67 protein-coding genes and 1 pseudogene (1 of these 68 running past the window's edge) are annotated in these 53,723 nt (G+C 50.6%); 57 read left to right on the top strand and 11 right to left on the bottom strand.

The genetic code is table 11. The features are described from left to right. The 3 genes from AC4OVU_RS24230 to AC4OVU_RS24220 form a co-directional block, all read left to right on the top strand. A protein-coding gene (locus AC4OVU_RS24230; RefSeq protein WP_000608644.1) for an IS1380-like element ISEcp1 family transposase crosses the window boundary here: on the top strand, nt 1-1,198 show its 3' portion. The gene continues 65 nt to the left of window position 1, outside the view; only the last 1,198 of its 1,263 coding nucleotides appear in the window; the start codon falls outside the window, past its left edge; its stop codon occupies nt 1,196-1,198. A 243-nt stretch (nt 1,199-1,441) separates the two neighbouring features. Next, a complete protein-coding gene (locus tag AC4OVU_RS24225) occupies nt 1,442-2,317 on the top strand; it encodes an extended-spectrum class A beta-lactamase CTX-M-100 (protein ID WP_032494234.1) in 876 nt (291 codons plus the stop codon). A gap of 367 nt (nt 2,318-2,684) precedes the next feature. Beyond that, the gene (locus AC4OVU_RS24220) at nt 2,685-3,137 is read left to right on the top strand and encodes a hypothetical protein (RefSeq protein WP_000791469.1); all 453 of its coding nucleotides are present in this window, start codon (nt 2,685-2,687) and stop codon (nt 3,135-3,137) included. Nucleotides 3,138-3,152: 15 nt separating this feature from the next. On the opposite strand, the gene AC4OVU_RS24215 is transcribed toward AC4OVU_RS24220, so the two are convergent. Further along, nucleotides 3,153-3,815: a hypothetical protein gene (locus AC4OVU_RS24215; RefSeq protein ID WP_015063586.1), complete on the bottom strand. Its 663-nt coding sequence runs from the start codon at nt 3,813-3,815 to the stop codon at nt 3,153-3,155. Nucleotides 3,816-4,016: 201 nt separating this feature from the next. Here AC4OVU_RS24215 and AC4OVU_RS24210 point away from each other — a divergent pair, with 201 nt between their 5' ends. From AC4OVU_RS24210 to AC4OVU_RS24195, 4 genes are all read left to right on the top strand, one after another. After that, nucleotides 4,017-4,298 carry a hypothetical protein gene (locus AC4OVU_RS24210; protein ID WP_000575657.1) on the top strand — a complete coding sequence of 94 codons (282 nt, stop codon included), beginning with the start codon at nt 4,017-4,019 and terminating at the stop codon, nt 4,296-4,298. Nucleotides 4,299-4,596: 298 nt separating this feature from the next. Further along, nucleotides 4,597-5,133, top strand: coding sequence for a protein-tyrosine phosphatase family protein (locus AC4OVU_RS24205; RefSeq protein WP_000949433.1), 537 nt, complete (start codon nt 4,597-4,599; stop codon nt 5,131-5,133). Nucleotides 5,134-5,135: 2 nt separating this feature from the next. Next, entirely contained in the window at nt 5,136-6,146 is a 1,011-nt protein-coding gene (locus AC4OVU_RS24200) for a tyrosine-type recombinase/integrase (protein WP_000543934.1), read from the top strand. Between the two features lie 4 nt (nt 6,147-6,150). Then, on the top strand, nt 6,151-6,801 hold the full coding sequence (locus AC4OVU_RS24195) for a 3'-5' exonuclease (RefSeq protein ID WP_415989943.1): 651 nt from the start codon (nt 6,151-6,153) through the stop codon (nt 6,799-6,801). 15 nt (nt 6,802-6,816) lie between these two features. Here the strand turns inward: AC4OVU_RS24195 and AC4OVU_RS24190 are convergent, their stop codons facing one another. After that, complete coding sequence (locus AC4OVU_RS24190) at nt 6,817-9,714, bottom strand: Tn3-like element Tn5403 family transposase (RefSeq protein ID WP_001553819.1); 2,898 nt, start codon at nt 9,712-9,714, stop codon at nt 6,817-6,819. Between the two features lie 94 nt (nt 9,715-9,808). On the opposite strand from AC4OVU_RS24190, the gene AC4OVU_RS24185 reads away from it, so the two are divergent. From AC4OVU_RS24185 to AC4OVU_RS24150, 8 genes are all read left to right on the top strand, one after another. Next, nucleotides 9,809-10,414 carry a recombinase family protein gene (locus AC4OVU_RS24185; protein WP_000509966.1) on the top strand — a complete coding sequence of 202 codons (606 nt, stop codon included), beginning with the start codon at nt 9,809-9,811 and terminating at the stop codon, nt 10,412-10,414. A gap of 271 nt (nt 10,415-10,685) precedes the next feature. After that, nucleotides 10,686-11,177 carry a hypothetical protein gene (locus AC4OVU_RS24180; protein WP_000139717.1) on the top strand — a complete coding sequence of 164 codons (492 nt, stop codon included), beginning with the start codon at nt 10,686-10,688 and terminating at the stop codon, nt 11,175-11,177. 326 nt (nt 11,178-11,503) lie between these two features. Then, on the top strand, nt 11,504-12,379 hold the full coding sequence (locus tag AC4OVU_RS24175; protein ID WP_001097010.1) for a DNA replication terminus site-binding protein: 876 nt from the start codon (nt 11,504-11,506) through the stop codon (nt 12,377-12,379). 152 nt (nt 12,380-12,531) lie between these two features. Next, complete coding sequence (locus AC4OVU_RS24170) at nt 12,532-13,572, top strand: DNA-binding protein (protein ID WP_415989939.1); 1,041 nt, start codon at nt 12,532-12,534, stop codon at nt 13,570-13,572. Nucleotides 13,573-13,858: 286 nt separating this feature from the next. Then, the gene (locus AC4OVU_RS24165; RefSeq protein WP_000811656.1) at nt 13,859-15,370 is read left to right on the top strand and encodes a UvrD-helicase domain-containing protein; all 1,512 of its coding nucleotides are present in this window, start codon (nt 13,859-13,861) and stop codon (nt 15,368-15,370) included. Between the two features lie 122 nt (nt 15,371-15,492). Beyond that, nucleotides 15,493-16,521 carry a conjugal transfer protein TraF gene (gene traF / locus AC4OVU_RS24160; RefSeq protein WP_001209375.1) on the top strand — a complete coding sequence of 343 codons (1,029 nt, stop codon included), beginning with the start codon at nt 15,493-15,495 and terminating at the stop codon, nt 16,519-16,521. 1 nt (nt 16,522) lies between these two features. Then, nucleotides 16,523-17,956, top strand: coding sequence for a conjugal transfer protein TraH (locus tag AC4OVU_RS24155; RefSeq protein WP_000256129.1), 1,434 nt, complete (start codon nt 16,523-16,525; stop codon nt 17,954-17,956). Between the two features lie 12 nt (nt 17,957-17,968). After that, the gene (locus tag AC4OVU_RS24150; protein WP_000534551.1) at nt 17,969-21,583 is read left to right on the top strand and encodes a conjugal transfer protein TraG N-terminal domain-containing protein; all 3,615 of its coding nucleotides are present in this window, start codon (nt 17,969-17,971) and stop codon (nt 21,581-21,583) included. A 37-nt stretch (nt 21,584-21,620) separates the two neighbouring features. Here the strand turns inward: AC4OVU_RS24150 and AC4OVU_RS24145 are convergent, their stop codons facing one another. After that, nucleotides 21,621-21,983, bottom strand: coding sequence for a hypothetical protein (locus AC4OVU_RS24145; RefSeq protein ID WP_000683483.1), 363 nt, complete (start codon nt 21,981-21,983; stop codon nt 21,621-21,623). Between the two features lie 715 nt (nt 21,984-22,698). Between AC4OVU_RS24145 and AC4OVU_RS24140 the strand changes: the two genes are divergently transcribed. The 4 genes from AC4OVU_RS24140 to AC4OVU_RS24125 are packed head-to-tail and all read left to right on the top strand — an operon-like array spanning nt 22,699 to nt 24,671. Further along, the gene (locus AC4OVU_RS24140) at nt 22,699-22,971 is read left to right on the top strand and encodes a helix-turn-helix domain-containing protein (protein ID WP_000356489.1); all 273 of its coding nucleotides are present in this window, start codon (nt 22,699-22,701) and stop codon (nt 22,969-22,971) included. Then, nucleotides 22,971-23,504: a transglycosylase SLT domain-containing protein gene (locus AC4OVU_RS24135; RefSeq protein ID WP_000790610.1), complete on the top strand. Its 534-nt coding sequence runs from the start codon at nt 22,971-22,973 to the stop codon at nt 23,502-23,504. The genes AC4OVU_RS24140 and AC4OVU_RS24135 overlap by 1 nt, the downstream gene beginning before the upstream one ends. A gap of 10 nt (nt 23,505-23,514) precedes the next feature. Continuing rightward, nucleotides 23,515-24,123, top strand: a complete 609-nt coding sequence (locus tag AC4OVU_RS24130) for a flagellar transcriptional regulator FlhD (RefSeq protein ID WP_000891157.1) — start codon at nt 23,515-23,517, stop codon at nt 24,121-24,123. Beyond that, nucleotides 24,120-24,671 carry a FlhC family transcriptional regulator gene (locus tag AC4OVU_RS24125; protein WP_001020646.1) on the top strand — a complete coding sequence of 184 codons (552 nt, stop codon included), beginning with the start codon at nt 24,120-24,122 and terminating at the stop codon, nt 24,669-24,671. Before AC4OVU_RS24130 ends, AC4OVU_RS24125 begins: the two co-directional genes overlap by 4 nt. Nucleotides 24,672-24,730: 59 nt before the next feature. Here AC4OVU_RS24125 and AC4OVU_RS24120 read toward each other — a convergent pair whose 3' ends face one another. From AC4OVU_RS24120 to AC4OVU_RS24110, 3 genes are read right to left on the bottom strand one after another with little or no spacing between them, the layout of a single operon-like run. Next, entirely contained in the window at nt 24,731-25,150 is a 420-nt protein-coding gene (locus AC4OVU_RS24120) for an H-NS family histone-like protein (RefSeq protein WP_000651490.1), read from the bottom strand. Between the two features lies 1 nt (nt 25,151). Continuing rightward, on the bottom strand, nt 25,152-25,445 hold the full coding sequence (locus AC4OVU_RS24115; RefSeq protein WP_000919078.1) for a hypothetical protein: 294 nt from the start codon (nt 25,443-25,445) through the stop codon (nt 25,152-25,154). Nucleotides 25,446-25,461: 16 nt separating this feature from the next. Then, complete coding sequence (locus tag AC4OVU_RS24110; RefSeq protein WP_000077458.1) at nt 25,462-26,445, bottom strand: ParM/StbA family protein; 984 nt, start codon at nt 26,443-26,445, stop codon at nt 25,462-25,464. Nucleotides 26,446-26,943: 498 nt separating this feature from the next. On the opposite strand from AC4OVU_RS24110, the gene mobI reads away from it, so the two are divergent. From mobI to AC4OVU_RS24095, 3 genes are read left to right on the top strand one after another with little or no spacing between them, the layout of a single operon-like run. Continuing rightward, nucleotides 26,944-27,483 carry a conjugative transfer protein MobI(A/C) gene (gene mobI, locus AC4OVU_RS24105; protein ID WP_001447712.1) on the top strand — a complete coding sequence of 180 codons (540 nt, stop codon included), beginning with the start codon at nt 26,944-26,946 and terminating at the stop codon, nt 27,481-27,483. A gap of 4 nt (nt 27,484-27,487) precedes the next feature. Continuing rightward, on the top strand, nt 27,488-27,775 hold the full coding sequence (locus tag AC4OVU_RS24100) for a hypothetical protein (protein ID WP_000127321.1): 288 nt from the start codon (nt 27,488-27,490) through the stop codon (nt 27,773-27,775). 20 nt (nt 27,776-27,795) lie between these two features. Further along, a complete protein-coding gene (locus tag AC4OVU_RS24095) occupies nt 27,796-28,860 on the top strand; it encodes a RepB family plasmid replication initiator protein (protein ID WP_000044787.1) in 1,065 nt (354 codons plus the stop codon). 1,036 nt (nt 28,861-29,896) lie between these two features. Here AC4OVU_RS24095 and AC4OVU_RS24090 read toward each other — a convergent pair. Then, nucleotides 29,897-30,331: a hypothetical protein gene (locus tag AC4OVU_RS24090; RefSeq protein ID WP_000883925.1), complete on the bottom strand. Its 435-nt coding sequence runs from the start codon at nt 30,329-30,331 to the stop codon at nt 29,897-29,899. Between the two features lie 17 nt (nt 30,332-30,348). Continuing rightward, nucleotides 30,349-31,464: a phosphoadenosine phosphosulfate reductase domain-containing protein gene (locus AC4OVU_RS24085; RefSeq protein WP_415989929.1), complete on the bottom strand. Its 1,116-nt coding sequence runs from the start codon at nt 31,462-31,464 to the stop codon at nt 30,349-30,351. 268 nt (nt 31,465-31,732) lie between these two features. On the opposite strand from AC4OVU_RS24085, the gene AC4OVU_RS24080 reads away from it, so the two are divergent. From AC4OVU_RS24080 to AC4OVU_RS24000, 17 genes are all read left to right on the top strand, one after another. After that, nucleotides 31,733-32,341 (top strand): hypothetical protein, encoded by a 609-nt coding sequence (locus AC4OVU_RS24080; RefSeq protein ID WP_000849071.1) that lies wholly within the window; start codon nt 31,733-31,735, stop codon nt 32,339-32,341. Nucleotides 32,342-32,345: 4 nt separating this feature from the next. Continuing rightward, nucleotides 32,346-32,867, top strand: a complete 522-nt coding sequence (locus AC4OVU_RS24075) for a hypothetical protein (RefSeq protein ID WP_000393785.1) — start codon at nt 32,346-32,348, stop codon at nt 32,865-32,867. Between the two features lie 2 nt (nt 32,868-32,869). Continuing rightward, nucleotides 32,870-33,391 carry a hypothetical protein gene (locus AC4OVU_RS24070; RefSeq protein WP_000805800.1) on the top strand — a complete coding sequence of 174 codons (522 nt, stop codon included), beginning with the start codon at nt 32,870-32,872 and terminating at the stop codon, nt 33,389-33,391. 96 nt (nt 33,392-33,487) lie between these two features. Then, on the top strand, nt 33,488-33,961 hold the full coding sequence (locus AC4OVU_RS24065) for a hypothetical protein (protein ID WP_000057877.1): 474 nt from the start codon (nt 33,488-33,490) through the stop codon (nt 33,959-33,961). A 10-nt stretch (nt 33,962-33,971) separates the two neighbouring features. After that, nucleotides 33,972-34,265, top strand: coding sequence for a hypothetical protein (locus AC4OVU_RS24060; protein ID WP_001370730.1), 294 nt, complete (start codon nt 33,972-33,974; stop codon nt 34,263-34,265). A gap of 4 nt (nt 34,266-34,269) precedes the next feature. After that, nucleotides 34,270-35,124, top strand: a complete 855-nt coding sequence (locus AC4OVU_RS24055; RefSeq protein ID WP_000539392.1) for a hypothetical protein — start codon at nt 34,270-34,272, stop codon at nt 35,122-35,124. Beyond that, a complete protein-coding gene (locus AC4OVU_RS24050) occupies nt 35,124-36,083 on the top strand; it encodes a S49 family peptidase (RefSeq protein WP_000829616.1) in 960 nt (319 codons plus the stop codon). Before AC4OVU_RS24055 ends, AC4OVU_RS24050 begins: the two co-directional genes overlap by 1 nt. A 15-nt stretch (nt 36,084-36,098) precedes the next feature. Then, nucleotides 36,099-36,959 (top strand): DsbA family protein, encoded by an 861-nt coding sequence (locus tag AC4OVU_RS24045; protein ID WP_000139698.1) that lies wholly within the window; start codon nt 36,099-36,101, stop codon nt 36,957-36,959. Between the two features lie 33 nt (nt 36,960-36,992). After that, nucleotides 36,993-37,421 (top strand): hypothetical protein, encoded by a 429-nt coding sequence (locus tag AC4OVU_RS24040; protein ID WP_000591074.1) that lies wholly within the window; start codon nt 36,993-36,995, stop codon nt 37,419-37,421. 56 nt (nt 37,422-37,477) lie between these two features. Beyond that, nucleotides 37,478-37,837: a hypothetical protein gene (locus AC4OVU_RS24035; protein WP_000422768.1), complete on the top strand. Its 360-nt coding sequence runs from the start codon at nt 37,478-37,480 to the stop codon at nt 37,835-37,837. Further along, nucleotides 37,837-38,283, top strand: a complete 447-nt coding sequence (locus tag AC4OVU_RS24030; RefSeq protein ID WP_000919345.1) for a Fe3+-siderophore ABC transporter permease — start codon at nt 37,837-37,839, stop codon at nt 38,281-38,283. Before AC4OVU_RS24035 ends, AC4OVU_RS24030 begins: the two co-directional genes overlap by 1 nt. Then, entirely contained in the window at nt 38,280-38,798 is a 519-nt protein-coding gene (locus AC4OVU_RS24025; RefSeq protein WP_000210756.1) for a nitrite reductase, read from the top strand. Before AC4OVU_RS24030 ends, AC4OVU_RS24025 begins: the two co-directional genes overlap by 4 nt. Further along, nucleotides 38,798-39,028, top strand: a complete 231-nt coding sequence (locus AC4OVU_RS24020; protein WP_000972663.1) for a hypothetical protein — start codon at nt 38,798-38,800, stop codon at nt 39,026-39,028. The genes AC4OVU_RS24025 and AC4OVU_RS24020 overlap by 1 nt, the downstream gene beginning before the upstream one ends. Continuing rightward, entirely contained in the window at nt 39,015-39,872 is an 858-nt protein-coding gene (locus AC4OVU_RS24015) for a hypothetical protein (protein ID WP_001167032.1), read from the top strand. The genes AC4OVU_RS24020 and AC4OVU_RS24015 overlap by 14 nt, the downstream gene beginning before the upstream one ends. A gap of 230 nt (nt 39,873-40,102) precedes the next feature. Further along, complete coding sequence (locus AC4OVU_RS24010) at nt 40,103-40,630, top strand: thermonuclease family protein (RefSeq protein WP_001236377.1); 528 nt, start codon at nt 40,103-40,105, stop codon at nt 40,628-40,630. Nucleotides 40,631-40,687: 57 nt separating this feature from the next. Beyond that, nucleotides 40,688-40,960: an HU family DNA-binding protein gene (locus AC4OVU_RS24005; RefSeq protein WP_001043047.1), complete on the top strand. Its 273-nt coding sequence runs from the start codon at nt 40,688-40,690 to the stop codon at nt 40,958-40,960. Nucleotides 40,961-41,047: 87 nt separating this feature from the next. Continuing rightward, nucleotides 41,048-41,341, top strand: a complete 294-nt coding sequence (locus AC4OVU_RS24000) for a chromosome segregation protein ParM (RefSeq protein WP_001239997.1) — start codon at nt 41,048-41,050, stop codon at nt 41,339-41,341. Between the two features lie 26 nt (nt 41,342-41,367). On the opposite strand, the gene proR is transcribed toward AC4OVU_RS24000, so the two are convergent. Together proR and AC4OVU_RS23990 are read right to left on the bottom strand one after the other, a co-directional pair. Then, complete coding sequence (gene proR / locus AC4OVU_RS23995; RefSeq protein WP_000124640.1) at nt 41,368-41,670, bottom strand: transcriptional regulator ProR; 303 nt, start codon at nt 41,668-41,670, stop codon at nt 41,368-41,370. Between the two features lie 4 nt (nt 41,671-41,674). After that, nucleotides 41,675-42,025 (bottom strand): type II toxin-antitoxin system RelE/ParE family toxin, encoded by a 351-nt coding sequence (locus AC4OVU_RS23990; protein WP_000270043.1) that lies wholly within the window; start codon nt 42,023-42,025, stop codon nt 41,675-41,677. A gap of 162 nt (nt 42,026-42,187) precedes the next feature. Between AC4OVU_RS23990 and AC4OVU_RS23985 the strand changes: the two genes are divergently transcribed. From AC4OVU_RS23985 to AC4OVU_RS23970, 4 genes are all read left to right on the top strand, one after another. Then, on the top strand, nt 42,188-42,736 hold the full coding sequence (locus AC4OVU_RS23985) for a transcriptional regulator (protein ID WP_001061574.1): 549 nt from the start codon (nt 42,188-42,190) through the stop codon (nt 42,734-42,736). A gap of 340 nt (nt 42,737-43,076) precedes the next feature. Beyond that, nucleotides 43,077-43,271 carry a hypothetical protein gene (locus AC4OVU_RS23980; protein WP_000343597.1) on the top strand — a complete coding sequence of 65 codons (195 nt, stop codon included), beginning with the start codon at nt 43,077-43,079 and terminating at the stop codon, nt 43,269-43,271. A gap of 10 nt (nt 43,272-43,281) precedes the next feature. Continuing rightward, complete coding sequence (locus AC4OVU_RS23975; RefSeq protein ID WP_000516916.1) at nt 43,282-43,653, top strand: hypothetical protein; 372 nt, start codon at nt 43,282-43,284, stop codon at nt 43,651-43,653. Further along, the gene (locus AC4OVU_RS23970) at nt 43,646-44,116 is read left to right on the top strand and encodes a hypothetical protein (protein WP_001281821.1); all 471 of its coding nucleotides are present in this window, start codon (nt 43,646-43,648) and stop codon (nt 44,114-44,116) included. The genes AC4OVU_RS23975 and AC4OVU_RS23970 overlap by 8 nt, the downstream gene beginning before the upstream one ends. A gap of 14 nt (nt 44,117-44,130) precedes the next feature. Here AC4OVU_RS23970 and AC4OVU_RS23965 read toward each other — a convergent pair whose 3' ends face one another. After that, a complete protein-coding gene (locus tag AC4OVU_RS23965) occupies nt 44,131-44,466 on the bottom strand; it encodes a hypothetical protein (RefSeq protein WP_000683476.1) in 336 nt (111 codons plus the stop codon). 96 nt (nt 44,467-44,562) lie between these two features. Between AC4OVU_RS23965 and AC4OVU_RS23960 the strand changes: the two genes are divergently transcribed. From AC4OVU_RS23960 to AC4OVU_RS23895, 14 genes and pseudogenes are all read left to right on the top strand, one after another. Next, on the top strand, nt 44,563-45,051 hold the full coding sequence (locus tag AC4OVU_RS23960; RefSeq protein WP_001273096.1) for a DUF1643 domain-containing protein: 489 nt from the start codon (nt 44,563-44,565) through the stop codon (nt 45,049-45,051). A gap of 2 nt (nt 45,052-45,053) precedes the next feature. Continuing rightward, a complete protein-coding gene (locus AC4OVU_RS23955) occupies nt 45,054-45,551 on the top strand; it encodes a hypothetical protein (protein ID WP_000062185.1) in 498 nt (165 codons plus the stop codon). 561 nt (nt 45,552-46,112) lie between these two features. Next, nucleotides 46,113-47,045, top strand: coding sequence for a hypothetical protein (locus AC4OVU_RS23950; protein ID WP_000434071.1), 933 nt, complete (start codon nt 46,113-46,115; stop codon nt 47,043-47,045). 73 nt (nt 47,046-47,118) lie between these two features. After that, the gene (locus AC4OVU_RS23945) at nt 47,119-48,582 is read left to right on the top strand and encodes an AAA family ATPase (protein ID WP_001280522.1); all 1,464 of its coding nucleotides are present in this window, start codon (nt 47,119-47,121) and stop codon (nt 48,580-48,582) included. Nucleotides 48,583-48,737: 155 nt separating this feature from the next. Then, nucleotides 48,738-49,067, top strand: a complete 330-nt coding sequence (locus tag AC4OVU_RS23940) for a hypothetical protein (protein ID WP_000277953.1) — start codon at nt 48,738-48,740, stop codon at nt 49,065-49,067. A gap of 4 nt (nt 49,068-49,071) precedes the next feature. Continuing rightward, a complete protein-coding gene (locus AC4OVU_RS23935; protein WP_000018404.1) occupies nt 49,072-49,464 on the top strand; it encodes a hypothetical protein in 393 nt (130 codons plus the stop codon). 48 nt (nt 49,465-49,512) lie between these two features. Beyond that, on the top strand, nt 49,513-49,707 hold the full coding sequence (locus tag AC4OVU_RS23930) for a DUF2997 domain-containing protein (RefSeq protein ID WP_000757530.1): 195 nt from the start codon (nt 49,513-49,515) through the stop codon (nt 49,705-49,707). 44 nt (nt 49,708-49,751) lie between these two features. After that, nucleotides 49,752-50,885 carry a hypothetical protein gene (locus AC4OVU_RS23925; protein ID WP_000225028.1) on the top strand — a complete coding sequence of 378 codons (1,134 nt, stop codon included), beginning with the start codon at nt 49,752-49,754 and terminating at the stop codon, nt 50,883-50,885. An 11-nt stretch (nt 50,886-50,896) separates the two neighbouring features. After that, nucleotides 50,897-51,244 carry a hypothetical protein gene (locus AC4OVU_RS23920; RefSeq protein WP_000039129.1) on the top strand — a complete coding sequence of 116 codons (348 nt, stop codon included), beginning with the start codon at nt 50,897-50,899 and terminating at the stop codon, nt 51,242-51,244. Beyond that, nucleotides 51,241-51,669, top strand: coding sequence for a hypothetical protein (locus AC4OVU_RS23915; protein ID WP_000988987.1), 429 nt, complete (start codon nt 51,241-51,243; stop codon nt 51,667-51,669). The genes AC4OVU_RS23920 and AC4OVU_RS23915 overlap by 4 nt, the downstream gene beginning before the upstream one ends. Continuing rightward, nucleotides 51,662-52,225, top strand: a complete 564-nt coding sequence (locus AC4OVU_RS23910) for a hypothetical protein (protein WP_000004673.1) — start codon at nt 51,662-51,664, stop codon at nt 52,223-52,225. Before AC4OVU_RS23915 ends, AC4OVU_RS23910 begins: the two co-directional genes overlap by 8 nt. 11 nt (nt 52,226-52,236) lie before the next feature. Then, nucleotides 52,237-52,806 carry a hypothetical protein gene (locus tag AC4OVU_RS23905; protein ID WP_001256128.1) on the top strand — a complete coding sequence of 190 codons (570 nt, stop codon included), beginning with the start codon at nt 52,237-52,239 and terminating at the stop codon, nt 52,804-52,806. Between the two features lie 2 nt (nt 52,807-52,808). Then, a complete protein-coding gene (locus AC4OVU_RS23900) occupies nt 52,809-53,354 on the top strand; it encodes a hypothetical protein (RefSeq protein ID WP_000435224.1) in 546 nt (181 codons plus the stop codon). Nucleotides 53,355-53,470: 116 nt separating this feature from the next. Then, nucleotides 53,471-53,723, top strand: a pseudogene (locus AC4OVU_RS23895) (hypothetical protein); the annotation flags it as partial.

Genomic DNA, 53,723 nt, shown 5'->3' with positions numbered 1-53,723 from the left:
TGAGAATGCAAAAAGCAATGGGATTTTTGATTTTATTGAAAATGACCTCGTATTTGATAATGACTCAACAAATAAAATCAAGATGAATCATATAAAGACCATGCTCTGCGGTCACTTCATTGGCATTGATAAGTTAGAACGTCTAAAGCTACTTCAAAATGATCCCCTCGTCAACGAGTTTGATATTTCCGTAAAAGAACCTGAAACAGTGTCACGGTTTCTAGGAAACTTCAACTTCAAGACAACCCAAATGTTTAGAGACATTAATTTTAAAGTCTTTAAAAAACTGCTCACTAAAAGTAAATTGACATCCATTACGATTGATATTGATAGTAGTGTAATTAACGTAGAAGGTCATCAAGAAGGTGCGTCAAAAGGATATAATCCTAAGAAACTGGGAAACCGATGCTACAATATCCAATTTGCATTTTGCGACGAATTAAAAGCATATGTTACCGGATTTGTAAGAAGTGGCAATACTTACACTGCAAACGGTGCTGCGGAAATGATCAAAGAAATTGTTGCTAACATCAAATCAGACGATTTAGAAATTTTATTTCGAATGGATAGTGGCTACTTTGATGAAAAAATTATCGAAACGATAGAATCTCTTGGATGCAAATATTTAATTAAAGCCAAAAGTTATTCTACACTCACCTCACAAGCAACGAATTCATCAATTGTATTCGTTAAAGGAGAAGAAGGTAGAGAAACTACAGAACTGTATACAAAATTAGTTAAATGGGAAAAAGACAGAAGATTTGTCGTATCTCGCGTACTGAAACCAGAAAAAGAAAGAGCACAATTATCACTTTTAGAAGGTTCCGAATACGACTACTTTTTCTTTGTAACAAATACTACCTTGCTTTCTGAAAAAGTAGTTATATACTATGAAAAGCGTGGTAATGCTGAAAACTATATCAAAGAAGCCAAATACGACATGGCGGTGGGTCATCTCTTGCTAAAGTCATTTTGGGCGAATGAAGCCGTGTTTCAAATGATGATGCTTTCATATAACCTATTTTTGTTGTTCAAGTTTGATTCCTTGGACTCTTCAGAATACAGACAGCAAATAAAGACCTTTCGTTTGAAGTATGTATTTCTTGCAGCAAAAATAATCAAAACCGCAAGATATGTAATCATGAAGTTGTCGGAAAACTATCCGTACAAGGGAGTGTATGAAAAATGTCTGGTATAATAAGAATATCATCAATAAAATTGAGTGTTGCTCTGTGGATAACTTGCAGAGTTTATTAAGTATCATTGCAGCAAAGATGAAATCAATGATTTATCAAAAATGATTGAAAGGTGGTTGTAAATAATGTTACAATGTGTGAGAAGCAGTCTAAATTCTTCGTGAAATAGTGATTTTTGAAGCTAATAAAAAACACACGTGGAATTTAGGCTTCACTCACACGAATTGAATGTTCAGGGGATTAGGATGATGAGAAAAAGCGTAAGGCGGGCGATGTTAATGACGACAGCCTGTGTTTCGCTGCTGTTGGCCAGTGTGCCGCTGTGTGCCCAGGCGAACGATGTTCAACAAAAGCTCGCGGCGCTGGAGAAAAGCAGCGGGGGACGACTGGGTGTGGCGTTGATTAACACCGCCGATAACACGCAGACGCTCTACCGCGCCGACGAGCGTTTTGCCATGTGCAGCACCAGTAAAGTGATGGCGGCAGCGGCGGTGCTTAAGCAAAGTGAAACGCAAAAGGGCTTGTTGAGTCAGCGGGTTGAAATTAAGCCCTCAGACTTGATTAACTACAACCCCATTGCGGAAAAACACGTCAATGGCACGATGACATTCGGGGAGTTGAGCGCGGCGGCGCTACAGTACAGCGATAATACTGCCATGAATAAGCTGATTGCCCATCTCGGGGGGCCGGATAAAGTGACGGCATTTGCCCGTACGATTGGCGATGACACGTTCCGGCTCGATCGTACCGAGCCGACGCTCAACACCGCGATCCCCGGCGACCCGCGCGATACCACCACGCCGTTAGCGATGGCGCAGGCTCTGCGCAATCTGACGTTGGGCAATGCCCTGGGTGACACTCAGCGTGCGCAGCTGGTGATGTGGCTGAAAGGCAACACCACCGGCGCTGCCAGCATTCAGGCAGGGCTACCCACATCGTGGGTTGTCGGGGATAAAACCGGCAGCGGCGGTTATGGTACGACGAATGATATCGCGGTTATTTGGCCGGAAGGTCGCGCGCCGCTCGTTCTGGTGACTTACTTCACCCAGTCGGAGCCGAAGGCAGAGAGCCGTCGTGACGTGCTCGCTGCTGCCGCCAGAATTGTCACCGACGGTTATTAATACTCACCATGTGGAGTGATTTTTCGCTCCACTTACTATTTGTATTCTAAGCCTGGCTATTCTCTTCGATGTTTTTTCTGCGACTTCTGTATGATTATTAATGCCCATGCTGAGCGTTAATTGGTTCGTTTTTTAAGGAAGAAAAAGTTCCTATCAATATGAAGTATATTCCCGTCACGCTCATAAATTATTGTATTGAGAATAATATCATCAATAATTAATTGTATCGTCGAGTCTTTTTGTTGTAATTATCTGATTTACATTCGCAGAATTCCTGGTTCCTCCCCCGGAAGATATTTTTCCGGGTAGTATTATGATTGGTACAAATGAGTTGTAGCTCCATATTTTAAAGGGGGATTTCAGAGAAATGAAGAATAAGAAGGTAATAACTTTGATAATGGCCGCAGCCGCATCATGCTCGTCAGTCTATGCCGCGACATTACCGACCAGTGAGGTAGACGCATACATACTTGCGATGAACACCATGTCACCTATCACTGCAAAGTACACCATCCAGTACAAGCAAGCGGTTGAGCAGAAATGCAATACAGCCCTGAGCGTTGAGCAGCTCAACTCAAAGGCATTCACCAATGTTGTCCAGGCAATGGTGAGTAGTGAGACCGTCGATAGAATGGGGCTTGATGCTGCTGGTGGATCACTCCAGGATACCCTGTCTGTGATCGGCAAGAACGTCACATGCAGTGACCTGAACGCGCCATTTAAAGCACTCTTGGATGATAAGGACTTCACCAGAAAGCATCAGCACCTATCGAAGGTGCTGCATACTTGGAATGAAGTTGTTTCTCAAAGCAAACCCTGAGTAACAAAAAGGAGCCTAACTGGCTCCTTTTTTAATGGGGATGATGTTACGTTCGTGGACGTTATTTTCACTCGGGATATGTAACGTTGAAAAAGGCGTACCGACAAGAGAGTGGTCACATAGCTCTCCATAATAGATGAGCGACAAAATCTCTTGCTCGTTGATTTTTCCCACCTTAAAAAGGTAATTGATTATTGCTGTATCCAGTAGGTCGTGACACCCATTAAGCAGATCCACGATATTGGCCGCAGCTTCATTTTCCTCTCCGTCATCTCGACCGGCTAATACTGATTCAACCCAAGCCTCAAGGCTCGGATGTCCCTCAGCGAGCTCTATTTGACGGCACTCGTTCTCGATCAACCCTGTGATTGCTTCGTTGAGCGTTCCGCCATAAGTCGGCATGTTGAGAACAACTCCAAATCCGGGGATTTCTTTTTGGATTGGCTTCGCATCCTTGGGAGCTGATTTCAGCCACAGGAAAAACCAGATCCCAGAGCTTATGTCTTCCGGCTTGACCTGGTTGGCCGCAAGGAATTTGGAAACCTCGTTACAGATGATGCCATCTGGCGCTGCCATCTCGTAAATACCCGCCATCAGATCTTCAAGGCTCTTATACATATTATCTCTCGCACCTGTACATGATGTTTTCACTATCGTTGTTAAGCGTTTTTTCAGCAAGTATGTTCCAGCGAGACATCTTATACCATTCCATCCAAATCTGTAAAATTACCGTATTACCGTAATTATGATAATTACGGTAAATAAATTTGAGTTCCTCTTGCTGTTGTTCTACTTATTAAAATGTATCTTTGAAAAAGTAGAGTTTTTGGAATAGGATAGGTGGTGCTGAATGCCCACTTTTTACAAGGAGCGCGACCAGTGATTTTTGATGTAAGAGCGACCTTTGAAGTGGCACTCCAGACGGACACCCACCTGGTACTTATCGATCTGGATCAGGGAGCATCAGTTACGAACGATGCTGATGCAGTGATCGCCTGGTTGGCCGCAAACCTCGAAGGTGGAATTGGAAAACGTAAGGTGTACTACCGGGACACCGATGGACGCTTTGATGAGCTCAAGGTTAATGCCGGTGCTTTTGCCGGATTTGCACCTTGTAGCGAAGGCCAGCAGACCACCTTGGCTGGGATGCTCGGCCAGTAACTTTGTGTGGAGAACTCGATGTTAAACAAAAACAAATTTGAGAAAGTTTTAAAGAGAATCCTCGATAAGAACTTTGAGCGCTGCTCTATTTGCAGGAAACCATTCCCTGGACCGTGCCATACTTTTGCTGGTTTGGATTCGGACAATAAAGTTCAGAACGTAGGTTCTTGCTGTCGGACCAGTATTGTGGACTTGCGGCATGGAGGTGTGTATACGACCGCTCCTGTAGATACTCAAGAGGGGCAAAGTCAGGCGCGTGAGCTACTCGCAACACATCCTTGTAAGGGGATGATGGGACATGCTTAGCAAAAAAGTCTTTTTCATTAGTCAAGCGGAGGCCGAAAGACTGGAGCCGGTTCCCGGTGCGGCCATGATCTCCATAACTGACCCAGACAAGTCCCCTGCCGCTCTCGGACAGTGGGGGCAGTTGTACCGCGATAGCTTCTATGACGGCGGCTATTCTGAGAACACCATCCACACGATGAAGGCAGCGTTCCGGATGAATTACGCCTCTTACATTGACTCATCCCAGGCTGAAAAGCTGTCCACCTTCCTGGATGGATTGGTTGGTAGCGGTATCGATCAGATCTTCGTTCATTGCTATTACGGAGAATCCAGAAGTGGCGCGGTAGCGCTGTACCTCCAGAACAAACATGGATTCACTCCGAATAAGCCGATCACCAAGCCCAACCGAACAGTTTACGAATTGCTGTGCAATCCAACCAAGTTTGAACCACTGATGCAAAGCTACGAAACGCAACATATGGAGGAGGAACTACCTCTTCACCTCAAAATATGGGATTTTCTTCTCGTTGCGGTCGGGCTTAGGAGGTAACTTTGCACGACACAAACAATGACAAGGAAGAGCTAGTTTCACATGCGAAAGTAAATGTTCCGGCAGAACAAAGCATTCGCGGTGAACTGTTGCCGTCATCGAGCTCGCTCCGGAACATCCAGGACAACCCCGCCGTCGCCTATCTGGTGAGCCTCGGGTCAAAGCGAAGCAGGCAGACCATGAGCTCATTCCTCAACATTGTCGCCAAGATGATCGGGTTTCAGAACCTTCGTGACTGTGCATGGAGCTCAATGAGGCGGCACCACATATTGGCGGTGCTGGAAATGCTGGGGGATGCAGGGAAGGCTCCGGCAACGATCAACACCTACCTGTCAGCGCTCAAAGGGGTGGCTCTTGAAGCCTGGACGATGAAGCAAATTGATACGGATAGCTTCCAGCACATTAAGCAAGTCCGTTCAGTACGTGGATCTCGACTTCCTAAAGGGCGGGCACTTGAACGCCATGAGATTCGCAGCCTCTTTTTCACATGTGAAAGTGATTCAAGCGCCAAAGGGCTTCGGGATGCGGCCATTCTCGGGGTGCTCCTCGGGTGTGGCTTGCGCCGCTCGGAAATCGTTGCGCTGGACATGGGAAGCATGATCTACAAGGACCGCGCTCTCAAGGTTCTTGGCAAGGGCAACAAAGAGAGAATGGCGTATGTGCCTGGTGGCGCATGGAAAAGACTGGATAAGTGGGTTGAAGAGGTTCGAGGAACGCATGAAGGGCCTTTATTCCCGAGGATCAGGCGGTTTGATGATGTGACTGGAGAGCGGATGTCGGATCAGGCCATCTACCACATCTTGGAGACCAGAAGAGTTGAAGCCGGTCTGGAGATGTTTGCGCCCCATGACCTGCGACGCACCTTTGCCTCCTCGATGCTGGATAACGGTGAGGATATTGTGACCGTGAAGGACGCAATGGGCCACTCAAGCATTGCAACTACCCAGAAATATGACAGACGCGGCGATGAGCGTTTGAAGAGAGCGAGCCAACGCCTCGATATAGCGGATTAACAGCATGAATGATGAAGAACTCGAACTTGCCAGAGCCGAAGCCATGAAAGCCGATAGGTGCTTTTCAAAAGGACGGCTCAGGGACGAATTTCGGATGAAGCCTAAGCCAGGAGTAGAGCCAGTTTCGTTCTACAAAAACGGGTATGGTGGCCAATTTGGAGTGTACCGGATAGCAGATTGCCAACCAATGCGGAGAAGGGGTTGTTCACCGGCATCACAAAAGCAAATAAGGGCGCAATCCATCCTTTCGGTCAAGGCAAGAATGCGTAGCAACCTGGCAAAGGCCTCTGTCATGGCACAAAGGTGGGTCGCTCTGGAACCTCTGGTTCTCGATACCGAGACGACCGGACTTGGTGAAAGAGACCAGGTGATCGAGCTGGCTGTTACTGACATCAGAGGCGCGGTTCTCCTCTGCACCAGATTACGGCCAACCGTGGAAATAGACCCTCAGGCAATGGGTGTTCATGGCATCACCGAGACTGAGCTGTCGAATGAGCCTACGTGGACTCAAGTTGCGCCAGCTCTCGCCCGGCTTTTGTCGGGCCGTCATCTGGTGATATTTAACTCCAGTTTCGACAGTAGGATGTTGAGGCAAACAGCCAGTGCATTTGGAGACCAACTCTCTTGGTGGCAAGAGGGGGTCGGTTCCGGCTGAGGGCGAAATGACACCCTAAGCTTTCGGTTCCTTGGGCCAAAGATATTCGCCAGTCAGTAGAATGTGCGCCCAGCCCAATGGGGATATGTGGGGAAGAAATTCAGGGGGAACATCCAACCCTTCGTTCCGCCGCTCCGTGACGGCATGACCAAGATGGACGGTATTCCAGTAAATGATCACCGCAGTCAATAAATTGAGCCCAGCGATTCGGTAGTGCTGCCCCTCTGTCGTGCGATCGCGAATTTCCCCCTGCCTCCCGATACGGAGCGCATTTTTGAGCGCATGGTGGGCCTCTCCCTTGTTAAGACCGATCTGAGCACGCCGCTGCATGTCCGTATCCAGGATCCACTCAATAATGAAAAGGGTCCGTTCAATACGACCAACTTCACGAAGCGCAACTGCAAGGTTGTTTTGTCGTGGGTAAGAAGCGAGCTTGCGCAGGAGTTGGCTGGGCCTGATTTTGCCAGCGGTCATCGTCGCGGCACAACGGAAAATATCAGGCCAGTTCGCAACGATAAGATCCTCCCGGGCTTTTCCACCTACCAACTTGCGTAACTCCCTGGGGGTCGTATCGGGATTAAATACGTACAACCGCTTCGATGGCAGATCCCTGATTCGCAGAACGAGATTGTAGCCGAGCAGGCTACTGGCTCCGAACAAATGGTCGGTGAATCCTGCTGTATCGGCATACTGTTCGCGAACATGGCGACCGACCTCGTTCATCAGTAGTCCATCGAGAATATACGGTGCCTCGCTCACGGTCGCCGGGATCGACTGACAAGCGAATGGCGCGAACTGGTCGCTTACGTGAGTATACGCTTTGAGGCCGGGAACAGAACCATATTTGGCATTGACCATGTTCATGGCTTCGCCATGCCGCGCTGTCGGGAAAAACTGACCATCGCTCGATGCTGACGTGCCCATCCCCCAGACGCGTGACATCGGCAGTTTACCCTGCGCGGCCACCACAATTGCCAATGCCTGGTTCATGGCTTCGCTTTCAACATGCCAGCGGGCAAGGCGTGAGAGCTGCCAGTAATCATGCGTGTTTGTAGCTTCCGCCATCTTACGCAGGCCCAGATTGAGCCCTTCAGCGAGCAGGACGTTGAGCAGACCGATCCGGTCGCGACATGGAGCCCCGGTTCTCAGATGGGTAAACGCATCTGTGAAACCAAGGGCTGCATCAACTTCAAGCAGCATGTCGGTAATCCGAACGGACGGCATTCGGCGATACAGATCCAGTATGAGTGCCTCGGCACCATCCGGCACGTCTGCTGTCAACCTGTCGATCCGCAACGTTCCATCTTCTATGCTACCGTGCGGAATAGTGCCGTTACGGGCAGCCCGGGCCAGCCGCTTAAGAGCGATCGTGAGTCGCGCCTTTCTGTCTGCCAGCCAATCCTGTGGGTTGGAAGGCACGGCCAGTTTTGCATTTTCCTGCGCCGCGATCATCGGCACCAGTACCTGCTTGAGGTCACCATAGCGGCGCGAATGAGCGAGCCAGACATCTCCGGAACGAAAAGCATCCCGGAGGTGAAAGAGTACCGCCACTTCCCAAAGACGGGTATCTCCTTTTTCCTGAGCTCGTAAATGACGGTTCCATTTGGAGCTGGGCCGCAGGAAACGCCTTTCTGGCGATGCAACACCTTTCATCTCTCCGATCGACAAAGCTGCTGCTACCAATGGTCCGGCGACCGGCGCGGCTTCGAGCTTCAGACAGCGCAACATGCGGGGCGCATAACGACGAAAGCGATGGTATCCCTGCCCGACATATGCAAGAGGCTCATCGGCTAGCGTGTTGCTGAGTTGAGTCCCTGTCGCTACCAGTTGAGCGAGCCGGTCCCATGCAACCGAACTGGCGACAGCCATCTCCAGCGGGGTTCCGTCACTGCGGGCCTCAAGCAACGAAGCTCCCAGCGCGGTGAAGGTACGGATCGTATCCGTGAGTGTGGCTTTAGAGCCGGAAATTGTTTCGTCATGCTGGCGCTTCGCTTCCCGCCAGGTTTTTCCTACGATCCTGTCATGGGTTTCGACTATGGCATCAGCAATCGCCGCTTCCCACTCCACAACACAGACGGCAAGGATCGCCCAGCGGCGGTCCGAAGTGATGTCACGCAAACCGTCGGTGAAGTAGCGTTCACCCTGCCGACGCAGCCGGGCAATGCGATGGGCAGGTATGCTGGCCAAAGCACTATGATTGATATTCAGGGTACGCAGAAATTCGAGCCTGTCGAGCAAACGGTTAGCAGCAGCCGAGTTGTTACCAACCTCGAAGTTGCGAAGCCAGATGAAACGACTGATATTGCCGGCGAGCATTTCACTCAGAAGTTTGTCCAGGTGATCGCGAACATCCGCTGTTAAATTTTCCGCAATCCGCGTTTCAATCCGCCGCTCAGCGGCGACCAGAGCATCCGCGCACAAGCGCTCGATTGTCGATACTGCGGGCAGAATGGTGGAAGTTTCCCGACACCGCACAATAAAACGATGAGCAAGATCCTCGTTTGATCTGGCATCTTCGGCCTGGCCGAAAGTCCACTCCCGCAGATCACGGGCACCACGGCCCGTGAAGGTCTTGTAGCCGTAAATTTCGCGCAGCGTGTCCATGTGCTGCTGACGGGTTTGGCGCCGTGTGGCATAAGTGAGAAGCGCATCAGCCGGAACTCCAAGCTGAGCACCGACGAAGGAAAGGACTTCACGCGGGATCATCTCACCAGGAGCCAGTGCACGGCCCGGATATCGTAAGGCACAAAGTTGCAGGGCAAAGCCAATCCTGTTTTCCGGTCTGCGGCGCTGCCTAATGTTTTCCAGGTCATCATCGCCCAGCGTGTAGAACTTCAGTAGCGACAGTTCGTCCGTGGGCAGATCGAACAGCGCTGCTCGCTGCCGTTCGGTGAAAATATGGCGTCGTGACATACAAATTCGTCCCTTTTGAAGTATAGTCTGTTTTGGACAACAGCCAGCCCATATAAATCAGGGCGTTCCGATACAAAAATCCAGGAGGGTTCAATTGGGACATCGTGCCGCCATTTACTGCCGGGTTTCAACAGCGGATCAGTCTTGTGAACGCCAGGAATTTGATCTGCGAGCCTTCGCCGGCCGTGCCGGCTACGACGTGGTGGGAATATTTAAGGAAACAGGTTCAGGAACTAAACTCGACCGGGCCGAGCGAAAGAAAGTCCTGGCGCTTGCCCAGTCCAGACAAATTGATGCAATCCTGGTCACTGAGCTTTCCCGGTGGGGGCGCTCGACGCTCGATCTGCTCAATACGCTACGTGAACTGGAGAACTGGAAGGTTTCCGTGATAGCCATGAATGGAATGGCGTTCGATCTTTCGTCGCCGTATGGACGAATGCTGGCGACGTTTCTTTCCGGCATTGCGGAGTTTGAGCGGGATCTCATCAGCGAGCGGGTCAAGTCAGGCCTTGCTGTTGCGAAGGCACGTGGTAAGAGGCTTGGTCGTCAGGCCGGAGTGCGACCAAAATCAGACCGACTTTTGCCTAAGGTGGTTGCGATGAGGGCCGAGGGACGCAGCTATCGCTGGATCGCACGCGAGCTCGGTATCAGCAAGAATACCGTCGCTGACATCGTGCAACGACACAGAGCTAACGCTTAGGGTGTCATTTCGCCCTCAGCCGGAACCGACCCCAAGAGCAGAACTGTCTGTGCGCGATGAAGCTGGCGGCTGATGCCTTTGGCTCAACCAACCGGCACGGCACAATCTCACTTGCGGATGCCACCTGCGAGGCAGGTGTGAGCTGGAAAGGTCGAGCCCATTCAGCAGCGACCGACGCTATTGCCACCGCCGACTTGGTGACAGAGATAGCCAAAGTCCAACGTGACCTCGTGGTCCAGCTCCAGGAGCTTCAAAGCAAAGGTAATTTGGAATGACAGAACAATCCTACGGCGAAAGTCTCAAATTTTTCTCAGACTGGCAGAAGGACCCCGCGAAACGCACCGGCCTGAATGTGCAACACACGCTAACCAGAGGTGAATATCCTACGGTCAGCATCGAGATTGCGCCGATCAGGGCATCGGGGTCCAGCCCAGACTGGAAAAGCAAGATCACGGTGCAGCTCACTCGCGGCGAACTGACGGCGTTTTGCAGCGTTCTCTTTGGTTTGCGTAGCAAGGCTGAGGGTTCCTATCACGGCGACGCGAAGAATAAGAGCTTTGCGGTTTACAACAACGGCAAGGCCGGTGTTGCGATCATCCTTAGTGAGCGAGGAAACCAGCTCCAGAATTTCATCAATGATGACGACCGAATGGAGCTCGCAGTCTTCGCAGTTCGCCAGCTTTCCAACGCATGGAAAGTTACCCCTTCTGATGCCATCGCGCTGCTACGCCAATCAGCGTGGATGGACCGAAATTTGTCCTAATCGAGCAAATCTAGGCACTCTAAAAGTCGTCCTATAACCACAAAGTTAGACCATCATGCAAAGTGGGGTATAGAGGGTGCCAGCCCCACCCCAGCAGTCCCCCTCAGCCACATTTCTGGCTTGCCCCGCGCTTTTCTTCTTTCTCTCTTTTTCTCTCTTTTTCTCTCTCTTTCTCAATCTAATCTCACACACGAAGGTCAAACAGGGCACCCGCCGACGCGAAGCGGAGGCGTATTCTTGCCCCTCCCCCTCGTTGCATGATGGTCTAAATCTGTCTACTATGTAACCAATGAACTGTTAGAACAAACCCACACATAGGCGGCAGCATGGCTAAAAACTTCATATCAGAACAATTCTCGGCCATGTGCCGCGACTTAACGAACCTGTCCTCTCTTATCAAACGACTACCGCCACGGTACGCAAAAGTTGCGGCCATCCCTCCTACCGGAAAAGGAATGGAGAACGAGCCCGTCAACAAGATTGTCGTAACTGAACAAACTGGGCGCGAAGCTCTTGAGCTGGCAGCGCACAGCTACAGAGATCTTCACATCAACCCAGACTATTCGCAGAAGTCTGCCAGGCGCACCGTGGGGGTACTCTGGTTCTCCCCTTCCAGGATTGGTGTAGCTGACGAAATTGCGGCGACGGTTGAACGCATCAACGCGGCCAAAGCTGGTATCGAGGAGTTCATTATCTCGACGTACCCCACCAGGCAAGAGAGGTTTGAAGCACTTCGAGCGGACTGCCCTGGTGTCATGACTCTCCACCTTTACAGACAAATTCGGTGCTATACCAATGGCGACATCGACTCTATCCGCTTCACCTGGCAACGGAAGGACTCCTTGAAGAAGCCCGTAAAAGAGGAGCTTTTGCAACGCATCAGAGAGGAGCTGGAGCGATCTGGGCCAGACTATCAACTTCCCCTGGAGCAGCTTATCCAGAAGATCGCCAGCACCCCGGAGCCTTATCTCCGGGAGCGAAGGGAAGTAAAGGTTCAACCGGTGGCAAACGTCATGGCCGCAGGGGTACTCAAAACCGTTACCGCGCCAATGCCCCTGATCGTGCTCCAGGATAAGGATGTTCAGCTCAAATTGCTTCGTAACTTTGACGCCTCAGAACAACGCAAAACTCGATCTGATAAAGCGGCATCGGAAATCCTTGGCACCTTCGGTGGAGTCACTATCGAATCCTTCCCTGGATGAATCAGCGTGACCGCGTAACAAGGCTTTTCCGCAGCCGGAAGGGCTTTGTCCCACACAAACAATTCCAATCGACAGCAGCATGATATATAATTATGATAATTACCGTATTATCGTAATTATCGTAAACATTACAAATTAAAAGGAACGTTCTCATGGCAAGAAAATTGGTTGAGTTTGACGATGTAGCGGCTGCGGCCCAAAAGCTCAAGGACGCCGGTAAACGCCCAACGGTCATCGCTATCAGAGACATCATTGGCAAGGGGAGCTTTACCACCATTTCAACGTATCTCAAACAGTGGTCAGAGGAACACTCCCTCGATGAAGAGCTGGTAGAGGTAGTCCTTCCAGAATCGGTTATGAGCGATGCTGAGCTCTTCCTACAGAAGATCTATACGGTAGCCAAAGCAAGCGCCGATGAACAGCTTGAGCGCGAGCGTGAACTGCTACGACAGAAAGAAATTGAGTACCAGGAAGATATGCAGCAAGCCGTGGACATGGCAAATGATGCCACCGAACGGGCTGAGCTACTGGAGGAACAACTTGAAGCTCTCACCAACAAAAAATCAGAGCTCGATGCGGCCCTTGGTAAGGCAGAAAACTCGCTATCCCTCAAGTCTGCGGAGCTAGAACGCTCACTGGCTGACATTGATAAGCTGGAAAAGCGGATCGTTGAGTTGGAGGGCAAGCTGGAGGCGAAAGCCGCAGATCTGACCCGAGCACAGGATCACCTGGAGCAAGCTAAAAGCGAAAATCGCTCTTTGAGCCAAAAATTGGCAACTACAGAGGGTGAGTTGGAGGAGCAAAAAGGCAAGAGTATAGAGCAGACAGAAAAGCTCCGGGCCGCTCAGGAACAAAAAACATCGTTGAAAGAGCAGCTCGAAAATGTACAGGCCAAACTGGCCCAATCACAGGACTCCATTGCCACAGCCAAAGCTCATGGCGAATCCGCTGAACGAGAGTGCCAGCGCCTATCTGGAGAGGTAGAAAAGCTGGACGCCAAATTATCCAGCGCCGAAGCAGAAGCTCGCGCTCTTGTTCAAGACAAAGGCATGATGGCTGGTCAGTTGCAGGAAAAAGACCAGCAGGCCAAGAGCCTCGAACAAAGACTCAATGATGCACTGACCAAAATTTCTGGGTTGGAGCAAGAGCTCGCTAAAGCTGGTAAGGGAGGGAAAAAGAAAGAGGAAAACTGATGGCGCGAAAGGCTAAATATTCAGAAGAGTGGCGACACAGAGCTGCGGCTCTTCAAACCAAGATTGAGGAGGCTATGACACTAGCCACCTCATCTATTGGCGACTATCGCTGGTTACACCGTCTCCATAGTTGGGTTACGGAGGTGGCTCAAGGTAAAGCCCCAGACTGGTGGACAGATCTGGATTGTGAAGTATCCCTCCCCCGAGAAGAAAAGCGGATCAGTACGTTCCTCTCGACACAAAAGAAGCGCATCACTCTCCAGATGTGTTTGTCGTAGGGGGCCTCATGAAACAACTTCCTCCTGACACACCAGAACAATCACTGATCACTCAGTACAAAGGGCCTCGCCTTGTCGTTAAGGCCTACGCTGGAACGGGTAAAACCACGACACTGGTGAAGTACGCCCACAACAACCTCGATTCACGTATCCTCTACTTGGCATACAACAGGGCTATCCGCGACGAGGCAAGAGAAAAGTTTCCTGCAAACGTAGACTGCAAAACGTCCCACCAGCTTGCCTACGCCACTATAGGAAGGGGCTACCAGCACAAACTCTCCGGCAACCTAAGGCTCACCGATATTGCCCAAGCGGTGAATACCAAGAACTGGACGTTTGCCAAAGATATTCTCGATACGCTCAACGCCTTTATGTGTAGTGCAGACATGCGGATTCTTTATACGCATTTTGCTCGCGCCGATACGGGTAAAGTGCTTACGTCCAAACAGGAGAGATACCAAATCCAGGTGGTCGAAGGTGCTGAGCTCATATGGAAACGGATGACAAACGTTCAAGATCCGTTCCCGACCGTACACGATTGCTACCTCAAACAGTATCAGCTCGGGATGCCGAATCTGTCTCGCCGGTACACCACCATTCTTTTTGATGAAGCACAAGACGCTAACCCCGTAACAAGTAGCATCGTCCTACAGCAGAACTGCAAGGTAATCCTGGTTGGAGATCGCCACCAGCAGATCTATAGGTTCAGAGGCGCAAACAACGCCCTTGATAGCAAAGAGCTCATGAACGCCGACCAACTCTATCTCACTCATAGCTTCCGCTTTGGCCCCAACGTTTCGCTGGTGGCAAACGCCCTTCTTGAACTCAAAGGTGAAACACGACCTGTTGTTGGCCGGGGACCAGCAGATCAGGTACTCATGTTTTTACCAGGTGACGTGGGCCACCGCGCAATACTTCACCGAACCGTCATGGGGGTTATAGAGACGGCGCTCTCTGCGACCGAATCCGGAGCGCAGGTATTCTGGGTCGGTGGAATCGACGCTTACCAGATCAATGAGCTCCAGGATTTGTACTGGTTTTCGATGGCAGAGCCAGACCGGGTAAAGAATAAGAAACTGCTTGATGAGTATGAAGACTACTTCGAGTATCAAGAAGTAGCGAAGGCGACCAAAGACCCTGAGATGATGAGGGCTGTCAAGATCATCAACAGCTACGATGAAATCCCTGAACGACTCACCACTCTACGACGCAATACAGTCAAAGAAGAGTTTGGGGCTGACATTACGGTCTCAACAGCTCATCGGTGCAAAGGGTTGGAGTGGGACTTTGTTCAGCTCTATGACGACTTTCCGGATGTCCTGGACCCAGAGCTCGACCCAATGGCCCGTGACGATGAAATAAACCTGCTCTACGTTGCATCCACCAGAGCGATGCGAATCCTTGCGTTGAACAGCGCTGTCGAGATGGTTATCCGCTACATCACCCAAAAACGCATGGTCGAGAAGCAGATGAAGATGGCCGCAGAAGCGACAGAAGTTGAAGAGGACACGACCAAATAGTTTGGTCAATTCTTTCACATGTGAAAGTTGACAAATAAAACGCTCTAAGCGCCCTAAATGGGCGCTTACACCTGCCTAATTTCACGCCTCCCACCTCTACCATATCGAGCATGGGAAAATACGTGCGTGAGACTATGAAAAAATCACCTTTGAATTTACTGCTCCTTGCAGCGCTCACGCTGGGGGCATCACACCAGGCTTGGGCTCAAGATGGCACAAGACCTGGTTTTTATGAGCGAAAGGAAGAGGGTTGGTTCTGGTACAAGGAAGAGCCCAAAGAACCAGAGAAAAAACCCGAAAAGCCCAAACCAAAGCCTGTGGCAGAAGCGAAGCCTACACAGCCTAAGCCTGCTGCTCCGCTTCCGAGCGGCCCAGAAATGTTCTCAGCGGAATGGTTCCGGGAAAACTTACCCAAGTACAAAGACCTTGCTTGGAACAATCCTACCGTTGAAAACGTCAGGACGTTTCTCTACTTGCAACGATTTGCGATAGATCGCTCTGAACAATTTTCCGATGCTACAGAGCTGGCGGTCGTAGGTGATCCTTTCTTGGATGAAATTACTCGACGTCCTGCTGCCACGTTTGCCTCACAACAAGTTGATCGTGACGCTGGTAACGCCAAAAACATGCTACTCAAAAGCGTAGCCGAACGCGTAGGGATATTCTTCTTCTACAAGTCCGACGATGACTACAGTGACTTGCAAGCACCGCTCATCAAGATGTTGGAACAAGGAGAAGGATTCTCGATCATTCCTGTATCTATGGACGGCAAACCACTCCCCAGTGGGCTTTTCCCCCATTACAAAACCGATGAAGGCCATGCCAAACAACTTGGTATCGTAACTTTCCCTGCTGTTTACCTCGCATCTCCAGACGGTCAGTTCGCTCCTATAGGACAAGGGCCAATGTCTCTTCCTGAGCTGAATCACAGGATTTTGGTCGCAGCAAAACGCAATGGTTGGGTCACAGACGAAGAGTTTAACCGTACACGTCCGGTACTCAACCTGGAAAACAACATAGCCGAACGCTTGGCCTCACCAGAGCTGGGCTCTGACCTCAAACAGCTATCTCAAGCGAGCGGTGATAAAGACAACTTTGTGCCACCGGAACAACTCATGAAGTACATCCGGGACAAATTACAGGAGAACTAAGATGGTCACGCACAAGACATTAAAAAGGAGCCTGCTTGCCCTGAGTGTGGCGGCCAGTCTCGTCATGGCACCGACAGGGGCGATAGCCGCTAACGGCCTCCAATCACAGATGGACAAACTCTTCAATGAAATGAGCAACACAACACCACCTGGGGTTTATGAAAGCCAACGACGTGGCGTTTTAGCTGGTGGCCGGTTCACTGCAAAGACACGAATCTTCGACGAGAACCTGGTGAGCTTTGCCCCTCCATCATGGAAAGCTGGTTGCGGTGGTGTAGATCTGTTCGGCGGTTCGCTTTCCTTCATTAACGCGGATCAAATTGTCCAACTCCTTCGGGCTGTAGCAGCCAACGCCAAGGGCTATGCCTTCCAGCTTGCGCTCGATAACGTTTTCCCGGACGGAGCGAAGTGGATAGAGAACTTCCAGAAGAAAGTGCAAGCGCTCAACCAACATCTGGGCAACTCCTGCCAGCTCGCTCAAGGTTTCGTGAACGACCTAACCAGCGGCATGGACCTTAAACACAAAACTGATGCTTCTATAACCGCGACAACTTCCGGCCTGTATGAAGACTTCTTCGGGTCCAAGCAGGAAACCAGCGGCAAGAGTCCTCTGGAAGAACTGAAAGCCAACAAACCTGACGAATACAACAAGATGATTGGCAACATCGTCTGGAAGCAACTCAAGAGCAACAACGCCAACACCTGGTTCCAGTACGGGGATAACACCCTTCTTGAAGCGATCATGTCTTTAACCGGCACAGTCATCATTGGTGATCTGGTAAACGACCCGAACTCAACCGGCACTGGTGCGAAAACAACCCCTCTGACGACCCTACCAGGTAACAAGATCACCTTGTCAGACCTGATTTCAGGCGGTTCTGTTGAGATCTATTCCTGTGATTCTGATACGACCAACTGCCTGAGTGCTGGCTCCAGCAATAAAACTGTCGTGCTCAAAGGTATCAAGAACCAGATCACCGATATGCTGTTAGGAACAAGCTCTACACCTGGTGTGATCTACAAATACGCAACGAACTCTGGAACCTTAACCGACCCAGAAAAGGCCTTTGTTTCTAACCTCCCCGGAGGGATTGGCACCATTGTTCGTAACTTGTCTGTCCTTTCACAGGACGGCGCTAACCTGTTCGCAACAGAGTCATCAGGAGCGATAGCCCTGACCATGATGTATAGCTTCTCGGAAGAGTTCTTCCGCGCAGCTCGCATTGCGATGGCTAACAGCAAATCACCCTACAAGAAAGAGGCACTAGAGCTTCTCGCGCAATCGCAACAGCAAATCCGTGCTGAATACACAATCCTGTCCTCTCAATACGGCGATCTGGCAAGCCAAATTGAGAAATACAACAACCTACTGGACAACATCCGCAAGCAAAAATACATGCTGGCAACTTTGTCCAATCCTCCTAGCACGAACTAAGGAGCTATTGGAATGGGATCTTTTTCAATCCACTCTATCGGTGACTCTGCTTTTCTGGAGCAAATCCTGATTGCAGTATCAATGATCACCGGCACCGGGGATTTCGAGAAGATGGTCAGTATTGGCCTGCTTCTTGGGGTCTTGATGATCTGTATTCAGTCCGTCTTTCAGGGCGCAAAGCAAATCAACCTCCAGCAAGTGCTGGTAGGTTGGATTCTATATGCCTGTTTCTTCGGCCCAACCACAACTGTGACTATCGAGGACGCTTATACAGGGCAGGTTCGAGTCGTCGCCAATGTCCCTATTGGGGTAGGCTTTGCTGGAGGTGTCATATCCAACGTGGGATACACCATCACCAATTTGTTTGAAACTGGATATGGGGTAATCGTACCCAATGTCACGGAAAGCCACTTTTCCGAAACACTGAAACTGTTGAATGACGTCAGACGGCGAGCCTATGACACAGGAGTTTTTACTGCGCTTAACTCAGCAAATGGAGGCGGCTATGTTGACGTGAGGCGTTCCTGGAACAATTACATTCGGGAATGCACGTTAACCAAAGTCGATCTCAACCTAATGTCCCTTGATGAGTTGATGAACCGTTCAACTGACTCAGCTTTGCGATTCAACTCACAGCTCTACGGAACTAGGTTGTATTTGTCTACAGCAAACCCTGACGGCGCTGACTACACATGTACTGACGGATGGGTGGCTATTAGCACTGCAACCGCCAACCTAAGCAGCCCGGTTGTTGTTGATGCTCTTAACAGCCTACTGGGTATTGACACGTCAACTGGAGACAACGCTCTAACGAAGCTGACCGATTCGCTTCAAGCGATGGGTGCCACAACTACGTCATCAATCGACTATCTGAAAGCCGCCGTTCTGGAGCCCCTCTATTATGAAGCCGCAGCAGGACGTTATCAGGACCTCCAGGATTATGGCTCTGCATTGATGGTCAACCAGGCTATTCAGCAACGGAACACACAGTGGGCCGCAGAGCAGTCGATGTTCATGACCGTCGTCCGACCAATGCTGACGTTCTTTGAAGGCTTTATTTATGCTATAACCCCGATCATTGCTTTTATTATCGTGATGGGCAGCTTCGGCCTCCAGTTAGCCGGGAAATATGTACAAACCATCCTCTGGATTCAGCTATGGATGCCAGTCCTCTCAATTATAAACCTGTTTGTTCATACCGCCGCGTCAAATGAGATGTCTAGCCTCAGTGCTGGTGGTCTCAACTCCATGTACGCTCTTTCCTCAACTGGAGATGTTCTGCAACACTGGATTGCAACCGGCGGCATGTTGGCTGCGGCCACTCCGGTGATTTCCCTGTTTATCGTCACAGGTAGCACCTACGCCTTCACCAGCTTGGCATCGAGAATAAGTGGTTCTGACCACGTTGACGAAAAGATGCAAACGCCAGATCTACTCAAGCAAGGTCCGGTTATGCAAAGTCAGCCAGCGTACAATCACAACCAGTTCAGTGGTGCGATTGCAAACGGCGCAGAAAGCATGATCAGTACCTTCTCGCTTGGCTCCACCTTGGCATCAGGCGTGAGCTCCGCACAGGCATTACAAAGTCAGAAATCGGAGGCTTTCCAAAGCACTCTTGGTCGAGGTTTTTCTGATGGAGTAAGTCAGGATCAAGCCTATTCAAGACTCTCCAATGTCGGGCGCAACGTTTCGTCGCAAAACACAGCTCAAAGCCAATTGATCAACCAGCAAGCCAAGAACTTCATGGATAAGTTCCAGGTGGATGATAGCCACTCTGATGCTGTCAAAGGTGCTTTTGCCATGCAGGCTATGGGCACACTCGATGTTGACGAAGCTGCGTCCATGCTTATGCCTATGGTTGGCAAGGCCAGGGCAGCAATGAAGGCCGCTGCTGGTGTGAAATCAAACAGTACAGCCCTAGTTCCTGCTGGTGGTAATGGCGAATCAGGCGGCGGCAGTGATGTCCTGGACATCAAAGCGCAAGCGAAGGGAGCAACAGAGTCATCAACTCAAGACTCTTCAAGCTGGTCAGCGAGTGATGTGTCCCAGTTCATGAAGGGTGTGAGCTATTCGCAAACCGATAGCCAGGCGTTGACAAATCAATTAGCGCAGGGTTTCAGCCGTTCTGGAAGCGAGTCATTCAAGCAAACCTGGGGCGATAGCTTATCCCAGAACCTATCCAAGTCCGCTTCTGAACTGGTGTCTGCATCGGACACCTTCACAACAATGAGTCAGCTCCAAAACCAAATGGGCTCCATGACTAATACCGACTTTAAAACTCTCGGTGGTGCAGTAGCACAAACCCCTGCGGCCATGAACCAACTGAATGACTATTTCCGAAATGCCGCGCCGCAATCGGTTAAAGACGAGGCGGCTTCACTACAGCAAAGATACCAAGCCTACGGAATGTCTCCTCAAGTGGCCCAGGCAGCAGCGCGAATGACAGCAATGACCAACTCCAAAAATTACGAACAGGGTAAGGAGCTTGGCGGGTATCAAGCCGCACTACAGGCGATCAATACCGCGTCCGGTCGCAACGGAGCATTTAGTGGTGATGCTTACGGAAATAACGGCATTGAAGGCCCGAATGTTCAAGGCCTACCAGGTCAGGTTCAAGGGGCTGTAGGCAGTGGACCTAACATCCCAACCGGATTCCGGGAGAATGTGGCTGGGATGGCTGGAACTAATCCGGCATCAGAAGCTGGGCAGTTACCAACGAATAGCCCCCTTGTTCAAAATGAACATGCAGCCGGTACGTCAGCTCTTCATAACCAAGCACAGCAAACAGAGCGAAATGTATCTGCTCCTGAACTGAAAAAAGCCCAAGATAACCTTATGAACTCGCTTCCGGAAATGTCTTGGAGCGCTTCGGCGTGGGGAGCGTGGGACAACTCCAGTGATTGGATGGGCCGCAGAGCTGAACAAGCAGGTGGAGCTCTCATTGCTGGTGGTCAAGCTGGCGCTGATGCGTTCTCAAGAGCGATGGATCAAATGAGAACGATGACACCTGAACAACGCGACCAATTCATCGCGGCCACTCAACGCGGCGACCAGGCCGTGCAAGAGGAGTTTGGCTGGGCCGGTGATGCGATGGTCGGTATGGCTAAACTTGGCCGCAACGTCATGGGAGCTGCTGCAAGCGGCTATGATGCAGCGAAGGAGTGGTTAACTGGTAAATCTGATCTATCGGAAGCCGCTAAAGGGATGAGCATTGAGGAACGCGGCGCGTTCTATGCAGCAGCGCTATCCTCTGCCGCAGAAGCTGGTGGTGGAGCCGCGCAGCAGTTTATGAACCAGTACGGTGATGAGTTCAAAGAAACGATGCAGTCTATCGCTCAAAGCCGTTATGGGCTGACTGAATCCCAAGCCGCTGTTTATGCCGAATCGTTTGACACAAACGAAGGTCGCATGAACCAGGCTGTTCAGAATCTGAAAATGGAGTATGCAGAACGTAACCCGGATGGCTCACCGATGATGCAAGGAGGTCAGCCTGTTCTTTCTCAGCAAAACGAAGAGTTTACGGACAAGCTGGTAAACGTATTGCAGAACTCGACGGAAGCTGGAGACCGTTCAGGTAGCTATTTGACTGCCGTCAGGGGGTACAACATAGCAAATCAAAGGTTCTAAAAGACCAACCAAATAATAAGGGGGCCAGCAGGCCCCCTTATTCGTCTCCAGCTCCAATATGGAAGCGCTGGTCAAAATCATAGGAATCTTGAAACCCACCAGTTTGTTTTTTTCTGCGCCGGGTAGGTGGTGCCTCTTTATATGCTGACCGCGCAACGCGGATAAAGCACGTTAGTCCAAACAGAGCCCCGACAACCAAAGCAACTTGCCACTGGAAGTAAGCGATCCCTCCCCAAAAGATAACAGCAGCCCAAAGGCTTTTGTGAACCAGAAATAGGAAACGAGCACCCCAAACGCCGAAGGGAGCCAGCGCCACACCAAGTCCCCAAGGTGTGTCAGCCATCATGGCTATTCCCAGAAGCACCATTCCCAGCAGAAGAATATTGACCACATGTTTCATATCAACCCCCTTACTCTTTACCTCCAGTTTACCACGGCATCAAAAAATGCAACTGTGAAAGTTTGACTATTTTTTGCTAAACAACCATTCCATTGGCAACTTCTTCGATTAGAATTTGCCCTCAAACTTTCACATGTGAAAGTTTGCCCTTACGGAACAAGGCGTTTATTGACAAAGCATTACATAGTTGAACATGTCAAACAAATCGCATACACTATGGAATAGGCCATTGCTAACGCTTTGGTCCCCATCTGCAACACCGCAGAGTTCTCTTTCTCAAATATCTCTTTCTGTAAACACCATCATCCTTGTGTGGTCGGGATGCGCCTTTGCCTTCCCTGCCCTCCTCAGCTCCTGCTGTATTCGCAATTTCAGCCCTCGCTGTATCCCTAAAATCACTTATACCTAAACGCTATTTAATATCACAAAATACCGCACTCCCCGTGCGCTATTTCCGCCATTCTTTTGGCGCACTTTCCATTACTATCGCAAAAATATCCGTATCCCATTGATTACTAAAAGTATTGTAACTTTGTTCCGTCGGTACAAAGTTAAGTGTATGTTTTTAAAGGTTTTTTATTGTTAACAGCATCATTATTTGGGCTTATAAAGGCGCAAAATGTGTCAGTTTGTGACAATAGAAGAACTCTAAAAGCGTTCATCGAATAACGCACTTTTTGTATGGCTAACAACGCAGTTTAAAGGGTGGCAAACAATGGATAAATGCCAATTGATAGACATCCCAAGCGACCCAGAGAAGAAACGTGAGTGGATCAAGTACAAACTCAAGATCCAGGGGCTTTCTCTGGCCGCATTGGGCAGAAAACACAAAACATCTCGGCAGGTGGTGTCTACGGCACTCTATAAGCCCAGTCCACGCTGGGAACATGAGATAGCTACAGCTTTGGGTGTGAAGCCGTCTGAGATTTGGCCGGAGCGGTACGACGAAGAACACGAAATACCCCTCAGACATAAGGAGGCAAGCTGATGAAGAACAAAGCCAAGGCGCTAGTTCTGTCTGCGGCTCTCCTTTCATCAACAGCGAATGCTATTGACCTGAGCGGAACCATCTTCGACAAAGCAGCGAAAGCATATAACCTCGACCCTCTTCTAGTGTATTCGGTCGCATTGGCCGAATCTGCATCAGGGAGAGGTAATGGCTCTATAAGTCCTTGGCCTTGGACGCTTCGCGTTCCTGGGCTTCCTTTCTATGCTAAGTCGGAAGATCAGGCAAAGGCTAAGCTCGCTGAGTTTCAGCAGCAGTACGGTCGTGCCATTGATGTCGGGTTTATGCAAGTGAGCATCCGGTGGAATGGTCATAGAGTTTCTTCTCCAGCAGATCTTCTCGACCCAGAGACCAACGTCATGGTTGGGGCAGAGGTGCTATCAGAAGCCATTCAGTCATCTCCAAATGACTTGGAGCTTGGCGTTGGCCGCTATCACGCCTGGGAAGACGAAATCCGAGCCAGAAACTATGGTAGCCGAGTCTTGGCTATCTATCGCAACCTTCGTGATTTGTGAGGGGGGCGGAATGTTGGAACTGGATATTATTGGTGCGTGGGATGCAAGAGCCGTCAACCTCGATCAAGAAGAAGCTGATAGAAACGTCTACGAGTTCGATCTGACATTGTGGAACCTGCTATCCACTCTGGCAAAAGAACGTCCAGATGATGCGGCCTCACAATTTTCTTTGGGCATGGACACCGTTCAAAAGCTGTCACTGGCAACACCTTCCCAATTGGAAGCTCTGGCCTCTGGCGTGTTGATCTCTTTCAAACTCGAAACAGCAGAGCAGAACATCATCACGCGACTCTCTGGCGACTACGACCCTGTAGTTTTTATCAACCATAGTGTTGATGAATTTGATGCTGCCTACTGGTTGCTATTTAACCGCGTCGCATCGAGAGACCCGGAGATGGCAAAGGAAGTTTTCGGGGTTTCGAGAGAGCTTGCGGAGCTGGTGGCTAAGGCAACAGACAGCCAGTTGCGCCACATGTCTGGAACAACGGTTACGCATTTTACGCTTCGTTTTGCTCCGAGCATCATTGAAGAAATTCTCGATGACAGCCGGGAAGAGTTAACACACCCGGTATTGAAAAAACTGCAACAGTCTCTACAGGGACGTGGGAGGTGGAGATGAACATTGGCAACTCTGGTACATTGGGTCGCTGGGTTACAGCTCGACACATGGCCCTTGCTGGGTACATCACAAAAATCATCATGATCGAGACTGGTCTGACCTACAAACAGGTCAGACGGCTTTACCAGGATCTGGAGAGGGACGGATATACTCTGGAACGAAAATCCAGAACTTTCCGGGGTGGTGCGACACTGATTCATAGTCACACATCCAAGATACAGGCCTCTCTTCTAATGCAGCTCTACTTCAACATTGGTGGAGAAGCCGTGTTGCGGTCTGTGAACATCAAAGCCTTGAACAAGGCATTTAGAATGTATCACGCAATCCGCAAAGAAGTGCCCGGAATGAAAGGTGCTCGGTGGGCTCCGTTTGATATTACTGATGCCTGGTGTCTTGCTTCGGAGCTGAGAAGTGGGGACGCAATGCTGGAGGTGTGCGACAACTGCAAGTGTACGTACTTCACCTCTGTTAATCAAAGAACCTGCGTTGAATGTCCGTTCTGCAAAGAACAAGGAAGGCATGGTGGTGGGGAGAAAGAGTGTGCTTGAGTAGACTATGACATTTCGGACCAGAAGATGAGCGCCCAAACTTTGCGGCGCTCATTTTTTTACTTCTTCTGTGGGATACGGTAGCGCTCCAGCTCGACAGCTCCCAACCCCTTGAAAGCATCCGGGCGACGTCCTTGCCCACTCCACGAAACTCCGTCTTTTGAATATTTAGCATTATCAGGTTCTGATCTGCTCGTGAACATTTCGTTGAGCAAGCCGATGTCCACACCGCAGGATTCCATGTCGCTCATTATTCGCTCAGCCTGAGCTCGCTTTTCTTTTTCTTCTTCTTCTCGCTTTTTGTACTCTTCCTCCAGTTCATTGAGAACGCCCTTCATTCTGTCAATGATCTCCCGAACTTCATCTAACGGGAGTCCTCGCAACAGGGTGCGAATGCGGCTTTTACGCTTTAACTCTGCGATTATTAACTCTCTACGTTCAGCCGCTGATAGCGTAGAGAACTCCTCGTGGTCTTTCATGTCATACGGAGCCCATCAGTTTTCCTTTAAGTGAATCACGTTGAGAGTTCAGTTTTGCGTCAGTCTGCACTGGCGAATTTTGATGCTGTGCAGGTTGACTCTCTGAACTCTGTTGCTCAAAAGACCCAATGTTGCCAGAAAATCGAAGAGAATAAAGACCCAATAGAGCAAGGGCGCGGAGCCGATCACTACGCGCCTTATGCTGCATCTGGGACAGTTCACGATAGAGCTCCGGAAAGGCTTGCTCCGATATGTTCAGATTAGATATTTTTCCATCCCATTTGCTACCAGCCACAACGACCTCCTATCTATCAGCCGCAGAACCAGAAGCCCCTGGCATTGGATGCCACGGATTCGTTGGGCAGTACGATCCTGCTCTTAGGGAAAAGCTCCTTGGCCGCATCTTGGTAAGCCTCGGCACCGCCGCCAGCCAGCAGAACTACGTCAGCATCCATCCCGTCCTCACGCATTGACTTCCGCATAGGGATCAAGGCGTTTTGAGCGACTTTGGTTGAGGCTTTCTTGAAGTAGTCTTTGATCGATACCTTTTCACCGTAGAGGAAGATTTCGGCCTTACCGGCACGAATAGCTTTCTCGATCTTTTCGATGCCAGGGGCACCGCCGTGGTCTTCCTGAATTAGCCGGTCCGTTTCCTGTAGCAACACCGACATCGCCTTGAGGCTGGTGCCAGATGAGTGATAGCGGACCTCTCCCTCTTCAAGAGCTACCCAGTCTACAGAAAAGAACCCAGGGTCAATTACAACGGTTTTTCCTCCCTGGATAATCTCCAGGAGGTCTTCATCTTTGGTTGAACTTACAACATCCATGTAAGCACCGGCAGGTTGAGGTACAACCACGACAGACTTAACCGCTACCGATCGTTTTGGCGTGATCTGGTGTTCACCCTCAAGCCGAGATTTCAACGCCTCTCTGCGCTCTACGTCCATGTACTGACTAACAGGCAGGCCAGTCACCAGCACATCGATCTCCTTCTGCTCGGACATCAGGAGTGCAGCGTAGAAAAGAGCCTTGTATGGATTGGTCGAAGGATAGTCGCCGTGAAGCTCACGCTCCCATCCTTGCAATCGGTCAGGCTCGACGCCTGCAACCCATTTCTCTCCATCAATCACAACCTGAATGCAGGTCCCTGCACCGCCAGTTAACTGTTGTGGCATCAGTTCCAATGGACCTGCCCCCACCGGCATGACGACTGTGCGAGCTTCCTCACCTTTATACCCCATTGCCATTTTCAGGTTGGAGTAACCAATATCCAAACCCAGAACAAATTGACTCATGAAATCCTCCAAAGATTGCTTTTAGATTGCTTTTCGATTGCTTGCCGCGTGTTGGATAGAGAATAAGGCTAAAAGCGGGGACAGATGGCCTGTGTAATTGCCCAAAAGGGGCATATAGGTTGCTTTTCGGTGGCTTTTTGATCGTTGAGTAAGGGAACCTATGGGAACGCTGCACGGATAGGCTCAGATAAACAGACCTTACCCTCGCATCGAGAACCGCTTGCCCTCCAGCATCGAGAGACGGTGGTAAAGAGGCATTTGGAATCTTTGATGCCATATCCAATATATCTGGAATCTTTAAATATAGATTCATATGTAAAGAGGCTGTGAAAGAATAAGAGCATCAAGATTCCAGATAGATAGAGGGAAATTTGACAAATTCCAAAGATGGGTTAGCCTAGTGACAGAACTAGATTCCAGTATTGGAATAATCAGCTTTAAATTCCAGATAGATAGTTATGTGGATAGGAATTGGATAGGAATTGGGAGGGTATTGAGGTGAGTCTACCAACAGAGCGATGGCTAGATCTGCTAGATCCGAAGCTCGAAGAAGAACGATCCGAGATAACAGAGGATCTGCTAGAGGCAGAGGGACGAGAGTTTGTTGCAGAGGTACGGAGCAAACTGGATCACGCCTTAGCGGTTCTTGCTGTCGAGGCGCAGCAGGAAGCGGACATGTACTGGAACGCGCACAAATCAGCGCGTGAAGAAGCGTCAGAGGACGAACAAGGGCGTGTCGGTACACGGGTTCGCATTCTAGGCGTATCACTCGTTGCAGAGTGGTATCGCAACAGATTTGTCGAACAAGTTCCCGGACAAAAGAAAAGGGTTCTATCGACACATATCAAGAAGGGTCGCGGTCATGCCTACAGCATGTCGCACTTCAAGAAAGAGCCTGTCTGGGCACAAGAGTTGATCCAGCAAGTTGAAACCAGGTATGCCGTGTTAAGACAACGCGCCACTGCCTTAGCAAAAATTCGCCGGGCGCTAAACGAGTACGAGCGCCAGCTAAACAAGACACATAGCGACGAGGTGTGACAACATGACAGCATCTGTAGCGGCCACTGAATTGGCGAAACTGGGGAAATGTGAAGCGATGATCAAGAAAGTCGCCAGCCATCCTCGCCCTGCCCTGTCAAAGCGCCCACAATCGCCACAGGGGACAGATAGCACCCTTCGGGGTGAGTTCGCTCATTTCCGATATGAAGCGGCAGCCCTGCGTTTTATGAGCGGCACTGCGGGGGCTAAGCGTCGCATCTACCAGCTAGTGTTTTCAGCGACGGTAGCAGCGGGAGCATTGACAATGCTGGCGGCATGGACCACCAGCTAGAAAGTATCGACGGAACAATCATGAGCAAGAGAACCAAAGACAAAGACCTGGAGAAACTCGACGTAATCAAAGACTCACCGCAAATGAGCCTGTTTGAGATCATTGAATCTCCGGCCAAGAAAGACGACTACTCCAACACCATCGAGATCTACGATGCGCTGCCGAAGTACATTTGGGACCAAAAGCGTGAGCATGAAGATTTATCCAACGCTGTAGTGACACGACAATGCACCATCAGAGGCCAGCATTTCACGGTGAAGGTGAAGCCAGCCATCATCGAGAAGGATGACGGAAGAACCGTGCTGATCTACGCGGGACAGCGAGAGGAAATCCTTGAGGATGCTCTACGCAAGCTCGCAGTGAACGGGAAAGGCCATATCATCGAGGGCAAGGCTGGAGTCATGTTCACTCTGTACGAACTCCAGAAAGAGCTCTCGAAGATGGGTCACGGGTACAACCTGAACGAAATCAAGGAAGCAATCCAGGTTTGTCGTGGCGCAACACTCGAATGTATCAGTGATGACGGTGAAGCCTTCATCAGCTCCAGCTTCTTCCCGATGGTGGGACTGACCACCAGAGGTGAGTTTCGCAAGAAAGGCGGGAACGCCAGGTGCTATGTGCAGTTCAACCCGCTGGTAAACGAATCGATCATGAATCTGTCGTTTCGTCAGTACAACTACAAAATCGGAATGCAAATCCGCTCCCCTCTTGCACGGTACATCTACAAGCGAATGAGCCACTACTGGACTCAAGCATCACCAGATTCGCCGTACACGCCATCGCTTATCAGCTTCCTGACCCAGAGCCCTCGTGAATTGAGCCCACGGATGCCGGAGAACGTCAGAGCCATGAAGCTCGCTCTGGAGGCCCTCATCAAACAAGAGGTCATAAGCGACTACGACGCGAACCAGATCAAGGATGGCCGCAGAGTCATCGACGTGCGGTACGTCATAAGGCCTCATGAGAACTTCGTGAAGCAGGTGATGGCGTCCAACAAGCGTAAGCAGCAGACAGAGCTACGGGCCATCAAGCACGGCATGATCGACCACGACATCATTGATGAACCCCAACGTAAGGGGAGATAGCCACCAGAATCTCCCACCCCCCAGGGAAAAGAAAGATAGGCGCGTCAGCGCCTTTTTTTATGCCAGAAGAAAGCGCACAAGGTACGCCCACCAGGCAGGACCGGAAACGGAATGCCTCCGCATATGGGGGAGCTGCACGGATAGAGCGAACGTGACCCCAGATGCAGCGTGGGCTGGGGCTCTATATATGGGATCGCTGCACGGTAGTCGCAAGCTGAGTCTCAGTATCGTGCAAGCGTAAGCCACGACGAAGGATAAGTGCCATGCTGCTCCAGTGGTTCCCGTAGAGTGGTTCCCGTAAGGTATTGATAGTTAAAGGGTGAGGATGTGGGGGACCTGCACGTTATGAGATTTGATATGTGGGTACGTTGCACGAAAGCAGGTCCTGAACCTCTCGATATATGGGAACTCTGCACGATTGACGAAGCAGAACAAAGATTGACAGATCAGGACAAACCTAAAAAAGCAGTCAAAATGACTCTAATAGTCCATAAAGTGATCACGCGCACACAAAAAGAGGCCAAAAGTTATCCACATTTCCTGTGCATAAACGGGGTTTTGGTATATGGGAACGCTGCACGATCATATGTGGGTACGCTGCACGGTGCAAAAAACGACCAAAATTGACATGTGGGTACGTTGCACGTTCAGAAAATTGTATATGGGGCGACTGCACGTATGACCTTAGACATGTGGGAATACTGCACGAACACCAGATCTGATATGTGGGAACGCTGCACGAAAGCTCTGTTTTGTAAGGATTTTGTGGAAAAAAGAGGGGTTCCGTGTGGATAACAGTGGATAAGATCCAAGGGTATGTGGGGACGTTGCACGGCAACCTATGGGAACGCTGCACGGCAACCTATGGGTTTGTTGCACGGAATAAATATGAAAACACCAGTAATATCAATGTGTTGAGTGGTGATTTAGAACGCCTAACCTGTCTTTAACCGTTTTTAATCCTTTATACAAAGATCTAAAGATCTTTATATTTATCCTTTTGATCACTGAACAAAAAATAATCAACACTGTTTTTTTAGAAAAAAGTCTCGTATGCAAGGCCGAACAGGACGAGTATCACCAACAAGATAAGCATCGACAGCACAAAGTAACCAGACTCGTACATCACAGCTTTGATCACAGAAACGACGCTGATCGATCTTCCAGAGATCCTCCCGATGATCCACTGAAACGCAACGAACGAACCAAGCCCACAGATCAGAACCACCGCTACGGAGACAAGTGCATGTTCCCTCAGGACAGACTCACTCAGGAAACCATACTGCATCCCCATCAATACAAGCCTGCCAATGCCAAAACCCAGGCCCAATGCAACAGCTCCACGAACCAGCACGACCTTCAACGACTGGAGCCATGTCAGCTCAAGATCCATCCCCTTACGGGAAGACCGACGCACCAGCACCGTAGATATGCCCAACCCCAAAAACACCAAAAAAACAAAATCCAACATTGCCACCTCTGCACAAATCAATCAGAACCACAGGCCTCTCGGCCAAATGCGCCACCAGGGAGAACCCACTTCTGCCCCTCCGGCACAAAAATCGGGAGCGTGTAATCTTCTCTGGATACCTGCTCCAATGCCTCAACATCACTAATCTGTATCGGCGCAACAGCAGAACCTAAATCTATTACGTCGATTTTTTTTCTTGATACCGTCACACCAAAGGTTTGTTCATACTGAGCAATTTTCCCAGCTCGTTCAGGCCAGTAGTGACGGATCGTGGACCAGATACGCTGTGAGTTGTAGATGCAGGTCATACACGACGACCGGCTCCAGCCAAGGCGATAAGGGACTGGGGCCAGGATGCGGTGACGCTCGATTACTTCCCATACCTCCTCCTCAGTCCAATGAAGAACGGGCCTCCAGGCATCAACTAACCGTGCAGTCTTCCCATATCTTCTGTCACAGGCATGAGCCTCAAGCTGGTTGTACTTGGATCTGTTTGCACTTTCCTCCCGGCGCTCACCAGTGATGAAAAGGATCTTCTTCCCCTTGAAGCGCTCCTGGTTATTAAGAGCTCTGCGGCCAACATCGATCTTCAAGGCTGATGAGCACCACCTTGTTTGGAGTGATGGCGATTGCTGAGGGAAACGAAGGCGCGTACCAGGCTTAGAGCGCTTATGGTCTCTAGGCAGCACCAGAAGCCCCTCAGGCGTCTCTACACGATGGGGGTGGCTATAGGCATTGTCTTTGAGCATTTCGTCCTCAAAGCCGCCCTCAAGCCACGAGAAGTACATTGGGATACCCAGTTCTTCCCCGAGCTGACGACAGTAATCACGCATGAAGGCCCAATCCATCAACGAACTGCCTTCCTGACCATCAACATCATGGTGCCAGAACTCCACCTTTGACTTATCAACACCCATGTCCACCAGCCGCAAGTACGCAGCAATCGAGTCTTTGCCTCCAGACAGGCAAACAATGATGTGATCGTACAAACTCAGGTCCACATCCGGAGCGGAGAAGTACGTTGTTCTATCGTCACAACGCTGACTGGAAGATATGCCGGTAAGAACCGACTCCAGTGATGGCAACACCACCTGGTCATCGAACAAATCTCCTTGGTTTTCTCGTCTCAACATAAGTCGCTCTTTTTTCTTTACTGGGTTGTTTTTATGATTTACAGTATTATAAAATGATACTGTGAAAAGTAAAGTTTTCAGAACGACTAATCACTCAGGAGAACTTGATAAGCACCAGAAAGCAATCTAAAGGTGGTTTTTCGGTGAGGTTAGTTCAGGGGCAACCTGCCGCTGCTGATTGGAAATCATCAAGAAGTGGCTTTTTGGTGGGGTTACGGTTTGAAGGGGTGAGTATGTGGGAACGTTGCACGGTTAAAGGGGGCCGCACATGAAAACGATAAAGCGGTTCATCGTATGGGTGAATTACGGTCTTGAGGGTTGGAGCATTTTCGGATCGAGCGATGACTGGGATGAAGCGGTATCCATCCGTTCGGAAGCGATAGACGAATGCAATATTGACGAGGAAGACATCATCTTGGCAGAAAACAAAAACGAGCTGGTGGTAAAACCTGCGGCCAAGCAAATGACGGAGTGGCACCGGGAACTGGAAGCCGTCCTTATGACCTTGGATGACTGCCAGATGGAATGTGACGGTATGACATGGGCAGTAAGCCACCTACTCAATGAAGCGGGTGTACCTCATGACTGCATGTATGGCTTTGTGCGAAACGAACAGACCAAGGACATCGTGACACCGCATTTCTGGGTTGTCCTGGATGATGGGTGGCTGGTGGATCTGAGGCTACGCATGTGGCTGGGCGATCACGACAACATTCCTCACGGGGTATTCCATCCCGATAACGAGCCAGGACTTTTCTACAAGGGAGACCCGGTTCAAAACCATAAAGGGATGAGACTGGGCAAAGCCGTCCTGGACATCATGACCGACGGAAAACTTTCACATGTGAAAGTTCCTGAACGACAAGACGGAGAGTAATAGCGTGGAATTTGATTACGACAAGTCAGTATCAAACGCACATCTTGAGGCCGCAGGCTGGGGTATGGATGCCTTTAACCACTCCAACCCATTTGAGAGTCATGTCATCTATGTGCGTGACTACCGCAACGATCACATCCGCCTGTTCACCATCAAGCAGGCTGACTTCGACACGATAAAGCTGCCGCTTCACCTTACCTCCGACATGCTGGCTTCGGTGATCGCTGAGTTCGTATCGAAGGCAGCAAAAGGGAAGTTGAATACGAAGGAGTCCGACACGCTGGCTCCTGCCTTGGTTGGCTATGCCAAATCAACAGAAACCTACCGGAGCTGGCGGAGAGTTTCTGGAGCAACAGAGCGATTGCATATGGTCATCAATATCTATGCGGGTTCTGAATTGCTGAGACCTTTCATCGCTCGGGCTCCTGAGACCGTCCTGACGACCCAAGAGCTACTGGTCTTCTCATCACAGGTTAAGAGCATGGATGTATCCAATCATCCAGAGTGGTTTAGGGGCCGGAGGTAGTCATGAAGCCAGTTCTCTGGATATTCGTCCTGATCATCGCCCCTTTCGTCATTGCGAAAGTGGACCAATGGCGCAAACGCGGCATTGGAGACACCTGGGCGTGGTGGAAATCAGAGAACATGCCTTATGAGCTGCGCTCGGCCACTCTGTTTTTGTCCGAACAGGACATATCAACCACACAGCCGGTGCCCATGCACGGCAGGGTTGATCAGGTGTACCAAACCAAGAATGGGGTTCTCATTCCCTTGGACACCAAGCTGCGCCAGGTAAACCACATCTATGAGTCGGACATTATCCAGCTCTCGGTTTACCGGGTAATTCTGTCACACAAGTACAAGGCACCCGTTGCCAAGTACGGCTATGTCCGAACCGTTGTTGAGACAGCGGACGGGGATAGAGTCCGTTACATCAAGACAAACCTTCTCAGCGAAAAAGAAGTGGTCAAGCTGTGGCACCGCTATCAATCCATCCGTTCTGGTCAGGTAAAAACCTCCTGTTCCTGTGGCGGAAAGTTTCACATGTGAAAGTTCTGGATTGAATCAGGGTTGCCCGAATTGGGCAGCTAGGCGGGGTTGCATTTTTGAAAAGTCCTGTACGCTGGTTGGTATAGGAGGTGAATAGTGGCCCAGCTTAAACATAACCGCTTCGTCATGTTGGGGTCCTTGGTAGCGACGGTCGTAGCTGCCGCCAATGGCTTGAGTTTTCTCACCCTTATGGCTGGTGGAATGACCCTTCTCCAGTTCATGGCTTGGAAGCAACAAGATGCTGTCCGGAGCCGGTTTAAAGCTGCGAAGGATGCGTTTGAAGCGTTGAACGTCATTGCGTTCGACAAGCACTGGGTAGGTTCAACCGCGACGGTCGCCAAAGTGTCGAACATGATCACTCCGCCCGAACGACTGGATAAGCCCTGGGCGGTGCAAGTTCTGGCCGTGACCAAAGGTGGGACGTGGTTCGCGGTGGATCTGCAAGTGACCGGCACTGACAAGGTTCAGATGCTTAGCCTCCACCAGCTTAGTGAAAAGGCGGCAAAGACCATGCTGGCCTTCGACCTCGAAGTGTATGAGAAATTTTTCGGAAAACCTGATGTTGCATGAGGACAATGTGATGGAAAAAGTCAAAAGCGTAGATGCCGTGGAGTTCACGGCAGCAGATAAGAAGGCGATGACCCATGCGGCATACGCCCAGTGTTTCTTCATTCTGGCCCAAGTGATGGCATTCCCTTCCCTGGGGGTGGCTGGCGCTATGGTTGCTGCTCTGTGCGGCATGATGCCGTGGTTGACCAAGTTCGCCAAAGAGGCTCCATCGAAAGCCTTTGGCATGGTGATGGCTTCACTCTGCCTTGCTCCTGTGTACGGGAAACTCTGTGAGCTGGTGGTCCACGCGATTCAGGGAGCTTGAGCTTATGGGGGTAGTACGAGTTCCCTACCTCTTGGCTGAGCTGAAAGAACGCGGATGTGCTGATGAATCTGCTCTGGCGCAGGTTATGCAGCCTGGATGCCGAATTGGAGAGGAAGACCTGCGGAAGTTGGCCGCAAATTTAGGGCTTGAAGTGTCCGAGCTGGCACCAGCGCCAGAGAACGCGGCCAACACCCGGTTCAAAGCAAAGCTGAGAGGAGGTTTGGCCTCCTTTCTTTTTGAGTACGACGGCTGTTTCCGACATGCAGAAGGCTCCAGCCATGCAGAAATGTTGGGTATCGAGCAAGAAGACGACATAGGTCTTCCGAGTCGAGCTGCTGACGCCATGCTCCTGGAGAAGACGCTTTACCAGGTAATCGCTCGGGCTAAGTACATGCTCGGCAAAATCGACAGCAAGTTTGTCAGGTCAGAACAAGCAATCGAGTTCCGTGAGCAACTTGCTCCTGGGATCTTCAAACCAGGTTACAGAGGTTTCCGATTCAAGGAGGCTGCCGCTGGTGATTTGCCTACTGTCATGATTGACGGTCGGAAGTTCAACTGCGTTGCCAGCATAGCCAGAGCACATGGACTTGATCCGGTAACGGTGCGTAGGCGCATTGCGGACACCGGGAAGGCCGCAGACAAACTCTCCAATGATGAGTGGAAGCTCATCCTCGCCAAGAAAAAAGGTAAAGGGAAACCCTTCACCTATCTGGACAGGACCTACAGCAACATTGCTCAGTTCTGTCGTGAGCATCAGCTCAACACCAACCTTGTTTACCAGAAAGTCAAAGACCGGGCTGATAGCGCTGATGAAGAGTTCTGGGGACTGATAATCGAAACATGCAAAAGGAAAAACTAATGGCAGAAAACAAAGAGATCCCCTGGGAGAAAGAACTCATTGAGAAGTACATGTTCACCCTGCATAAAGAGCAGGTGAAAGACCGGCGCTGGCGGACCATGTTGCGTGTGCTTCGCGCATCTGGTTTCGTGCTTCTCATGATCGGCTTCATCATTTTGGCATCTAATCCGGGTGGGATGCCGTGGCAAAGCGCCAAGGCAGGAGCCCCTCACACCGCGTATATCAACATCCGTGGTGAAATTGCTGCTGGCACTCTGGCCGATGCTGATCACCTTATCCCGTCCATCCAAGCTGCATTCGACAACCCGAACTCACAAGCTATCGTGCTTCGCATAAACAGCCCTGGCGGTAGCCCGGTTCAAGCAGGACGGATTTATGACGAAGTGAAGGCGCAGCGAGCCCTTCATCCGGAGAAAAAGGTCTACGCCATCATTGATGACATCGGTGCCTCTGGCGGTTACTACATCGCCTCTGCTGCGGATGAAATCTATGCTGACCGCGCCAGCCTTGTCGGTTCTATCGGCGTCATCAGCTCGGGGTTTGGATTCACCGGCTTGATGGACAAGCTCGGCATCGAGCGCCGGGCTATCACTTCCGGAGAGCACAAAGCGCTTCTCGACCCATTCTCCCCTCTTACCTCTGACATGAAGAAATTCTGGGAGGGCGTTCTATCGAAAACCCACCAGCAGTTCATCGAACGAGTGAAGGCTGGGCGGGGTGATCGACTGAAAGACGACCCAGAGGTGTTTTCTGGATTGCTCTGGAACGGGGAGCAGGCCAAAGACATTGGGCTGATTGATGGCCTGGGTAGTTTGAACTCCGTGGCGCGAGACGTCATCCACCAGAGCAACTTGGTGGACTACACACCAACCGAAGACATCATCCGGCGACTGACCCAACGAGCGAAGCTCGAAGCCAGTTCCTTCGTGCAAGAACTCAGCGCTGTGAAAGTTTACTGATAGGAGCAGTTTGATATGACAGAACAAAGTACCAAATCACTACGTCTCGGGGTTGTTGCCGCCATTCTTTTGGGGCTCGTAGGAACCGGGTTCGGGATCTACCAGTTCGTGAAAGAGAAGGATCTGGCGCAAGAGATCGCCAACGTGAAGTCTACGGTCAACCAGGTGAAGGATGCCGAAGGCGTCACCTTCAAAAGCAAGGCAGAGTTTGAAGCTGCTGTGGCCGAAAGCATCAACAAGTTTGTCGCGCAGAAACAACAAGCCGACATCGATCAGAAGTATGCCCAGTTCGAGGCAGCACCTGAGAAGGTCGAAGAAGGCAAACACATCTACGGGGACCTTGGTGCTCGGTTCACGCTGGTGGAGTTCTCCGATATGGAGTGCCCATTCTGCAAGCGATTCCACGACACACCCAAACAAATTGTGGATGCCAGCAAAGGCAATGTGAATTGGCAGTGGAAGCACATGCCTCTCGATTTCCATAACCCGGCAGCTCACAAGGAAGCTCTGGCCGCTGAATGTATTGCTGAGCAGAAGGGCAACCGTGGCTTCTGGGTCTTCGTTAACGACATTTTCCACCATACCCAGGGGAATGGTGGCGGTGTTGCTGACCTGGCCTCTGTTGTCACTGGTGTTGGTGCTGATCTGGATGCGTTCCGGGAGTGCCTCGGCTCAGGAAAGTACGAAGACAAGGTTGAAGCTGACATCCAGAAAGCCAAGAGCTATGGCGTCAACGGGACACCAGCCACTTTTGTAGTGGACAACCATACCGGCAAGAGCCAGCTTCTCGGCGGCGCTCAACCGGCGCAAGCCATCATGGCCGTGATGCGAAAAATGATGATTGAGTCGCAACAAGACGACTCCGCGAACCAATAAAAACTTTCACATGTGAAAGTGGAGTGAGAACTGATGATCAAGATTACAACTAAATTGGGATGCCTTCTGGCGGGGCTGCTTGTCCTGTCGGCTTGCTCAAGCGTCCCTCAGCCAAACAACGAATACGCGAAGGCCTTGGATGATACCAAACAGGTATGCGCTGCCTGTGCCCTGGTTGGTAATGACCTGCTGGTTGCCCTCAACAAGTCATGCGACACCCCAATGACCCCCGAGACTCTTACAAGCGTCATGAACAGTAACCCGATGTTTGCCGCCATGATGGCAATTAACTCCATAGGTGGAACCGACTTCTATCAGGTTTACCGTGATGCGGCCATAGACACCCTGCGGTGCAATGAAATGGACAGTTGGCCTGATCGGACCAAGGTGCGTTTCCAGCAGCCCGACATGCAAAAGGCGCTGGCCTTGAGGGTTTCTGCCAGACAGCAGAAGGCAAATTAACTTTCACATGTGAAAGTCAGGCTCTCCGGGGCCTGATTTCACTATGAGGTGAATCTATGGAGTTACAAGAAGCAAAAGAGGCTCTCGATAGCCTTCATCCACACAAGGCCTCAGCGCCTTTGAGGCTTGTCATCCACCAGCCAGGTGGGATTGGTGGAACCCCTACAGTGGGGGTGAAAGCTATTCACGCAGGCTTTGACTGGGACAGCAACACCATCCTGATCTATCCGGAAGAGCAGCTCACCCGGTTGACGCCGGATGAGGTCGCCGCCATCACGAAGTCAGTATCGAAAGGACAGTCCTGGCATTCATATCAGCAGTTCAAGAAGTATCGGGAGCAGTTGGCCGAAGCCACGGAAGAAATTAATAGGCTCAGGGCTGAGCTGGGCAGGTATCAGAATAACGGGAGGGGGTAATGCTAAAACGCGGAATTATCAATCTCGCTGCTAGTTACATCATTGTTGATGCCCTACTCCGGAATGCAGCAATTTGGATCTTTGGCTTGTCCTTCTCCGTTGGTGGCACTTACGTCACTGGCGAGGCCAGTACATGGGTCGTTTACCTAGCCACTTCTGGTGCCATGACACTCTGTTCTGTCGTAACAGCCTACCTGCTCGTGACCTATCACCGCTGGGGGCTGATGACGGCCAGGGTCTGGTTGCTATTGAGTGCCTGCCTAAACGGCTATGCCGTCTATTTGAGTAGCCACAACATCCAGTTGGTGGTGGCACTGCTTTCCAGCCTGTTTATTGCTTTGTGGATGCTCAAGACCCTTGAGCAACCAGCAGTGAAGGGGACGTACAAGGTAATCGCTGATCTTCACCGTCAGCTATGGGGAATGTTGAAGGGGCAAACACAATGACGACGAATACTCAAAACGCGAACGCCAACCAGGTTCGGTCTTTACGCGACATGCTTGTCCCCGCCCTGTTGTTCTATGTGGTGATGACGGCCATGTTTGTGGGTCTTGACGCATTCATGGATAAACCCACCAGCATGAACCTGCCATTTATGCCGTTCCTTGTCTCGATGGTGAGTTTTACCAGTGACGCACGTCGAGCGTGGGACTGGCGAAACGGGACCAAGGTTGTAGCTGTATTGACTGCGGTAGCCATGCTGTTGGCATTCATCTATCAGCTCGCGGTCGGAGAGATGAATCTCTTAGGGGTTGGTATATACCCGGCCACAGCCATCCTTCTGTTGGCAATCTCCTGGGTGATTCGCGCTATCGGAAAGACAGCACCTTTCCAGTTCCTGGGGAGACACCTGGCGCGGTTTGGTGCATCGAAGTGGGTCCAGCGTACCGCCGCAGTCATTGTGCTCGCGGGAGGCCTTGCCATCACTATCTATGCCTACTGGCTTAACCACGGGAGCTGATGATGATCATTGCAACGAAGAACGGCTTTCTGGTGGCCGCAGAACTAATCAGGGAAGAGGCCGGGTACTGGCTACTACAGCCTCGTGACCAAAAGACGCCGGTCAGGGTGAATAAGCAGGATAACAATAAACGCGCTTTCACGCATATGGGAGACGCCCTTCGCTGGGCCGGTGATCCTGAGCTTGCAAAGCAATTCGATGCCGAGGGGGAAGAACATGCAAATTCGTGACTACATGACAAAGTTGTTTGACGCATTTGGTGATGTGGAGGAAGTCACCCGAGAAATGCTTCTGGAGCAGGCGGAGCTCATTCATACGATCAGCGATAAGTGTCAGAGCACAGGCCTGTTTCTGGATAGTCAGGTTCGTTTCAACCAGTTCGTTCAAGAGATTGAGGCTGACGACAAGGTAGAGGATCGGTTGCTTCATGCTTGGTGCTGGGTAATGGACCGAATAGTGAAGGCTCCAACATCCTTTCACATGGATGGGGCTGTGATTTTGACAATGCCTCTGGTCGCCAGATACCTGCCACCGGTTGAACAGGAGCCGGAAACCATCGTGGTGAATCTCGATGAGGACTACAAGGCTCCTGTAGGCAACCAAACGCTCTGCGAGCTCGTTATGGAACGGAGGCATTGGCCGCAAGGTGCAACCTGTGCGACCCAAGAAGCGGACGGGGGAGTCCTCTACTGGGACGCCCCGGTTGATGTGGTAGAGGAAGGCAGAAAGGTCGCCGGTAAGCACGGCATGATGGCCGAGATCGGATTGAAACATCAGGTTGATGCCTGGTATGCAGATATGGACGAAACACGGCTCGCAACCGATTGGAACACCGCCGTCATTACGCCTCACTGCTTGCTGCTTTCCTATCTGGATGTGCTTCAAAAGAACAAAGTTCCCTTTGATGAAGGTGTGCAGCTCGCTGCCGAATGGGTGAAGCAACTTGGCGGGGAATTTCGTGAAGACACTGAGGAAGCGCCGGAAGCTGAGGCTTCAGTGCTTTCCCTGGGGAGAGCCACGGCTCATTGCTTTAAACCCTATCCGGACACAAAAAATTTCTATTACGAGGCCTAAGCCTCACCCAAACAGGAGGATCAACATGCGATACCAGGTATTTAAAACGAAGGAAGGGGGCCAGCCGGTGTTTACGGCACCGTGGTACTGGTTGGCCTCTGCCATTGCTCACTGGTCATCTCTTAACTGGGATGCCTGTCGAATCGTAGACAGCAAGGTGGATGAAACAAGGCTCTGTTGGGCCAAGGCTCTACCGGCTGGGAAAAAAAAGTAATTTGGATGGAGTGATTATGAGGTTAGGTTTTGTGAAAAATACGGGGGTTTCAGCGTTCCTGGTAGCCATGCTGGTGGTGGCCCCTCAGGTATGGGCAGAAACCTTTACTGCGAAGGTTGTGGGGGTGTCTGACGGTGATACGGTCAAGGTCCTGACTGAACAAAGCTGTGACTCCGGGAAAGATTGCCGGAGCGGCAAAATCCAGTACCGGGTAAGGCTGGCGGAAATCGACACCCCAGAGAAGAAACAACCCTACGGCTCAAAGGCGAAACAGGCGTTGTCCGATCTGGTGTTTGGTCGAATGATTAAAGTCGAGCAAATCGACAAAGACCGTTATGGCCGTCTGGTCGCCAACCTTTATGTCGATGGCAAATGGGTCAATGCCGAAATGGTCCGTTCTGGGAGTGCGTGGGTGTACCGGCAGTACGCCAAAACACCGGAGCTGTTCAAGCTGGAGGCCGAAGCCAAAGCCGATAAGCGAGGTCTCTGGGCATTACCGGAATCGGAGAGAACTCCCCCTTGGGAGTGGCGAAGAAAGCACTAACCACACCCCAGAGTATGCAGGTGTAAACAGTAACCAAGAAAACAAACAGGAATAACGATGAACAAAAGTGAACTGATTATGAAAGTGGCCGAAGACGCTGACATTAGCAAAGCAAAGGCCGAAGCTGCGGTAAATGCGCTGATCAACTCAGTGACAGAGGAGCTTAAAGCGGGTGGGACAGTAGCGCTCACTGGGTTTGGTACTTTCCACGTTAAGGAACGCGCAGCGCGAACCGGGCGGAATCCCCAGACTGGAGAGAACATCCAGATCGCGGCGGCCAACATTCCTGGGTTCAAAGCTGGTAAGGGGTTGAAAGACTCCGTGAACTAGATCTTAATCATGTGACACATGAATAAGGTTTACATAAGGCTCCTTCGTGGGAGCCTTATTCATATCAGACATGAATAAGGGGAAGGGATGAGATTGTCGTCAACTCAAAAAGACGTTTTGTTCATTCTATACGCAATTGAGGCCGGTGGAAAAGCCGAGCCTGTACCAGGTGTAAAAATACTGGAGATGATCAATTCAGCTCGCCAGAGCGGTATTCATGGAACGAACTTCCGAACGTCATGCCACACGCTGGTGGAGAACGGCCTGTTGAACAAGTACCGGAATGCTTCTCTAAAGCTGGCCTTTAGGCTGACCGACGATGGCAGGGAACGTGCAGGAGAGATATACCGAAAACGGCTGGAAGAAGAGCAAGAGAAGTAATACGCCCCATAACGGGGCGTATCGAGTTAAACGGCAAAGCCGTAGTGGGTGCCGTCCGGAAGTTCAACATCGAGGCGTAGCTTGCCACCGGAGGCCTCAACGTACCGCTTAATGGACGACAGCTTGAGATCTCGTCCAGGTTTTTCCATCTCGGAGACTGTCGGCTGTCTCACACCCAGAGATGCAGCAATTTCCCCCTGGGTAAGGTTCATGCGATCACGAAGCTCTGCCAAGTGGATGTTCAGTAACATCTCAGTGGCCGCTTTCTGTGCTTTGGCAACAACCTCAGGCTTTTCTGTTGCCAGCATTTGGTCAAGAGTTCTTGCCATAACGTCACTCCTTCTTCAATTTATCCAAGTGCGCCGCAAACTCACGGTCTGCAATTGGGATCATTACTTCATAAAACCTTTTCTCGTCCCCGGTCTTGTTACCGGCGCAGAGAAGAATCCCCTTACGCTTTGGATCGAACGCAAAGAACGCTCTGATAGGATCTCCTTTGCTTTGGACCCGAAGCTCTTTCATGTTGCTGTAGGATGAACCGTTAACAGTATCCGCGTATGGCCTCGACAGCATGGGGCCTCTATCTCGCAGCACCATCATCGAAGCCAGCACGTTTGCTCTATCGGTATCATCCAGAGCATCGAACCACTCATCAAAGGTGTCGGTTGTCTCGATGACCCACATGATTTCTCCTTACTTAATATAGGTGCAATCCTATATAGATTCAAACCTATAATCAAGAAAAATCGGCGGCGATGGGGGCCGAAATGTCAGTAAGTAGTCATGTGACTAAAATAGGGGGTAGAATAAGCCTCGATATAGTCATGTGACTAAAAGGTGTCCTGAATGAACAACCTACCCCTACTGCTCGATGCAAGAGAAGCCATTGACTACTACCACCAGCATCCAGGCATGACTGATGCAGAAAAGGCCTATGTGGTCGCGTTCCTAAGCGGAGAGGGGCGTTCAAACAGTCAGATCAGAGAGGATCTGGGTATTGAGAAGGTCTATACGGTTACACACCTGAAACGCGCCGGTACGCTATCGGAGGAAGAGCTAACGCTCTGGCTCAGAAATCCACGCAAGATCACCCTGGGGCATGTGAGGGCCGTGGCTAAGTTACCTTTCAGCAAGAGAGAAAAGCTCCTGAGGGATCTCCTGCATACCAGGACACCGGTTCATAAATTTGAGGCGATAGCGAAGGGCAAAGAAGTGGACAGGGATGCAGACATTAAGCGCCTGGAGACCCTGATGAGCGATGCTACGGGTAGGCCTATCAAAGTTCGCTATAACCCCGCGAAGCGCTCCGGGGAACTGACGCTGGGATTCTTCACGCTCGATGACCTGGATGACGTGTGCAAGGCTTTGGGGTTTGATCCAAGCGAGCAGATGTAAACCAGAAAACTTTCACATGTGAAAGTCTTGCAAGGTGTCTTTTTATTGTTTACAGTATCATAAAATGAATCTGTAAAGGTGCGCGATGAATGTGCTTCCAACGAAAAGCTGGCCTTGGGCGTTATAACTCAACCAGACCTGAGTGGCTGGCGGCGTACCGAAACGCAAGATGTATGAGAAGCTCAGGTAAAGAACCTGATGCTTCTCTTTCCGGGATAGCTTGGAAGGCGCAACTCATTGTTGCCCATGAAAGAGGCAGAATTGACAGCCTGGCTGTCCCTTTGGATGCCAGATTGATAGCAAAGAACCTCATCGACGAGATCCTTGCTGAGGAGAACTGATGGACGAAAAAATTACCTACGAAGAAATGCTTGAACAACTCGACCAGAAAGGCATCCGCGTCACCAACGGGGCGAGACGGCTTTATGTCGCGTTGAACAACGGAGTCAAAGCTGAGGTGCTGGGTAACTGCGGTCCCGCCACAATCAGCTTGGTTGACGGGATGATTGTTGTGGAAGAGCAGACTCTCCACTAAGGGCAGCAGCATGGGCAAAAAAGTACACATCATTTGTGGAAAGTGCGGCAGTGACGAGATGAACTTTGTCATCAATGAACACTGTCCAGACGATCCCCAGAATGTTGCCAGTATGTCCTGCTCAAATTGTTGCGAACTGACAGGCATAGCCGAGTGGTCGGAATTTAATGGACGTGAGCTGAAAGGTGAAGCCGTCGCCCTATCAACACCGGCAAACGTGAATGCTCTTCTAGGATTGCTTCGCCAGGCGATGGACAGCGTTGAGTATCGCCTCTATGGCGGGGACATGTCATTGAGCGGTAATGATGCTGCCGAACTCATAGACCTCCAGGAGCGAGCTGAGAAGGTCTTGTCTGTTCTTCGGAGTGATCAGCATGAGTGATTTATACGAACCGCTTGAGTTTGTGTTCTGCGGCTTTAGGAAAGGGGACGCTGGGCTATTTATCTCGGTAGCCACTTTGCGCGATGGTGTTTTAGGCCGTGAGATGTATTTCTCAAAGGGAAAAAGCAAAAGGCGCTGGGTTGTCGGTGGCATTTACTCAGGGGCCTCGTTTTCGGACAACGGAGCAAAAGGTCTGGATGATGCTCATTACGTTAAAGCATGGGAAGTGCAAGGCGACAAGATAGAGTGGCAAGCAAAAAGCGAGCAAGCCGAAGCCTTGGCGCGAAGCGAGAAACTTGAAGCCGACGATAGGAAGCGCAATGAACTCGAAGAGCTGATGCTACCCATCAGGAAGCAATATGGGGCATTAACAAAGCGACGTGATAGGGCAGGGGCCGCAGCTCTTGAAGAAGCTGTCCTGAGAGCGCTGAGAGCGCCCATCAGGAAGGCTGAGGAGAAATAACCGTGGAGCCAGTCTTAGCTAAAGCATTCGCCGGTTTTAAAGTCGTAGCTGTAAGTGCCCATCAGATTGGCTTTTCGGCTTTTCTTGCCATTGGTGTTTGCTGGCGCTTTAGGGGTCGCAAGTACGCCATAGAACAGGATACCAACAAGTGCCGCTTGCCACGCGAAAACAGCAACCAGAATCCAAAAAGCAGCAGCCAGAACCGGCAGTTTGTGCAGAAGGTTGAGCACCGACTTGGCCCAAATCACTGCCGGGATAGCCAGCACTGCGTAACCCCAGTTGGTGGCCTCAAGCATAGCCAGGCCAAGAATAACAACAGCCATCAGCGCGATATTCAGTACATGTTTCATGGTCATCTCTCCTTTTCAACTTACACTTTTATCCTATCACAGCATTAAAAAATGCAACTGTGAAAGGGCATTTTTCATTCAAAAAGAGGTGACACTTTGAGTGCAATTATCAGCAAGTGCGGCATGTACAGATACCGTCTGGAAAGGGATGTGCAACCCGAAGGCCTTGTGTTCGGTTATTTTGGTGTAAACGGCTCTACGGCCACGGCCACCGAGGACGATCACACGGTCAGAAAGTGGATAGGGTTTACCAAGGTCAACGGAGGGAGGCGATTCATAGTCGGTAATGCTTTTGCTTTTCGGGCGACCGACGTTCGAGAGCTGGCTACGGCGGTTGATCCTGTCGGGCCTGAAAATGAAATCCACTTGGAAAGGATTATTCGGGATGCTGATGTCTTGGTGCCCTGCTGGGGGAGCCGAACTAAGCTGCCTAAGTCTTTGCATGTTCATTTGGACAGGCTTTTAGAGCAGCTCGTTGCATCTGGGAAGCCGGTATTGGCATTTGGCGTGACTGGTTCGGGGGACCCGAAGCACCCACTAATGCTTGGATATTCGACAAAACTTGTGCCCTGGGGAGGAAAATAATTATGTCGATGCTTGAAGCACGTTACTTCGTGGCAAAGATAAGCGATGCACAGGCCGTGCTCTGCGATGAGGAGCTGGCGACACTGGAAAGGCTGATCCGGAAGGTTGATGATGGCCGCAGAGCAAATGGCAAGAGCTCGCTTACTTGCGTTGTTGTCGAAGAAGATTGGCCGAACTGGCAGCAAACGGTTGACTCTGTACTTTCACTTGCTGACGGGAAAGACAACGATTGGACCAATGCCACACCAGAACAAATCAAGGCCTTTTGGGTCGATGACTCAGTTTGGAAAACTCTGGATGGCCGGGATAAATGGATTGAAGATCTCGACCTGCTGGTGGACGGTTCCCCGGTGGCTTCTGAGTGGGAACCTTTTGGCTTGGAATCAGGGCAGTCTGTCGTCATACGAGGCGGATGGATAGAAGGGAATGCCTTGAGTGATGATGGCGTACCGCTAGTGCAGGCATTCGTCGCTTGGAAACAGGGCCAAGACAACCACTAAAGGAAAATTACTTCGGAAGGGCGGCTATGGCCGCTTTCTTTTTAATATTTACAGCATCACATAATGATACTATGATGTTGTTAATTTACTTGGGGAGGCGCTTATGCTCACTGCTAAATGTATAGGGTGCGGATGCACCGATGATCACGCTTGTGTTGAAAACGGTCAACCGTGTCACTGGCTTCGCGTGAATAGAGTGGAAGGTATCGGGGTCTGCTCTTCGTGCCCGGATGCTCTCAATCAATTCGCATCGACCAGCCAGGAACAAGCAACTGGACAGGATGACTACCGGAACAGTCCAGAATGGAAGGATTTTTCATCACGCATTGGTAATGCACTATGCGGGGGCCGGAGCAAAGCAAAGTAAGGTAAAAACGGCTATGCCGTTTTTTATTTGTCTATTACGGCATCACATTATAAGCCTGTAAATGCTGAATCTGTAATTGCCCAAAATGGGCGTGAGCAGGGGCGGGGTGTGAGGTCGTTCTAAGGCAAAATACTTTGTACTGGCAGAACAAAGAAAGAATGAACTTTCACATGTGAAAGTTTTTGGGGTACGGGATGGAACAAGCAATTCAAAGTTACTTGGCTGACGACCGGCAATATCAAGACAGGATTACCGCAGCTCTCAGCCAGGTTGAAGAGAAAGGTGCAGAGTACGAAGCTCTTTGCCAACAGCGTGCTCAGTTGGGGATCTGGCAAAAAATTATAACGTTCTGGCAGTTTCGTCGAGACATCGCCGTTATACGTTCAGCACTAAAAGGCCATAACAGCGATTTGCGGTATTTGCGCCGTGGGAGAGACCAGCTCAAAGAGGGATTGGTTTCTCGGGCCGTGAAGCAAGCGATTGACGGTAGCCAGATTCTGGAACGAATCACCCAAGCTCAAGATAGGCTTGACGCCGCATCTCGACTCCACGAGAGCAACAAGCGACTGGTGGACATGGGGCAAAAAGCCTTACGTGAAATCAGTGAGGCCTCTTCCAGTGTTTCATCAGCACAAACAATGGAGGTTCTCGACCTTGTGACTGACAACAAGGGCATTTCCGTCATGTCGTCGATGTCAAACTCCTCGGCCAGCAGTGAAATAGACGATGCGAAGAGAGCTGTGAAAGCCTTCGCAAATGCGCTGGGGGATCATCGTGACATTGTGGGCTCACTGCACCACTCAATGGCAACTGAGTTTATCGATCTGGGTATGGACTTTGCCGGTTTGAATGATGGTTTCGACTTTGGGAGCGTCTTCTCGCTGTTCAGCTTGTCGTCTGCCAGTTCCTCTCTGGACAAAGTAGAGTCTCGCGTTGAATCTCTGATGCCAGATCTAAGACGAGCCGCCTCCAATTCGGCAGCAGAGTATGCCCGTGTTAACGAAGAGTTCTTTGGCCTGAAACAACAGGCCTGTTGCCAAGTGCATGAGTTGCTGGTGACAAATGGTATAGACGTGTCAGTCAAGCGCGTTGAGTCCGCCGTGAACAGCTACAGAGTTGGAAGGTGATATTTACAGCATCATAAAATGAACTTATGATGTGAGGTGATCAACAAGTCGAAATTTATTTAAAGGATAAGCGATGAGCGATATTACACAGCAAATGGACAAACTTGAGATTCCAATCAAGTTGTCCTTTCCAGTCATCAACGTTAGCACTTTTGAGCTGGGCCGCGCAGAGAGCGTTTTCTCTGACATTGCAAAGAAAGTCGGCAAGCACTTTATTGTAATGCCATTCAAGAAGCTGCCTGATCCAGGCACGATGAAGGCAATGGTGGACGAGTCCAAGAAGTCCTCCAAAAACGGAGTTGTCGTGTTCGACACTTTCTTTTTCGACCGCCAACGTGCAAACCCGGAAACACTCCCAGCCCTCAAGTCATCACTGACCTATCTGGAGAATGAGGGGATCAACTACATCATCGCTGGCAAAGACGTCTTCAATGAAGAGTTCGTTTATCACATCGATCTCCCGGCTATGAGCAATCAGGAAATCCTGAAACTGCTCCAGACCTGTGAAGATAACGTGAAAGATGGTGGAGTCTTCGAGAGCAACGAACGTGCTGTCATCGCAAACCACGCCTTGGGCTTGTCACACACCCAGATGAAGAACGTCTTCACCTACTCCGCTTACTTGAAATTCAAGGGTGAAGAATACCTGGGCGAGATCCGAAAAGAAAAAGCTCACATCTTGCGTGATGTCGGCCTCGATGTGCTTGAGGCCATTGATATTGGGAATGTCGGTGGTCTCGAAAACCTCAAGGAGTTCCTCCAGATACGTAAAGCCGGTTGGGACAAAGACCTTCCGGTAAAAGGTGTCCTTCTGGCCGGTGTACCTGGTGGTGGTAAATCGCTGACGGCAAAAGCCGCTGCCGGTGTACTTGGCACTACCTTGGTTCGCCTGGATATGGGCCGTTTCTATAGCAAGTATCTCGGTGAAACCGAGCGCCAGTTCAATCGTGCATTGCAGACCATTGAGCAGATCGCACCCGTTGTTGTGTTGATTGACGAGATGGAGAAGTTTTTTGGTAATGCCGATGGCGAACACGAAGTATCCAAGCGCCTGCTGGGCTCTTTCCTCTACTGGCTTCAAGAGCGCAAGAAGAAGATCTTCATTGTGGCGACGGCCAACCGGGTTCAGTCGCTGCCTCCTGAATTGATGCGAGCTGGCCGCTGGGACCGAGCATTCTTCATTGATCTGCCAAGTGTGGCTGAGCGCCAGAAGATTTTTGAGATCCACCTCGCCAAGCAGAAGGCCAACATCGCCGCGTTCGATATGCCTACGCTACTTCGTACCACCGAGGGATACACCGGGGCAGAGATTGAACAGGCCGTCATTGACGCGATGTATCTGGCGAACGCTCAGGACAAAGAGCTCAACAATGAAGCGCTGGTGGATGCGGTCACTCGCATTACCCCGACCAGTGAAACTCGCCGGGAAGACATCAACCAGATTCGCAGTTTGCGGGATCAAGGCTTCTATCCGGCCAATAACTTCGATGTTCAAGAGCAGAATGGCTCTGGACGCAAACTTGCCATCGAGGACTAAGCGATGGAGTGGGTTTTTTGGACTGCTCTTGCTGTGTCATTGATATTCCACTCAGAAGTCAGCGACTTAATCAATGCTCTAGCTGAGTGGGCTAGGGAGCGAGCTGGTGCGGCCAGGAGAGAGCATCAAAACGGCAGAGAGGAGAATTGACCGTTATGTACAAACAAGACATTGAGAAGGGGATTGAGCTGCTCAAGCTGTGCAGCAAACTCCAGTCAGAAAAAGATGGAGTGGATAGACCAGAGCCTCTGGTTATCGACAAGAGTAAGGTGCTGGACCAGTTCGCCCGAGACGTTTCCACATCGATCACCTACATGAGTTCGTTGTTCAAGCTCATCCCCATGATGGAAAACCTTACCGAGCTTGGCCGAAAGCTGGAGAAAGAAGGAAAGATCGAAGTTTCTCTCGGGCAAGACTATTCCATTGCCGCGCTTAACTTTGTTATGTCGGAACACGGCATGACACCCGAAACAACTCAGGAGTGATGAGATGAGCCATATCGTAAAAGGCAAGGTGCAGGTCGCCTACAAAGACAAAGAGCTGCTGTTGAAGGCTCTGGAGGGAGTTGGCGTTGTTGTTGAAAACGAAAAGCTGTACCGCGTGGGCGCTGGCTACACCTTCGAGAAATACCCGATTGTTCTGATCGACCAGAACAACAAGGAGCACCGGATTGGCTACAAGGAAAAAAACGGTGTTTGGGAGCAGTACCAGGAAAACTACGGCTCTTATGGCCGCTGGACGCAGCAGGCAAGCAGCAAGGTGCAGGATCGCTACATTGCCTTCCACTACGAGCAGCAGTTGAAAGAGGAAGGTTTCAGCGTGACGGTGAAGCAGCATCACGATGGCACTTTGGAACTGGAAGCTGAGGAAGCTGTTTGGTAATAGCGCCAAGGCAATCAGATTAGTTGAACTTAACGACGAGGTGACAAAGTGAAAAAGGTAAACATCAAGATCAAGGGCGGCAAGATTGCTGCCGATTTCACGGGGTTTCAGGGTAAGACCTGTGAAGCGCTGGAACAGCGTATTCGCCCGGAAGAGCTCGAAGTCGAAGAAAAAGAGCTGAAACCCGAGTACCACTTCAATGCTGGTCAAACCCAGCACGAAACGGAACAGAACGAATGGTGATGAGAAGGACAGGGCGCGTCCCCCTTCTTTTGCTGGTTGGTCTCATGGTCGCAGCTCCTGCGGCCTTTGCCAGTGACTTTGTGACTGGCGTTATGGTGGGGCAAATGCTCTCAGATGACTCAGGCAGCAAGAAGATAGAGGACACTGGCCCGGAGAGCAAAACGGTCATTGATTACCATGACGGTCAGCCAGTTGTGACCAAAGTGGAGGCCTTCAAAAGCAATAAATGGCGCAAACTGGATGGCCCTCAGGGCGGCTATTTTGTTTGCCCAGGTGAATACCGTAGCTATTCGGGAAGGCTGCGATGCCGTATTCATGATGACGGGTTTAATGGCTTTATGGGCGGTATGACTGATGCTCAGGAGCTGCCGCTCCAAGAAGCTCTGACCAAGTTGGAAGGTAAACCCATCTCCCTGCAAACCATTGAAGTCCACGGCAACAACCTGGCAGTCAAATACCAGTTAGCACCACCAGCACAAACGCACGTCAAAACTCAGGATCTGGGGGTGGTCAAGCAGGATGGTGAAACGCAGAAGGCTGCCAGCCAACAATCAGCGTCATCCATAGTGACTGCACCAAAGAGTGAACCTCCCAAGCAGATTAATGCTGCACAAGACACTGACCGCAATACCAGTGCGTTTCAAAGTCCGTTCGAGGAGGTAAGTGACTCCATGATCGGTCTAATGGATAGCTCTTTCGTCAAAGTCATAGCGGGATTGATGCTGGTGTTTGGGGTTGCTAGTGGAATTATGAGGCAGAGCCCATCAGGAATTGTGATGGGGATAATGCCTGCAATTATGATCATGACCGCGCCAACGGTTATTCGTACCGTATTCGATACAGGCGCGGCCAGTACCAAGCCAGTGGAAGATAGCGGAAGCTCATTTCCTTTCTTCTTGGTGGCAATAGTACCGGTGCTGATTTTCTTTGCCTATAGAGCTTTTATGAATAACCGGAGCGACTCCGAAATTGATGAGTTGTTAAGAGAAGCCCGACGTGCAGAAAGGGCTGAACGACCAAGCAATGAGCCTCCCTCAGTGGATGAACTCCGTGAGCGCCAGCAACAAAACACAGAAAGAGAACCGGTGGTTGTCAGCTCATCAGCTCCGGCACCAAAGGTGCAAAAGGAAGAGCCAATCGAAGTACAGCCAGGCAAGCGCAAAATTATTTTGGATTAGTGGGGTCGGTTATGAGCAAAAAGCGCATCGTAATCAAAAATGGTGAGGTCTGCGGGTTTGCCGATGAGGTTTCCTTCAAAGGCCTTGAAGTGCAGGAATACAGTAAAACAAGGGTTTCGCGCATCGTGCCGACGAGCGGCATTCTAATGATTGCGTTCTATGTTATTCGCGGACTTTGTTCAGACGAGTCAAAGATTGCGGCATGGACTCGTGTTTGGCGTTGCCAGTGGAAGGTGCTGATCGACGGTAAAAGCTATGGCCCATTCAGCAGTCGTGCGGATGCTATCTCGTTCGAGAAGGACGAGATCTACAAACAAGGCAAATTCTTTGCCGATGCCACTCACGAGGCGGCAGTATGATGACACGGGCGGCTATGGCCGCTCTGTTATCCGCGTTGGTAATAGGCCTTGTGTCTGATTTGGCCGCACAAGAGCTGGTGGTAAGCCCGGTGGCTATAGACAAGTCCACTGAGGTGGAGAAAGAAGCTACCTTCCACAACCGCAAGTGGGTGTTAAGGACGGGGCAGGTTAGTGGATTCTTCATCTGCCAAGGAGATAACAAAGACATTTACTACCGGCATGACAGGGTGGGCGCTCACTGCCAGAAGACATCGACTGGGTGGCGCAATGTACTGGGTCTCAGGGACGATGTTCCGGAAGTTGAGCTGAGCGTGTACCTGGGGACCGTTGAAGGTGTCCCCGTGAAAGTCCTTCATCAGGAAGTGGATGGTTACGATCTGAAAGTGCAGTACAAGGTTGCACGTAAAGGGTCAGCAAATGAGTGAGAGTGTGCGTCGGTCAACGCCGATGGTAAAGATTAAAGTCCTGCCGAGTTTCGTAGGGGTTCCCTTCCCGTCGGTGCTACTTATCGTTGCGGGGCTCCTTAATGGCCCTTTGTGGGGCTTTGCCGCATTCGTCTTTCATATCGTCATCAAGCGGTACATCTACAGAGAATACCGGAGGTTGCCATATCCGATGCCAACCGGCTCAAGGCCTATGGATGAGTTGAGCGATCTCCTTGTAAAGGGGATACCGGAGGAATTTTTCCGGCGGCTTGACGCAGCTTGCAGCTCTGATGCGTCAGTACAAATAACCTGCCCAAAGAAATACCGGCTGCTCAAAATGTCGTTGAATCGCTATGCCAACCGCGCTGGTTGTTACCCGCAGTTCCGGGAGGGGGATGAAATAGCGATTGAGGTAACAGAGCAGAGACCAAGAAAAGCAGGAGCAGGGAAGGGCTTTCCAAGTATTCAAGATCTGAAAGCGTCAGAGGGTGTTCTGAGTGAACCGGAGCAGCCTATCGAAATTCAGAAAGATAAGCGCAAGATTATCTTGGATTGAGGTGGGTTGGAATGCGGTCATTTTTATACAGAATATTGCTTCTTTGCTTCGTCATTATCGTCCAGATAGGGCTAATCGCCATTGATGCGAGCCCGTTGGTTGTTGCTATGTTCCTCTCGCTAACAGCTTTAGTCGCTGGGGTCTGGATGGCGTACCTTCATTCCCGATTTTTGATGGCGGTGACTCCAGTAGTTGTCTCTGTGCTAATGGCGACCCTCGCCATGAAAATGTTTGAGCCGAGACTCTTTGTTTCTGCCAGCGAAAAAGGCTGGTTCCCTTTGTCATTGTTCGTCTCGATACCGTTTTACTTCTACTTGAGTTACTTGCTTGAGATAGAGGAGAAGAGACGTACATTCCGGGCCAATGTAATTGGTTTTTTGCGTGGAGTTTCGGAAGAGATCCGTCGTTCAACTAGAGAGCATAGAGATCAAGGTGAGATAAGACACGGTGGAACAGAGCTGGGGAGTATTGACGAACTACAAAGGGGCGAGGCCAAAGAGCCAGAAGTCATCAGCTCTACATCGGACCAGAAAGAACAAGGCACTCCCAAGCGAGACAAGAGAAAAATCATTCTGGACTGAACATGGAACAAATCAGAAAAGGCTTAACCCTCGAATACGCAAAAGAGAAGCGTGAGAAGCTCTTGGCGGAGCTCAAATCAGATGAACACTACAGCCAGACTGAAACAGTAGCCTATGGGCACCACGACCCGCTCAGCGTTCCTGTGGCAGCCTGCGATAGTTGTCATGGCCGGGCGCAAATGCAGAAGGTTATAGGTCCTCCTGTGCGCTGGAATATGGTCTGCCTGGGTTGTGGGAAGGCGATCCAGCAAATCCAGAAACGACCGTGGCAAGCAGCAATGGCGTGGAACCAAATTAACTTGGGAACACAGGACTACAGACAACTGCCCCTCTTTGGACTTGGGAGTCTGTCTCTTGAGTCAGCAAGACAGAGAATGGTGGGAATACGCAGGAACCTGGAGCTGAGAAAGAGCCTCGCCGGTATCGAGAGGACGATCGCCCACAAGGAAGGTCAACGCCCACCAGGGAAAGAGTACCAGCAACGACTGGAAGCATATCTGCAATGGGCCATGCTGGCGCTGAGGTTGCTCAAAGTCAAAGCAAGTTAGTGGTGAGAAGGAAGAGAGAACCCGGTACTGTAAAGCGCCGGGTTTTTTATGCCGCCCTGTTTACAGTATCAAAAAGTGATGCTATAAAGTGAGCAAGTCACAAGGAGAACCAACGAATGGCTGTTATCAACTCACTCCGCGCTCTCAAAGGCGTAACCGCCCCCGAAGAACTGAAAAAAGGGGATGGATTCACTATCTCTCCTCAGCTTCTGCTGGAGGAAGAAGGGTTTAACACCCGTGGCGCTTTCTGCGAGAACTACTACGAGCGCCCGGACATCAAAGCTGGTATTCGAGTGCTGGCCGATGCTTACAAGCGTGGCGACTATGTTCCGCCGATCATCGTCAAAGTTATCGACGGAAAGGTGTATG

It is taken from the genome of Enterobacter sp. 6722112 (genome assembly GCF_058661685.1).
Note: the sequence above shows the minus strand (reverse complement) of the source record. Positions and strands in the feature narration are given on the sequence as shown.

Excerpts from the sequence above, each read along its gene's own strand:
- AC4OVU_RS24225 (WP_032494234.1), top strand. The coding sequence starts at position 1,442 with ATGATGAGAAAAAGCGTAAGGCGGGCGATGTTAATGACGACAGCCTGT.
- AC4OVU_RS24220 (WP_000791469.1), top strand. The coding sequence starts at position 2,685 with ATGAAGAATAAGAAGGTAATAACTTTGATAATGGCCGCAGCCGCATCA.
- AC4OVU_RS24205 (WP_000949433.1), top strand. The coding sequence starts at position 4,597 with ATGCTTAGCAAAAAAGTCTTTTTCATTAGTCAAGCGGAGGCCGAAAGA.
- AC4OVU_RS24195 (WP_415989943.1), top strand. The coding sequence starts at position 6,151 with ATGAATGATGAAGAACTCGAACTTGCCAGAGCCGAAGCCATGAAAGCC.
- AC4OVU_RS24190 (WP_001553819.1), bottom strand. The coding sequence starts at position 9,714 with ATGTCACGACGCCATATTTTCACCGAACGGCAGCGAGCAGCGCTGTTC.
- AC4OVU_RS24180 (WP_000139717.1), top strand. The coding sequence starts at position 10,686 with ATGACAGAACAATCCTACGGCGAAAGTCTCAAATTTTTCTCAGACTGG.
- AC4OVU_RS24175 (WP_001097010.1), top strand. The coding sequence starts at position 11,504 with ATGGCTAAAAACTTCATATCAGAACAATTCTCGGCCATGTGCCGCGAC.
- AC4OVU_RS24170 (WP_415989939.1), top strand. The coding sequence starts at position 12,532 with ATGGCAAGAAAATTGGTTGAGTTTGACGATGTAGCGGCTGCGGCCCAA.
- AC4OVU_RS24165 (WP_000811656.1), top strand. The coding sequence starts at position 13,859 with ATGAAACAACTTCCTCCTGACACACCAGAACAATCACTGATCACTCAG.
- AC4OVU_RS24155 (WP_000256129.1), top strand. The coding sequence starts at position 16,523 with ATGGTCACGCACAAGACATTAAAAAGGAGCCTGCTTGCCCTGAGTGTG.
- AC4OVU_RS24150 (WP_000534551.1), top strand. The coding sequence starts at position 17,969 with ATGGGATCTTTTTCAATCCACTCTATCGGTGACTCTGCTTTTCTGGAG.
- AC4OVU_RS24145 (WP_000683483.1), bottom strand. The coding sequence starts at position 21,983 with ATGAAACATGTGGTCAATATTCTTCTGCTGGGAATGGTGCTTCTGGGA.
- AC4OVU_RS24140 (WP_000356489.1), top strand. The coding sequence starts at position 22,699 with ATGGATAAATGCCAATTGATAGACATCCCAAGCGACCCAGAGAAGAAA.
- AC4OVU_RS24135 (WP_000790610.1), top strand. The coding sequence starts at position 22,971 with ATGAAGAACAAAGCCAAGGCGCTAGTTCTGTCTGCGGCTCTCCTTTCA.
- AC4OVU_RS24130 (WP_000891157.1), top strand. The coding sequence starts at position 23,515 with ATGTTGGAACTGGATATTATTGGTGCGTGGGATGCAAGAGCCGTCAAC.
- AC4OVU_RS24125 (WP_001020646.1), top strand. The coding sequence starts at position 24,120 with ATGAACATTGGCAACTCTGGTACATTGGGTCGCTGGGTTACAGCTCGA.
- AC4OVU_RS24120 (WP_000651490.1), bottom strand. The coding sequence starts at position 25,150 with ATGAAAGACCACGAGGAGTTCTCTACGCTATCAGCGGCTGAACGTAGA.
- AC4OVU_RS24110 (WP_000077458.1), bottom strand. The coding sequence starts at position 26,445 with ATGAGTCAATTTGTTCTGGGTTTGGATATTGGTTACTCCAACCTGAAA.
- AC4OVU_RS24100 (WP_000127321.1), top strand. The coding sequence starts at position 27,488 with ATGACAGCATCTGTAGCGGCCACTGAATTGGCGAAACTGGGGAAATGT.
- AC4OVU_RS24095 (WP_000044787.1), top strand. The coding sequence starts at position 27,796 with ATGAGCAAGAGAACCAAAGACAAAGACCTGGAGAAACTCGACGTAATC.
- AC4OVU_RS24090 (WP_000883925.1), bottom strand. The coding sequence starts at position 30,331 with ATGTTGGATTTTGTTTTTTTGGTGTTTTTGGGGTTGGGCATATCTACG.
- AC4OVU_RS24085 (WP_415989929.1), bottom strand. The coding sequence starts at position 31,464 with ATGTTGAGACGAGAAAACCAAGGAGATTTGTTCGATGACCAGGTGGTG.
- AC4OVU_RS24080 (WP_000849071.1), top strand. The coding sequence starts at position 31,733 with ATGAAAACGATAAAGCGGTTCATCGTATGGGTGAATTACGGTCTTGAG.
- AC4OVU_RS24070 (WP_000805800.1), top strand. The coding sequence starts at position 32,870 with ATGAAGCCAGTTCTCTGGATATTCGTCCTGATCATCGCCCCTTTCGTC.
- AC4OVU_RS24060 (WP_001370730.1), top strand. The coding sequence starts at position 33,972 with ATGGAAAAAGTCAAAAGCGTAGATGCCGTGGAGTTCACGGCAGCAGAT.
- AC4OVU_RS24055 (WP_000539392.1), top strand. The coding sequence starts at position 34,270 with ATGGGGGTAGTACGAGTTCCCTACCTCTTGGCTGAGCTGAAAGAACGC.
- AC4OVU_RS24050 (WP_000829616.1), top strand. The coding sequence starts at position 35,124 with ATGGCAGAAAACAAAGAGATCCCCTGGGAGAAAGAACTCATTGAGAAG.
- AC4OVU_RS24045 (WP_000139698.1), top strand. The coding sequence starts at position 36,099 with ATGACAGAACAAAGTACCAAATCACTACGTCTCGGGGTTGTTGCCGCC.
- AC4OVU_RS24040 (WP_000591074.1), top strand. The coding sequence starts at position 36,993 with ATGATCAAGATTACAACTAAATTGGGATGCCTTCTGGCGGGGCTGCTT.
- AC4OVU_RS24035 (WP_000422768.1), top strand. The coding sequence starts at position 37,478 with ATGGAGTTACAAGAAGCAAAAGAGGCTCTCGATAGCCTTCATCCACAC.
- AC4OVU_RS24030 (WP_000919345.1), top strand. The coding sequence starts at position 37,837 with ATGCTAAAACGCGGAATTATCAATCTCGCTGCTAGTTACATCATTGTT.
- AC4OVU_RS24025 (WP_000210756.1), top strand. The coding sequence starts at position 38,280 with ATGACGACGAATACTCAAAACGCGAACGCCAACCAGGTTCGGTCTTTA.
- AC4OVU_RS24020 (WP_000972663.1), top strand. The coding sequence starts at position 38,798 with ATGATGATCATTGCAACGAAGAACGGCTTTCTGGTGGCCGCAGAACTA.
- AC4OVU_RS24015 (WP_001167032.1), top strand. The coding sequence starts at position 39,015 with ATGCAAATTCGTGACTACATGACAAAGTTGTTTGACGCATTTGGTGAT.
- AC4OVU_RS24010 (WP_001236377.1), top strand. The coding sequence starts at position 40,103 with ATGAGGTTAGGTTTTGTGAAAAATACGGGGGTTTCAGCGTTCCTGGTA.
- AC4OVU_RS24005 (WP_001043047.1), top strand. The coding sequence starts at position 40,688 with ATGAACAAAAGTGAACTGATTATGAAAGTGGCCGAAGACGCTGACATT.
- AC4OVU_RS24000 (WP_001239997.1), top strand. The coding sequence starts at position 41,048 with ATGAGATTGTCGTCAACTCAAAAAGACGTTTTGTTCATTCTATACGCA.
- proR (WP_000124640.1), bottom strand. The coding sequence starts at position 41,670 with ATGGCAAGAACTCTTGACCAAATGCTGGCAACAGAAAAGCCTGAGGTT.
- AC4OVU_RS23990 (WP_000270043.1), bottom strand. The coding sequence starts at position 42,025 with ATGTGGGTCATCGAGACAACCGACACCTTTGATGAGTGGTTCGATGCT.
- AC4OVU_RS23985 (WP_001061574.1), top strand. The coding sequence starts at position 42,188 with ATGAACAACCTACCCCTACTGCTCGATGCAAGAGAAGCCATTGACTAC.
- AC4OVU_RS23980 (WP_000343597.1), top strand. The coding sequence starts at position 43,077 with ATGGACGAAAAAATTACCTACGAAGAAATGCTTGAACAACTCGACCAG.
- AC4OVU_RS23975 (WP_000516916.1), top strand. The coding sequence starts at position 43,282 with ATGGGCAAAAAAGTACACATCATTTGTGGAAAGTGCGGCAGTGACGAG.
- AC4OVU_RS23970 (WP_001281821.1), top strand. The coding sequence starts at position 43,646 with ATGAGTGATTTATACGAACCGCTTGAGTTTGTGTTCTGCGGCTTTAGG.
- AC4OVU_RS23965 (WP_000683476.1), bottom strand. The coding sequence starts at position 44,466 with ATGAAACATGTACTGAATATCGCGCTGATGGCTGTTGTTATTCTTGGC.
- AC4OVU_RS23955 (WP_000062185.1), top strand. The coding sequence starts at position 45,054 with ATGTCGATGCTTGAAGCACGTTACTTCGTGGCAAAGATAAGCGATGCA.
- AC4OVU_RS23950 (WP_000434071.1), top strand. The coding sequence starts at position 46,113 with ATGGAACAAGCAATTCAAAGTTACTTGGCTGACGACCGGCAATATCAA.
- AC4OVU_RS23945 (WP_001280522.1), top strand. The coding sequence starts at position 47,119 with ATGAGCGATATTACACAGCAAATGGACAAACTTGAGATTCCAATCAAG.
- AC4OVU_RS23940 (WP_000277953.1), top strand. The coding sequence starts at position 48,738 with ATGTACAAACAAGACATTGAGAAGGGGATTGAGCTGCTCAAGCTGTGC.
- AC4OVU_RS23935 (WP_000018404.1), top strand. The coding sequence starts at position 49,072 with ATGAGCCATATCGTAAAAGGCAAGGTGCAGGTCGCCTACAAAGACAAA.
- AC4OVU_RS23925 (WP_000225028.1), top strand. The coding sequence starts at position 49,752 with ATGGTCGCAGCTCCTGCGGCCTTTGCCAGTGACTTTGTGACTGGCGTT.
- AC4OVU_RS23920 (WP_000039129.1), top strand. The coding sequence starts at position 50,897 with ATGAGCAAAAAGCGCATCGTAATCAAAAATGGTGAGGTCTGCGGGTTT.
- AC4OVU_RS23915 (WP_000988987.1), top strand. The coding sequence starts at position 51,241 with ATGATGACACGGGCGGCTATGGCCGCTCTGTTATCCGCGTTGGTAATA.
- AC4OVU_RS23910 (WP_000004673.1), top strand. The coding sequence starts at position 51,662 with ATGAGTGAGAGTGTGCGTCGGTCAACGCCGATGGTAAAGATTAAAGTC.
- AC4OVU_RS23905 (WP_001256128.1), top strand. The coding sequence starts at position 52,237 with ATGCGGTCATTTTTATACAGAATATTGCTTCTTTGCTTCGTCATTATC.
- AC4OVU_RS23900 (WP_000435224.1), top strand. The coding sequence starts at position 52,809 with ATGGAACAAATCAGAAAAGGCTTAACCCTCGAATACGCAAAAGAGAAG.